Annotated in this window: 55 protein-coding genes; 44 read left to right on the top strand and 11 right to left on the bottom strand. The window is 36.4% G+C overall.

Annotation, left to right across the window (positions count from 1 at the left end; translation table 11 throughout):
* Positions 1-444: 444 nt before the first annotated feature.
* Positions 445-1,047 (bottom strand): 30S ribosomal protein S4, encoded by a 603-nt coding sequence (gene rpsD, locus Q1A47_RS03450; RefSeq protein ID WP_026681455.1) that lies wholly within the window; start codon positions 1,045-1,047, stop codon positions 445-447.
* A gap of 337 nt (positions 1,048-1,384) precedes the next feature.
* On the opposite strand from rpsD, the gene Q1A47_RS03445 reads away from it, so the two are divergent.
* On the top strand, positions 1,385-3,196 hold the full coding sequence (locus Q1A47_RS03445; RefSeq protein WP_166530176.1) for a diguanylate cyclase: 1,812 nt from the start codon (positions 1,385-1,387) through the stop codon (positions 3,194-3,196).
* A gap of 79 nt (positions 3,197-3,275) precedes the next feature.
* On the opposite strand, the gene Q1A47_RS03440 is transcribed toward Q1A47_RS03445, so the two are convergent.
* Positions 3,276-3,758 carry a GAF domain-containing protein gene (locus tag Q1A47_RS03440; protein ID WP_026681454.1) on the bottom strand — a complete coding sequence of 161 codons (483 nt, stop codon included), beginning with the start codon at positions 3,756-3,758 and terminating at the stop codon, positions 3,276-3,278.
* Between the two features lie 112 nt (positions 3,759-3,870).
* On the opposite strand from Q1A47_RS03440, the gene refZ reads away from it, so the two are divergent.
* The 5 genes from refZ (at position 3,871) to Q1A47_RS03415 (ending at position 9,259) form a co-directional block, all read left to right on the top strand.
* Positions 3,871-4,512, top strand: coding sequence for a forespore capture DNA-binding protein RefZ (gene refZ / locus Q1A47_RS03435; protein ID WP_121605488.1), 642 nt, complete (start codon positions 3,871-3,873; stop codon positions 4,510-4,512).
* Between the two features lie 266 nt (positions 4,513-4,778).
* Entirely contained in the window at positions 4,779-6,470 is a 1,692-nt protein-coding gene (gene ezrA / locus Q1A47_RS03430; RefSeq protein ID WP_121605487.1) for a septation ring formation regulator EzrA, read from the top strand.
* Positions 6,471-6,585: 115 nt separating this feature from the next.
* Positions 6,586-7,725 carry a cysteine desulfurase family protein gene (locus Q1A47_RS03425; RefSeq protein WP_166530175.1) on the top strand — a complete coding sequence of 380 codons (1,140 nt, stop codon included), beginning with the start codon at positions 6,586-6,588 and terminating at the stop codon, positions 7,723-7,725.
* A gap of 5 nt (positions 7,726-7,730) precedes the next feature.
* The gene (gene thiI, locus Q1A47_RS03420; RefSeq protein ID WP_026681450.1) at positions 7,731-8,930 is read left to right on the top strand and encodes a tRNA uracil 4-sulfurtransferase ThiI; all 1,200 of its coding nucleotides are present in this window, start codon (positions 7,731-7,733) and stop codon (positions 8,928-8,930) included.
* Between the two features lie 128 nt (positions 8,931-9,058).
* Positions 9,059-9,259 carry an alpha/beta-type small acid-soluble spore protein gene (locus Q1A47_RS03415; RefSeq protein WP_026681449.1) on the top strand — a complete coding sequence of 67 codons (201 nt, stop codon included), beginning with the start codon at positions 9,059-9,061 and terminating at the stop codon, positions 9,257-9,259.
* Between the two features lie 62 nt (positions 9,260-9,321).
* Here Q1A47_RS03415 and Q1A47_RS03410 read toward each other — a convergent pair whose 3' ends face one another.
* Positions 9,322-9,513 carry a hypothetical protein gene (locus tag Q1A47_RS03410; RefSeq protein ID WP_299630580.1) on the bottom strand — a complete coding sequence of 64 codons (192 nt, stop codon included), beginning with the start codon at positions 9,511-9,513 and terminating at the stop codon, positions 9,322-9,324.
* 78 nt (positions 9,514-9,591) lie between these two features.
* Between Q1A47_RS03410 and Q1A47_RS03405 the strand changes: the two genes are divergently transcribed.
* Entirely contained in the window at positions 9,592-11,223 is a 1,632-nt protein-coding gene (locus Q1A47_RS03405; protein WP_299630578.1) for an amidohydrolase, read from the top strand.
* A gap of 51 nt (positions 11,224-11,274) precedes the next feature.
* Here the strand turns inward: Q1A47_RS03405 and Q1A47_RS03400 are convergent, their stop codons facing one another.
* Complete coding sequence (locus Q1A47_RS03400) at positions 11,275-12,075, bottom strand: NAD kinase (RefSeq protein WP_026681447.1); 801 nt, start codon at positions 12,073-12,075, stop codon at positions 11,275-11,277.
* A 213-nt stretch (positions 12,076-12,288) separates the two neighbouring features.
* Between Q1A47_RS03400 and Q1A47_RS03395 the strand changes: the two genes are divergently transcribed.
* From Q1A47_RS03395 to Q1A47_RS03370, 6 genes are all read left to right on the top strand, one after another.
* Positions 12,289-12,867: a DUF2953 domain-containing protein gene (locus tag Q1A47_RS03395; RefSeq protein WP_161629273.1), complete on the top strand. Its 579-nt coding sequence runs from the start codon at positions 12,289-12,291 to the stop codon at positions 12,865-12,867.
* Between the two features lie 5 nt (positions 12,868-12,872).
* Positions 12,873-13,346, top strand: coding sequence for a GerW family sporulation protein (ytfJ, locus tag Q1A47_RS03390; protein ID WP_034679108.1), 474 nt, complete (start codon positions 12,873-12,875; stop codon positions 13,344-13,346).
* A 159-nt stretch (positions 13,347-13,505) separates the two neighbouring features.
* Positions 13,506-14,006, top strand: a complete 501-nt coding sequence (tpx, locus tag Q1A47_RS03385) for a thiol peroxidase (RefSeq protein ID WP_026681444.1) — start codon at positions 13,506-13,508, stop codon at positions 14,004-14,006.
* A gap of 137 nt (positions 14,007-14,143) precedes the next feature.
* Positions 14,144-15,145 (top strand): class I SAM-dependent methyltransferase, encoded by a 1,002-nt coding sequence (locus Q1A47_RS03380; protein ID WP_026681443.1) that lies wholly within the window; start codon positions 14,144-14,146, stop codon positions 15,143-15,145.
* On the top strand, positions 15,138-16,328 hold the full coding sequence (locus Q1A47_RS03375) for an acetate kinase (protein WP_026681442.1): 1,191 nt from the start codon (positions 15,138-15,140) through the stop codon (positions 16,326-16,328). Before Q1A47_RS03380 ends, Q1A47_RS03375 begins: the two co-directional genes overlap by 8 nt.
* Positions 16,329-16,402: 74 nt before the next feature.
* Positions 16,403-16,918 carry a molybdenum cofactor biosynthesis protein B gene (locus tag Q1A47_RS03370; RefSeq protein WP_026681441.1) on the top strand — a complete coding sequence of 172 codons (516 nt, stop codon included), beginning with the start codon at positions 16,403-16,405 and terminating at the stop codon, positions 16,916-16,918.
* 92 nt (positions 16,919-17,010) lie between these two features.
* Here the strand turns inward: Q1A47_RS03370 and Q1A47_RS03365 are convergent, their stop codons facing one another.
* On the bottom strand, positions 17,011-17,439 hold the full coding sequence (locus tag Q1A47_RS03365; protein WP_026681440.1) for a universal stress protein: 429 nt from the start codon (positions 17,437-17,439) through the stop codon (positions 17,011-17,013).
* 131 nt (positions 17,440-17,570) lie between these two features.
* Here Q1A47_RS03365 and Q1A47_RS03360 point away from each other — a divergent pair, with 131 nt between their 5' ends.
* Positions 17,571-17,732 (top strand): hypothetical protein, encoded by a 162-nt coding sequence (locus tag Q1A47_RS03360; protein ID WP_162986290.1) that lies wholly within the window; start codon positions 17,571-17,573, stop codon positions 17,730-17,732.
* Positions 17,733-18,142: 410 nt separating this feature from the next.
* Positions 18,143-19,261, top strand: coding sequence for an alanine dehydrogenase (gene ald / locus Q1A47_RS03355; protein ID WP_026681439.1), 1,119 nt, complete (start codon positions 18,143-18,145; stop codon positions 19,259-19,261).
* 136 nt (positions 19,262-19,397) lie between these two features.
* Here ald and Q1A47_RS03350 read toward each other — a convergent pair whose 3' ends face one another.
* Positions 19,398-20,495 carry a Xaa-Pro peptidase family protein gene (locus tag Q1A47_RS03350; RefSeq protein ID WP_121605483.1) on the bottom strand — a complete coding sequence of 366 codons (1,098 nt, stop codon included), beginning with the start codon at positions 20,493-20,495 and terminating at the stop codon, positions 19,398-19,400.
* A gap of 236 nt (positions 20,496-20,731) precedes the next feature.
* Between Q1A47_RS03350 and Q1A47_RS03345 the strand changes: the two genes are divergently transcribed.
* The 5 genes from Q1A47_RS03345 (at position 20,732) to Q1A47_RS03325 (ending at position 24,741) form a co-directional block, all read left to right on the top strand.
* Positions 20,732-20,863, top strand: coding sequence for a hypothetical protein (locus Q1A47_RS03345; RefSeq protein ID WP_299630560.1), 132 nt, complete (start codon positions 20,732-20,734; stop codon positions 20,861-20,863).
* Positions 20,864-20,953: 90 nt separating this feature from the next.
* The gene (locus tag Q1A47_RS03340) at positions 20,954-21,634 is read left to right on the top strand and encodes a metal-dependent hydrolase (protein ID WP_121605482.1); all 681 of its coding nucleotides are present in this window, start codon (positions 20,954-20,956) and stop codon (positions 21,632-21,634) included.
* 519 nt (positions 21,635-22,153) lie between these two features.
* The gene (locus tag Q1A47_RS03335) at positions 22,154-22,906 is read left to right on the top strand and encodes an A24 family peptidase (protein WP_121605481.1); all 753 of its coding nucleotides are present in this window, start codon (positions 22,154-22,156) and stop codon (positions 22,904-22,906) included.
* Between the two features lie 223 nt (positions 22,907-23,129).
* The gene (locus tag Q1A47_RS03330) at positions 23,130-23,360 is read left to right on the top strand and encodes a hypothetical protein (RefSeq protein WP_226983527.1); all 231 of its coding nucleotides are present in this window, start codon (positions 23,130-23,132) and stop codon (positions 23,358-23,360) included.
* A 73-nt stretch (positions 23,361-23,433) separates the two neighbouring features.
* Positions 23,434-24,741 (top strand): DRTGG domain-containing protein, encoded by a 1,308-nt coding sequence (locus Q1A47_RS03325; RefSeq protein WP_026681434.1) that lies wholly within the window; start codon positions 23,434-23,436, stop codon positions 24,739-24,741.
* A gap of 316 nt (positions 24,742-25,057) precedes the next feature.
* Here Q1A47_RS03325 and Q1A47_RS03320 read toward each other — a convergent pair whose 3' ends face one another.
* Complete coding sequence (locus Q1A47_RS03320; RefSeq protein WP_026681433.1) at positions 25,058-25,351, bottom strand: YtpI family protein; 294 nt, start codon at positions 25,349-25,351, stop codon at positions 25,058-25,060.
* 105 nt (positions 25,352-25,456) lie between these two features.
* On the opposite strand from Q1A47_RS03320, the gene Q1A47_RS03315 reads away from it, so the two are divergent.
* Entirely contained in the window at positions 25,457-26,404 is a 948-nt protein-coding gene (locus Q1A47_RS03315) for a bifunctional oligoribonuclease/PAP phosphatase NrnA (RefSeq protein WP_026681432.1), read from the top strand.
* A 43-nt stretch (positions 26,405-26,447) separates the two neighbouring features.
* Here the strand turns inward: Q1A47_RS03315 and Q1A47_RS03310 are convergent, their stop codons facing one another.
* The 3 genes from Q1A47_RS03310 to Q1A47_RS03300 form a co-directional block, all read right to left on the bottom strand.
* The gene (locus Q1A47_RS03310) at positions 26,448-26,645 is read right to left on the bottom strand and encodes a hypothetical protein (protein ID WP_026681431.1); all 198 of its coding nucleotides are present in this window, start codon (positions 26,643-26,645) and stop codon (positions 26,448-26,450) included.
* A 128-nt stretch (positions 26,646-26,773) separates the two neighbouring features.
* Complete coding sequence (gene ytrI, locus Q1A47_RS03305) at positions 26,774-27,277, bottom strand: sporulation membrane protein YtrI (protein ID WP_026681430.1); 504 nt, start codon at positions 27,275-27,277, stop codon at positions 26,774-26,776.
* Positions 27,277-27,609 carry a YtrH family sporulation protein gene (locus Q1A47_RS03300; RefSeq protein WP_026681429.1) on the bottom strand — a complete coding sequence of 111 codons (333 nt, stop codon included), beginning with the start codon at positions 27,607-27,609 and terminating at the stop codon, positions 27,277-27,279. The genes ytrI and Q1A47_RS03300 overlap by 1 nt, the downstream gene beginning before the upstream one ends.
* A 141-nt stretch (positions 27,610-27,750) precedes the next feature.
* Here Q1A47_RS03300 and dnaE point away from each other — a divergent pair, with 141 nt between their 5' ends.
* From dnaE to Q1A47_RS03260, 8 genes are all read left to right on the top strand, one after another.
* The gene (gene dnaE / locus Q1A47_RS03295) at positions 27,751-31,116 is read left to right on the top strand and encodes a DNA polymerase III subunit alpha (protein ID WP_026681428.1); all 3,366 of its coding nucleotides are present in this window, start codon (positions 27,751-27,753) and stop codon (positions 31,114-31,116) included.
* A gap of 116 nt (positions 31,117-31,232) precedes the next feature.
* Complete coding sequence (locus Q1A47_RS03290; protein WP_026681427.1) at positions 31,233-32,471, top strand: NADP-dependent malic enzyme; 1,239 nt, start codon at positions 31,233-31,235, stop codon at positions 32,469-32,471.
* 20 nt (positions 32,472-32,491) lie between these two features.
* Entirely contained in the window at positions 32,492-33,115 is a 624-nt protein-coding gene (locus Q1A47_RS03285; RefSeq protein ID WP_034679105.1) for a FadR/GntR family transcriptional regulator, read from the top strand.
* Positions 33,116-33,259: 144 nt separating this feature from the next.
* Complete coding sequence (gene accD / locus Q1A47_RS03280) at positions 33,260-34,120, top strand: acetyl-CoA carboxylase, carboxyltransferase subunit beta (RefSeq protein WP_166530174.1); 861 nt, start codon at positions 33,260-33,262, stop codon at positions 34,118-34,120.
* Positions 34,117-35,073: an acetyl-CoA carboxylase carboxyl transferase subunit alpha gene (gene accA, locus Q1A47_RS03275; protein ID WP_026681424.1), complete on the top strand. Its 957-nt coding sequence runs from the start codon at positions 34,117-34,119 to the stop codon at positions 35,071-35,073. Before accD ends, accA begins: the two co-directional genes overlap by 4 nt.
* Before the next feature lie 240 nt (positions 35,074-35,313).
* Positions 35,314-36,273, top strand: coding sequence for a 6-phosphofructokinase (gene pfkA, locus Q1A47_RS03270; protein WP_026681423.1), 960 nt, complete (start codon positions 35,314-35,316; stop codon positions 36,271-36,273).
* Between the two features lie 167 nt (positions 36,274-36,440).
* The gene (pyk, locus tag Q1A47_RS03265; protein ID WP_121605478.1) at positions 36,441-38,201 is read left to right on the top strand and encodes a pyruvate kinase; all 1,761 of its coding nucleotides are present in this window, start codon (positions 36,441-36,443) and stop codon (positions 38,199-38,201) included.
* Positions 38,202-38,302: 101 nt separating this feature from the next.
* Positions 38,303-38,692 carry an FxsA family protein gene (locus tag Q1A47_RS03260; protein WP_026681421.1) on the top strand — a complete coding sequence of 130 codons (390 nt, stop codon included), beginning with the start codon at positions 38,303-38,305 and terminating at the stop codon, positions 38,690-38,692.
* A 2-nt stretch (positions 38,693-38,694) separates the two neighbouring features.
* On the opposite strand, the gene ytvI is transcribed toward Q1A47_RS03260, so the two are convergent.
* Entirely contained in the window at positions 38,695-39,801 is a 1,107-nt protein-coding gene (gene ytvI / locus Q1A47_RS03255; RefSeq protein WP_026681420.1) for a sporulation integral membrane protein YtvI, read from the bottom strand.
* Positions 39,802-40,315: 514 nt separating this feature from the next.
* On the opposite strand from ytvI, the gene citZ reads away from it, so the two are divergent.
* The 15 genes from citZ to dnaI all read left to right on the top strand — a co-directional run bounded on the left by citZ (position 40,316) and on the right by dnaI (position 57,564).
* Positions 40,316-41,434 carry a citrate synthase gene (gene citZ, locus Q1A47_RS03250; RefSeq protein ID WP_026681419.1) on the top strand — a complete coding sequence of 373 codons (1,119 nt, stop codon included), beginning with the start codon at positions 40,316-40,318 and terminating at the stop codon, positions 41,432-41,434.
* Positions 41,435-41,581: 147 nt separating this feature from the next.
* Positions 41,582-42,853, top strand: coding sequence for an NADP-dependent isocitrate dehydrogenase (gene icd, locus Q1A47_RS03245; RefSeq protein WP_026681418.1), 1,272 nt, complete (start codon positions 41,582-41,584; stop codon positions 42,851-42,853).
* A 20-nt stretch (positions 42,854-42,873) separates the two neighbouring features.
* On the top strand, positions 42,874-43,812 hold the full coding sequence (gene mdh, locus Q1A47_RS03240; protein ID WP_026681417.1) for a malate dehydrogenase: 939 nt from the start codon (positions 42,874-42,876) through the stop codon (positions 43,810-43,812).
* 439 nt (positions 43,813-44,251) lie between these two features.
* On the top strand, positions 44,252-44,728 hold the full coding sequence (locus Q1A47_RS03235; protein ID WP_121605475.1) for a MaoC/PaaZ C-terminal domain-containing protein: 477 nt from the start codon (positions 44,252-44,254) through the stop codon (positions 44,726-44,728).
* Positions 44,729-44,893: 165 nt separating this feature from the next.
* Positions 44,894-45,586, top strand: a complete 693-nt coding sequence (locus Q1A47_RS03230) for a response regulator transcription factor (RefSeq protein ID WP_166530173.1) — start codon at positions 44,894-44,896, stop codon at positions 45,584-45,586.
* The gene (pnpS, locus tag Q1A47_RS03225) at positions 45,586-46,965 is read left to right on the top strand and encodes a two-component system histidine kinase PnpS (RefSeq protein ID WP_121605474.1); all 1,380 of its coding nucleotides are present in this window, start codon (positions 45,586-45,588) and stop codon (positions 46,963-46,965) included. Before Q1A47_RS03230 ends, pnpS begins: the two co-directional genes overlap by 1 nt.
* Positions 46,966-47,680: 715 nt before the next feature.
* Positions 47,681-50,320 (top strand): DNA polymerase I, encoded by a 2,640-nt coding sequence (polA, locus tag Q1A47_RS03220; protein WP_166530179.1) that lies wholly within the window; start codon positions 47,681-47,683, stop codon positions 50,318-50,320.
* A gap of 12 nt (positions 50,321-50,332) precedes the next feature.
* Entirely contained in the window at positions 50,333-51,166 is an 834-nt protein-coding gene (mutM, locus tag Q1A47_RS03215; protein WP_166530172.1) for a DNA-formamidopyrimidine glycosylase, read from the top strand.
* A gap of 4 nt (positions 51,167-51,170) precedes the next feature.
* A complete protein-coding gene (coaE, locus tag Q1A47_RS03210) occupies positions 51,171-51,770 on the top strand; it encodes a dephospho-CoA kinase (RefSeq protein WP_166530171.1) in 600 nt (199 codons plus the stop codon).
* Positions 51,771-52,363: 593 nt separating this feature from the next.
* Positions 52,364-53,395 (top strand): glyceraldehyde-3-phosphate dehydrogenase, encoded by a 1,032-nt coding sequence (locus Q1A47_RS03205; RefSeq protein WP_026681410.1) that lies wholly within the window; start codon positions 52,364-52,366, stop codon positions 53,393-53,395.
* 203 nt (positions 53,396-53,598) lie between these two features.
* Positions 53,599-53,979 carry an adenosylmethionine decarboxylase gene (speD, locus tag Q1A47_RS03200; protein WP_026681409.1) on the top strand — a complete coding sequence of 127 codons (381 nt, stop codon included), beginning with the start codon at positions 53,599-53,601 and terminating at the stop codon, positions 53,977-53,979.
* Between the two features lie 376 nt (positions 53,980-54,355).
* Positions 54,356-54,754 (top strand): hypothetical protein, encoded by a 399-nt coding sequence (locus tag Q1A47_RS03195; protein WP_026681408.1) that lies wholly within the window; start codon positions 54,356-54,358, stop codon positions 54,752-54,754.
* 24 nt (positions 54,755-54,778) lie between these two features.
* Positions 54,779-55,240 (top strand): transcriptional regulator NrdR, encoded by a 462-nt coding sequence (nrdR, locus tag Q1A47_RS03190; protein WP_026681407.1) that lies wholly within the window; start codon positions 54,779-54,781, stop codon positions 55,238-55,240.
* A 32-nt stretch (positions 55,241-55,272) separates the two neighbouring features.
* Positions 55,273-56,616, top strand: coding sequence for a replication initiation and membrane attachment family protein (locus Q1A47_RS03185; protein WP_034679101.1), 1,344 nt, complete (start codon positions 55,273-55,275; stop codon positions 56,614-56,616).
* Positions 56,617-56,637: 21 nt separating this feature from the next.
* The gene (gene dnaI, locus Q1A47_RS03180; RefSeq protein ID WP_026681405.1) at positions 56,638-57,564 is read left to right on the top strand and encodes a primosomal protein DnaI; all 927 of its coding nucleotides are present in this window, start codon (positions 56,638-56,640) and stop codon (positions 57,562-57,564) included.
* Positions 57,565-57,671: the final 107 nt, after the last annotated feature.

Raw genomic sequence — 57,671 nt, 5'->3', positions numbered from 1 at the left:
CATTCCTTTACAAACTCATCAAAAAAAGTTGTTTGTTGCACAGTATGTGTCTACTACGCAATATAAGAGTTACTCCCACAATACGGCTTGTTTGTGGAAGACTGACCTTATTTGAAATCAACCCAATTTATATACCAACTATAATAACATTTTTGATTTCAAAAACTATGGCAAGGAGGTACATATCACTAGAGGGTGTAATCAAATAATAGATGGACTACTACATCTATATTTCATCAGTCAGCCCGCAACACATGTAGTGAACTGATCTTTTCTTTCCATCCCTTCATCCATGCCAGTAATTTATTTGATCCCAAAATAGGCTCTAATTTAGTTCATTATCCTGCATCATTTTGCAAAGTAGATAAAAATAAAAAACCCTTTAAACGTTGATACAACAACATTACAAGGGCTTTTTGTGCATTACTTTGCAATCTAAAAGGATTAACGAGAGTAGAATTCAACAATAAGCGCTTCGTTAATTTCAGCTGGAAGTTCTTCGCGCTCTGCATAGCGAGTGAACGTACCCTCTAATTTATCAGCATCAAATGTTAAATATTCAGGGATGAAGTTATTTACTTCCACTGCTTCTTTAACAATATCAAGATTCTTAGATTTTTCACGTAGGCTGATAACTTGACCTGGTTTTACCATGTATGATGGAATATCAACGCGACCACCGTCCACAGTAATATGACCATGATTTACAAGCTGACGTGCTTGTCTGCGTGTACGAGCAAGACCTAAACGATATACAAGGTTATCTAAACGAGAGTCAAGCAAAATCATGAAGTTTTCGCCGTGAATACCTTTCATTTTACCAGCTTTGTTAAACAACGTACGGAATTGACGTTCGTTCAATCCATACATAAAGCGAAGCTTTTGCTTCTCTTGTTGTTGTAAACCAAATTCTGAGATTTTCTTGCGTTGGTTAGGTCCATGTTGACCAGGAGCGTAAGGGCGTTTATCTAATTCCTTACCAGTTCCAGTTAATGAAATGCCAAGACGACGTGATTTTTTCCATACTGATCCAGTATAGCGAGCCATAAGACATTTCCTCCTTTTTATTTTATTTGCATAAAACAAAAAGCCGTGTTCCTAATCACCTGACCATGATGTTTTCATGTATCATCGCTCCAGCAGCTAAGAGTTACGCGATACACCTCATTACAGAGGAACAACATGCATACAAGTGTTGGTTCACTAAGGCTACTTAATTATTTTACACAAAGACTAGTATATAATTTTTAATGAATATAGTCAACCATAAATAAAATTTGGAAAATTTATCAACCTCATATAGGAAAAATGAACTATTTCATATATAATAAAACTATAAAATAGTTCATTGGACTCATTGATGATAATGAATGAGAGGTGATAAATGATGAAAGACAGAGATTTGATTCAAGGGAACCTGCAGCAGGCATACTTTCAAATTACCTCTAATCTATCCCATCTCTCTTATGAAGAAAGTCTACATAATATGATAAAAGCGATCAAGCAGGTATTGCATCTAAAATGGGTAGGTGTATATCACTATCTACGTTCAACTAATTCGTATCACATTCAGTTGATGGACCCTTCAAATGAAATAAACGTATTAAACCAATTACCATTGAATGCTATATCAAATGATAATCAGTTTGGAAAGTGCATAATTGATCGATCTTCTGTATTTTATTTAAAGCTAAAAGATAGAAATTTTTCCAAGGTATTAGTGTGTTTTAAAGCATTTCAAATCGATCCTACTATACTTGCGATTGTTCAATCAGAATCTCAGAGGTTGATAATGCAATTGGATCAATATTATCCACAACAAATAAACTACCCGTTTTTATATGATCTTTCCATTTGTATATTTACCATGAAACGGAAATCTTCCATCTTAAATGAAGTCATTGATGCAATTCGTGAAATATATCCAACCCATTCGCTACACTTATTACTCGCACATGATACGGAAGTTGATTATAATTTTTCAGTAAAGTCGATGGCGTATACGGATGATAGTACAAATGGTTTTGGATCTAAAGCGTTCATGACTGAGGAGGTTCAAATCGAGAAAAGAAAAGGAGGTGCAGGTGAAAAATTATATGTTCCTCTAACGGGAAGGCAAGGTGTGTATGGTGTTATCCAATTGATTTCAAAAAGCTGTGATGTATTCGCGAAAAGCGATGTAGATTTTATAACACATATTGCTCAAACAGCTGGAAAAGCAATAGAAAACGCAAGTCTACTCGAAAATGCAAATTTGCTGATCGCGGATTTAAAACTAATTAATGAAGTTACACATCAATTGAATTCCAATTTAAATTTGACTGATATTACAGAATTTGTTCGAAAAAAAATCAAAGAGGTATGTCGTGCTTCGGAAATAGGTTTTATTTTTCAACGGTCTGATGGATCGTATGCTGATGTTCTAACTGCGAGCACTGCCTACTTTAAAAAAGAAGAAAATCAGAGTCTAGTGGATAAATTACTGAAGGATATCGTTCATCCAACATTTTATGGGAAGTTTGAATATATTCCAACATTTCCTTATCATTCGCTTATGATTATTCCGTTGCGACAAGACATCCATACATATGGTCATGTTGTGATTATGCATGAAGCGTCCTATTTCTTCTCGTTTGAAGTGTTTAAATTATTGCAATCATTGATTCAACATTGCTCTTTAGCACTCGCTAATGCTATCTTAAAAGAGGAATTGGAAAAAGCGGTTATCACAGATTACTTAACAAAATTATATTCGAGGAATTATTTAGAAAAAGTTGTCATAAATCAAATGAAAACAGCTAGAATGGGCTCATTAATTTTATTTGATATTGACGATTTCAAACGAATTAATGATACATACGGTCATCATGTTGGAGATGAAGTACTTAAACAAGTGGCTGATGTAATAATGAGGTTTTCTGAACAAGATGCTATTCCTTCCAGATGGGGAGGGGAAGAATTAGCCATATACACTCCTAACCTATCAATTGATGATGCGGTCCAAATAGCTGCAGGCATTCGTGAGCAAGTAGAGGAACGGACTAATCCAACTGTAACACTATCTTGTGGCGTTTCTTCTTGGTCAGAGGATTTCGATGATTCCGTAAGTGAGCTTTTTATTCGTGCAGATAAAGCACTATATGAAGCGAAGCATAGAGGGAAAAATAGTGTAGTGAAGCGTGTAAAAGATAGATAAGTTCTTATAAATGGAAGAATTAAATCGGCTGGGCTTTCCGCACAGCCGATTTCCAGTTATGATCTATTATTAGGTATACTTAGGGTAAATAAGTTTGTAATGCATGAACAAACTTTTCTAAATATTCCTGATCAATTTCATCAAAGCGATCCATCATCGGACTGTCAATATCAAGAACACCGTAAACCTTATTATCTATAATGATAGGGACAACGATTTCAGATTTGGTAGCACTATCGCATGCGATATGACCAGAAAAATTATGAACGTCAGCTACCCGTTGGGTTGATTGCTCTTTAACAGCAGTTCCACAAACACCTTTTCCATAACCAATACGGATACATGCTGGTAATCCTTGGAACGGACCTAACACAAGCTCATCTTCTTTCCATAAGTAAAAACCAACCCAATTTGTATCGGAAAGAAATTGATTTAATAAGGCTGATGCGTTGGAAAGTATGGCAATAGCATCCGTTTCATCTTCACTTAATGCTTGCAGTTGACGAATTAATAACTCATAATCTTTTAGTTTATTTCCAGAATATATACTTGTTTGGAACATTTAGATTTTCCTCTCTCTTTAGTATTTCGACATGTATGATAAATATTGTCGAGCGAAAATTGCAGGATAAATCATCTCTATGTCGTAATGGAGATGTAAGGAGTTGAATCGTATGAAGACTAATCTCTCGAAACAAAAAGTAATAGAAGCAGCTTCCGCATTATTTTTTCAAAAAGGATTTCATGGCACTTCTGTTCGGGATATTGCGGAGAAGGCCAATGTTAATGTTTCGCTTATTAGTTATTATTTTAAAGGAAAGCAAGGGCTGCTGGAATATGCGGTTACGGACTATTACGAAAAATATCTTGATACCATGGAAGAAGCGTTAGAGCATTATCAAGACTTACATGCTTTGGATCAGTTAAAGGAATTAATTTTCATCATTATACAGTATAAACAAAGTAATCATCAATTCTCTTGTTTTATACATAGAGAATTGTCGCTAGATTCTGTATTCGTTAGAGAGATGGCTGTGACCTATTTAGCGAAGGAAAATTATTTTATTAGCAGGGCATTTTTTAGTGTACTTGATAAACAGCATTCATCAATTAATGATCGAAATTATTTATTAATGCAGTTAAAAGGCATGCTAATTACGCCATATATTATGCATAATGAATGGAAAAATCATATTATTGGTGATGGTTCGCATGATTTATTCGTTACAAATTATGTAAAGACGATTCATCGATGGTTGGACTTTTTAGTCGAGGTTTCAGGTGAAAAAATAGCTGAGGATGCACATGGCAGATGATGTCGCGATTTACTAGTGAAATAGGCACGCTGACGATTGTCGTACAATACTATACAATCACTTGCTAATTTTTATTATGTATAAATGAGTACGGACTTGCCTATAGCGTGTAGAATAAAAAATTGGCTGAAACCCCAATTTATTTGTATTTTTTTAGCAAAAATTGTGTTTAACATGGTATTATTATAATTAGATTATTATTAGCGACGATTATTTTATTTTTGTAAACGTCCATCCTCTTTAGGAATTTAGTTGGGAGGCATTTTATGGCATACATCATAGGCATTATACTAATAGTTATAGCACTTATTATTACAGGACTTATCTTACGAAAAAGGGTATATGATGTTGTTGATCGTTATGAAGCCTGGAAAATGGACATTATGGGTCGAAACATCGCTTCAGAGCTCTCCCGTATAAAAATATTAAACTTATCAGGGGAAACACAAGATAAATTTGAAGCGTGGAAGGATCAATGGGAATATATAGTAACAAAAGAGCTTACTGATATTGAAGAACATTTATTTGATGCAGAAGAAGCGGCGGATCGATATCGGTTCTCGAAAGCTAAAAAAATCCTGGCTAAAGTCGATCAGATATTGCAATCCGTGGAAAAGGATATAGAGAAGATTTTAATGGAAGTAGAAGAACTGCTTGAATCCGAAGAGTCCAGTAGAAAAGAAATAGAGCATGTTGAACCTACAGTAAAGGCGTTACGTAAACAGCTTTCGCAAAACAGATATCAATATGGAAAAGCGGAAGCCTATTTTGATAAAAAAATGGATGAACTGGAAGCACAGCTAACTAATTATCATCAACTTGTCGAGAATGGAAATTATATAGAAGCGAAGCAGCTCGTCGATCAATTAAAGCTATCTGTGGATAGCCTAGAGGGAGAGTTAGATGATTTTCCACAATTATATAAATCATGTAAGCAGGAATTACCTAGTCAGTTAGATGATTTATATACAGGTTTAAAGGAAATGAAAAATGAAGGTTATCGTGTGGATCATCTGGCTTTTGAAAAAGAAATACGCAAATATCAGGAAAGACTTTTACATATAGTTGGCGCTATGGAAAGTGGTGACTTTTCTGAGGCAGAAGGTGCCATAGAGGAGATAGATGGACGGATAAAGGAAATGTATCAGCTGCTCGAAAAAGAAGCAATAGCTAGGAATTTTGTGGAAACAAAAGTTCCGACCTATCAGAGTACGTTAAAGGAAATTACAGACACATTTGCTGGTACTAAAGCGGATGTTGAGCTATTAAAGAAGGCTTATTATTTTGAAGATAGTGATATGGAGAAGTATTTAACATTAGAAAAGGCAATCGGAAAACTAAACACGCAATTTGAAGAACTACTAGATAAAATCGAGAAAGAGAAATCTCCACACACAAAGCTACGTGATGAGTTAGAAGCTGGCTTTGTGCAAATTGAAGAGCTAAAAGAAAAACATGAAGCGTTTAAAAAGCGCATTCGTAATCTTCGTAAAGATGAGCTTGAGGCGAAGGATAAGTTGACGGAAATGCGAAATCAGTTGTATAGTATTCAGCGTAAGCTCAAGAAAAGTAATGTTCCTGGAATTCCAAGTAATATATGGAACTTAATAGAAACAGCCGGAGAAAAAAATCAACGTGTGATGAAAACATTGGAAAAACAACCGCTAGATATGGCAGAGGTGCAACAAGCTTTAAATGATGCGAAGAATGCTGTAGAGTATTCCATGGAACAAACAGATCTTATGTTGGAACAAGCTTATTTAACGGAGCAGGTTATCCAATATGCGAATAGATATCGTAGTCAGTATCCATTATTAGCTGCAAAGCTAGCCGAATCAGAACGGTTATTCCGAAATTACGAGTATGAACTATCGTTGGAGCATGCAGCTAAAGCAATCGAAGAAGTTGAACCTGGCGCGCTAAAACGAATTGAGGAATATCAAGAGGTATTGAATTAAGTAAATAGGACTTAATAGAAAAAGGATATTATATAATATCCTTTTTTCTAAGCAAAGAAATTAATTAAAGAAGGCTGCTTGGTATAATTCATCTAGGAAGTTAGGAGTTAGTTGAATGATTTATTTAGATAATAGTGCTACAACAGTGCCTGATCCAGCAGTATTAAAAAGTTTTGAACAAGTATCTACTACTTTTTTTGCCAATCCATCATCTATCCATCCCTTGGGAGGAGAGGCAGAAAAACTTTTAATTCAAGCTAAGAAACAGGCTGCTGAAATTCTACATGTAGCGGAAAATGAAATTATATTCACTTCTGGAGGTACAGAAGGTAATAATATTGCTATTAAAGGTATTGCTTTAGAGCATCAAAACAGGGGTAAACATATTATCACCACTCAGGTTGAGCATCCTTCCGTAGATAATGCCTGTAAAAGCTTGGAAAAATTAGGCTTTGAAATAACATATCTACCAGTGAATAGGAATGGGGTGATTGCCTTATCTGATCTAAAGCAAGCGATAAGAAATGATACCATTTTAATTAGTATTATGCACGTGAACAATGAGCTAGGTTCGGTCCAACCTATAGCAGAAATCGGAAAAATTGCAAAACAATATCCAAAATTATTTTTCCATGTCGATTATGTCCAAGGGTTAGGGAAAGTTCCATTAACCTTAAGAAATAGTGGAATAGATCTTTGTACGATGTCTGGTCACAAAATTCATGGTTTAAAAGGAACTGGCTTATTGTTTGTAAAGAATGGAACAACTCTTTTTCCGTTATTTCATGGCGGAGAACAGGAGCAGGCGATACGTTCGGGAACGGAGAATTTAGCTGGAGCAGTTTCGATAGTAAAAGCCTTACGCTTAATCATGGAAAAGGAACGATTATACAAGCAGAGGTTATATGAATTACAACGTTTTCTTCGTGAGGAACTGGAAAAAATAGAAGCTGTTAAAGTAAATACGCCTATACATGCGGCACCGCATATTATTAATTTTTCGATACCAGGGATTAAACCAGAGGTAATGATACACATGCTCAGTGAAGAAGAAATTTATATATCAACAAAATCAGCTTGTTCTTCTAAAAAGTCAGATGAAAGCAAAATTCTCGCGGCTTGTGGGTTTTCTGATGATAGAGCAGTATCTGCATTACGAGTAAGTCTTTCTTATCAAAATACAGAGGAAGAATTAACTAATTTTATTCACGTACTGAAAGATAAAATTCAACAATTTAAAGAAGTAATGGAGTAGATAACATGCAATATGATCATATTTTAATACGCTACGGAGAAATGGCGTTAAAGGGTAAAAATATAAAACAATTTATTATCCGTCTACAAGAAAATATTCAACATAAATTAGCTGCATTTCCAAACATAAAAGTAAAACGAACACAAGGGAGAATGTTTATTTTACTAAACGGTCATGATCCTGAGCCAATTATCGAAAAATGTAAGAATATCTTCGGAATTCAAAGTATGAGTTTGGCAATTAAGGTGGAGAATGATCCCGATAAAATAAAAGAAGCCGCTTTATATGCTTTAAAAAATGCTACAAATGTAAACACATTTAAGGTATCTGTGAAGCGGATTAATAAAGATTTCCCCATTGCTTCACAGGAAATGAATCAAGTATTAGGTAGACATTTATTAATCAATACGAATGAAATTAAAGTGGATGTGCATCATCCTGATTTAGAAATTAAAGTCGAAATAAGACTAGAAGCAGCTTATATTACGTCAAGTGTTATTCAGGGACTTGGAGGTCTTCCGGTAGGCACATCTGGTAAATCACTATTATTACTTTCAGGTGGTATTGATAGTCCTGTTGCTGGCTACCTAGCGATGAAGCGAGGGGTGCAGATTGAAGCTATTCATTTTCATTCACCGCCATTTACAAGTGAACGTGCAAAGCAAAAAGTTCTGGACTTAGCTAAACAATTAACAAAGTATGGTAAATCGATTCAAGTGCATATCGTACCGTTTACCAAACTCCAGCAAGAAATTTTTCGAGAAATGCCTGACGGTTATGCAATGACAATCATGCGGAGAATGATGATGCGTATAAGTGAACGGGTGTGTGTGAACCAAGAGATCTTATCGTTGACTACTGGTGAAAATCTTGGACAAGTAGCGAGTCAAACCATGCAAAGTATGAATACAATTAATGAAGTAACTAACTATCCGATTATTCGACCATTGATAACAATGGACAAAACAGAGATCATTAACATATCAAGAGAGATTGGTACCTACGACACGTCTATTTTACCTTATGAGGATTGTTGTACGATATTTGTACCTAAGTCGCCAAAAACGAAACCAAAAAGAGAAAAAGCAAATTTGTTTGAATCGAAGAAGGATTTTACAAAATTAATGGATGAAGCAATTGCTGGAATAGAAACGATAAAAGTATCAGCACGAGATACAGAGACCAAGTTTGATGGTTTGTTCTAAGGAAAGGCAGAAGACTGGATTATTAATGTCTGACCATATCCCTTAATTTGTCAGGAACTACCATTTAAAAATATGTATGCTTTCTCTCCTTTGTACACATTCTATAAGTACCAAGGAGGTGAGTTAACATGGCAGCAAATAATTCTTCAAATCAATTAGTAGTCCCTGGTGTTCAACAAGCTCTAGATCAAATGAAATATGAGATTGCTCAGGAATTTGGTGTACAATTAGGACCAGATTCAACATCTCGTTCCAACGGTTCTGTTGGTGGTGAAATCACTAAACGTCTTGTTCAAATGGCTGAACAACAATTTGGTGGAACAAAATAACTTAAATTAAATAGTTAAAATGGCTATAGGGCTATCCGGTTTGGGTAGTCCTTTTTAATTGTCTAGGAAATGAAGGAAATTATAATATTTGCCCATATGGATAAATAAGGGTGTGTTGAACTGCGTCCAGCGCCAGTGCCCAGAAACGAGGTGACTTCATGAATCGCCCTACATAAGTCATCATCTGCTCGCAAGCTCACCGTGATTCCTTTATCCCCGTTGACTCGCTCCAGTCGCTTGCGCTTTGTTCTCATTGATAAACCTATTATGACTATAATCCCTCTTGATTCCTATTCAGAAAATAAGTAAGGTATGTATATAACATTTTTCTAATGAAGGAGATCGAAGAAGCTATGGGAACACTATGGTTTGGTGGACCGATCTACACGATGGAACGTGAGGATGTAGTGGTAGATGCTGTATTTACCGAGGAACATCAAATAGTTGCTATTGGAACATATGAATATTTGTATCATACTTATTTTAATCAAATAGATGAAGCAATAAATTTGAACGGAAAAACAATGTTACCAGGATTTGTTGATAGTCATTTGCATATTATTTGGCATGGTGAGAAATTACTTCGGCTTGATCTTTCCCAAATGCAATCAGCCGAAGAAGTATTAGAAGCACTGTTTAACCGAGCTACAAATCTTTCTGAGGGAGAGTGGCTCGTGGGTGAGGGCTGGAATGAAAACCATTGGGATGAACCACTCATTATTCACAAAACTGCACTTGACGAAATTGTACCTCATAATCCTGTCATGTTATCTCGAGTATGCCGTCACGCTATTTTAGCTAACAGCAAAGCAATAGAACTGGCAGGTATTGATACTGTAAATAAAACAGCTAATCCAAAAGGTGGCGTTATTGAACGAGATGATGATGAAGAGACAACGGGTTATTTCTTGGATACTGCTCAGGAATTAATAAAGCAAGCAATGCCAACTGTTTCACAGGCTTATCTAGAACAAGTAATCTCAATCGCTATAGATGATCTTCTTTCAAAGGGCTTAGTTGGAGGACACAGTGAAGACCTTAATTATTTTGGTGGATTTGATAAGACTTTTGGTGCTTTTAAACATGTGTTGGATGGGAAGGAGAAAATATTTAAAGCGCATTTACTCGTCCATCATGAAGTTATGGAAGACATGATTCATGCTGGGCTAGGGTATTTGAAGGGGCCACGTTATGCAGAGCTTGGCGCAGTCAAAATATTTTCGGACGGAGCATTGGGGGGGAGGACAGCATGGTTGTCTACAGATTATGCGGATGACATTGGAAACAGAGGTTTTGCAATTCACAGCATACCTGAGTTAGAGGAACTCGTGGCTAGGGCACGTGTCTATCAGTTGCCAGTAGCAGTTCACGCCATTGGAGATCAAGCCGTTTTAGAAATTGCATCCATATTGAGTAAATATCCGTTAGCAACGAATGCTCGCGATCGAATTATCCATGGACAAATTTTAAATAAACAAGCCTTTGAATTACTAAAGGAGCTTCCTGCTGTCGTAGACATCCAACCGACCTTTGTTGCTTCAGATTTCCCTTGGGTAATTGATCGGCTGGGACAAAAACGGCTAGACTTAGCGTATGCTTGGAAATCTATGCTTCAGCACGGAATACATTGTGCTGGTGGGTCTGATGCACCAATTGAGAAAGTGGATCCGTTACTTGGAATTCAAGCTGCGGTTATTCGTAAATCCTCTTTTGATGGAAAAACATACTTACCTAAAGAAGCGCTGACTATATTTGAAGCCGTACAATTATATACGACTGGTAGTGCTTATGTAATTAATCAAGAGAATAGTAGAGGTTTGATTACGGAAGGTTATCACGCTGATTTCACTATTTTGGAGAAAGATATTTTCCAAGTCAATCCAAATGAGATTCACGAAATTGACGTTGCAATGACAGTAATTGACGGGAAAATTGTATATGACAAGAACCTTTCTTCTATTTAATTAGATCGGTTCTTGTCCGTATTATACGTTATATGCTGCTTCACGCTCTAGTTATAAAAACGTACGTTTTACTCTGTCCCAATAGGAGTTATTTTTTAATTTCACGGTTTTAATAACATGGTCACTTAATGTAACAGAAATATCCCTTATATTTCGAATGGAGTATGCTTCATTGTCAAGACCGATAATTGGATAATCATTACCATCCTGCTGGACTGATAACGTTAACTTTCTATCACTATTAAGAACAAAAGAAGAACCCAGGGTGCGATAACGATTATTATTTATGGATGCTAACTCGGTAACTTGAAAACAAGGAATTTTTGGGTCAATGACCGCTCCATTCGTAGATTTATTATAACCTGTACTTCCTGTTGGTGTTGCAACAATTAGTCCGTCCCCTCTGAAGGTTTCGAAGTGAATGTCATCAATAAACACATCCATAACGATGGATTTAATAATAGTCGAGCGGACACTAATTTCATTAAGGCAATAAAAACTCGTCTCACCATTTAATTCCGCATTAATCACAGGAAAACGACGAACTTCCATTTCTTCATATTGGATTGTCTTCAACATTTCATCAACATTATCCATATTAAAATCGCAATATAGACCTGATTCCCCCGAACGAGTTATTCCTGTATAAAGGCAATCTTGACGAAAGCCTGTCTTACGTACAGCTTGTAAGAAAGCACCGTCACCTCCAATACTTACAATAATATTAGCATGTTCGAAATCGTTTACAATTGTAAAACCATTTGACTCTGCTAATTGGTATAGGGCATTTAATTTATCTTCAAGCCCTTGGTCACTTAAATAATAGAAGAAAATATTTTTTCGATCAGTCATATTCTTTTGATACCCTCCCAAATGTGATGACGAGATGCACTTTATACTACTATCTACTTTAAGCTATTAAGCAAAGCAGTATAACCATATTCTATCATGTTTTGTTGCTATTATCCTAGTGGAGTAAAACGAATGATTAAAATAGGAAATTTGAGGAAAAATAGGAACAGCTATGAAACTGAGGTGATGAAAATGTGGGGGTGGGCTATATTTATGATAACCGTGATCGCGATTGCTGTTATCTTTTTATTCTCAAAGCTAATCATTCATGTTCAAGGAGCATATTGCCAAGCAAATACTTCTATAACGATACGGATTTATTGGTGGAAAATTCCGATTATAAGACGAACGATGATGTTAGATGATTTCGAAAGTAACACGCCTGCTATTAATTTTCGTGAATTACCGAGTAAACTTAATGAGGCGCTTCATATCCTACGTCAAGGTCATAAAGCAATTTCGGTTATGCTACAGAAGATGAAATTCAAACAAATGAAGTGGCATACGGTAGGTGGTACTGGTGATGCATCACTTACAGGTATTGTATCAGGAGGTGTCTGGACAGTAAAAGGTGTTATCATAGCATGGCTTCAAGAACATGGGATTTTTAATTGTCATCCAGATATTAAAGTTGTACCACTTTTTCAACAGAAATATATACAATCCGAAATTTATTGTATTGTTTCTATTCGAATAGCACAAGCTATAAGTGGATTTCTTCAAGTCATGAGAATAATGGCTAATAATAAGAAGCTATTGATACATCAAGCACAAATGTATAAAAGGAGTTGATTGTGATGGAAGAGCATCCTATTCAAGGGCTAATGACTACTGCAATGGAAAATTTGAAGGATATGGTAGAGGTAAACACAATTATTGGAGATCCTGTTCAATCTCCGGATGGCAGTGTTATTATACCTGTGTCCAAAGTTGGTTTTGGATTTGCTGCAGGTGGTAGTGAGTTTAATTCTACAAGTAGTCAATCCCAATCCGATAGCAGTAGTGAAAGTGGTGAAGCAACACTTCCATTTGGAGGAGGTAGCGGTGGAGGAGTATCAATTACACCGGTAGCATTTTTGATTGTCAGTGAAAGAGGAATTAAGATGGTTCATTTAGATCATCATACACATATCTATGAAAAAATGATTGATTTTGCGCCACAGGTTGTAGAAAAGGTGCAACAGATAATGAAAGAGTCAAGTCAACAGCAAGGTTCAAAGAAACAAGAAAATAAGAAACCTAAAGAGATGCCTACCCAATATGATATTTAATGGTTGTATAAATGCAACTCATACACCATTCTATAATGTAAGCGTAGCTAATTCCGTTCACAAATATTTCTAGATTTCATAGCCATAAATTATTGGACATGCACCGCTATTCAATTCATAATGAAGAAGGAATACAATTATTTAGGAGGAATGATTCATATGGCAAATGTTACATTCCAACAAGAACCTGTCACACTTGTAGGTAATGAAGTGAAAGTTGGTGATGAAGCACCTTCTTTTAAAGTACTATCTAATGATTTAGAAGAAGTTACATTAACTGATTATAAAGAGAAGGTTAAGCTGATTAGTGTTGTTCCTTCCATTGATACAGGTGTATGTGCAGAGCAAACAAAACGTTTTAATGAAGAAGCTGATCAGATTGAAAATGTTAAAGTTTTAACGGTGAGTATGGATTTACCATTTGCACAAAAACGCTGGGTTAACCAACATGATATTAAGAAGCTTGATACATTGTCAGACCACCGAGATGCTCATTTTGGAAAGAACTATGGTGTTCTTATAGAGGAGTTACGTCTGCTAGCAAGATCTATATTTGTTGTTGACTCCAATAATATAGTTACTTATGTAGAATATGTTAAAGAAGTGAGTAATCATCCGGATTATGATGCTGCCCTGGAAGCTGCCAGACAAGCTAAATAACTCGAACGGAATCTCTCTCAGTAAATGAGGGGGATTTTTACTGTGTGCTACAGAACTTAATTAGCATTATTTTGTACATAGTCCCATTTCCTTTGGTACAATAGAAACGCTCTGAAGGAACGAATGGAGGATGCTATATGGAGAAATCAAATGTCGAAACATTGTATGAATGGATAGATGAAACGACAAATAAGATTCAACAGTATGTTAATGAACCATATCTGGAAAGCTTAGGTTATACGATGGAAATCGTATTTATGCAAGAAGTGCCAGATAATATAGATGAAAGCCTAGCAATCAAATTACAGCAAGCTTTAGTCGAATTAAAAATAGATTCATTCTCAGCTGAGGAAGTAAGAAAAGCTAATCAGCTTGCTATTCTAAAAGGAATGAAAGGCTCTACTCAACAGCAGCATTTAATGACACCAGAAACAGTATCGCTAATGATTGCGTATTTGGCAAATAAATTATTCGATGACGCCGAAAACATTCGCTTGTTTGATCCAGCTGGTGGAACTGGAAATTTAATAACTGCGGTTCTAAGTCAACTACCACAAATCAAAGAAGCATTTGCAAGTGAAGTTGATTCAACGTTAATTCAACTAGCTGTTTGGAATGCGAACTTGCAGAAAAAGAATATTGAGTTTTTCCATCAAGATAGTCTTCGTCCATTTTTATTGGACCCTGTAGATTTAATCGTAGCTGATCTACCTGTTGGATACTATCCAGACGACTTACGTGCGAGTGACTTTAAACTTAAGGCCGATAAAGGTCATTCTTATGCGCATCACTTATTTATAGAGCAAAGTCTTAATTACACAAAACCAGGCGGATACCTTATTCTAGTTATTCCAGAATTTTTATTTGATAGTGATCAATCAGACAAGCTTCAACAATTTATTCATGATTATGCTCATATGGTTGGCATCCTAAGGTTGCCAGAAAGTGCCTTCAAATCTGATAAGCATCGAAAAAGTATCTTAATACTACAAAAAAAAGGACAGCAGACAGCATCTCCTAAACAACCACTATTGGTTAAAATGCCTTCTTTCAACAATACGAGAGCAATGGGAGATATTTTAGGTCAAATAAATAATTGGTTCCAAACGTATAAAAAGGAGTTGAACAGCAATGAGTAATGTATTGGCAATAAACGCCGGTAGTTCATCTTTGAAATTCCAATTAATACAAATGCCAAACGAGCGCGTTCTAGCAAAAGGGCTAGTGGAACGAATTGGTCTAAATGAGTCAGTATTTACAATGGATGTTCAAGGTGAAAAAGATAAATTTGTGGAAGAGATTCCAAACCATGAAGAAGCAGTAAAGAAACTACTAGCATCATTAACGTCTTCTGGGGTCATTACTTCACTTGATGAAATAAATGCAGTTGGTCATCGCGTAGTTCATGGTGGGGAACGTTTTAGTGATTCAGTTGTCATTAACGACAAAGTTATTGAAACGATTGAACAAGTGTCGGAATTGGCACCTTTGCATAACCCTGCAAATTTGACGGGAATTCATGCTTTCCGTGAAATTTTACCGGAGGTACCAATGGTGGCTGTGTTTGATACTGCATTCCATCAAACGATGCCAGAGTCATCTTATCTTTATAGCTTACCATATGAGTACTATAAAGATTATGGCATACGTAAATACGGATTTCATGGTACATCACATAAGTATGTTTCGCAGCGAGCAGCGGATCTGATGGGTCTGCCATTGGAGAACCTGCGCCTTATATCTTGTCACCTTGGTAATGGTGCAAGTATTGCAGCTATTCAAGGTGGTAAGTCAATTGACACATCAATGGGCTTCACTCCATTAGCTGGGGTAACTATGGGAACACGCTCAGGTAATATAGATCCGGCGCTTATCCCTTATATTATGGAAAAAACAGGAAAGTCCGCGGATGAAGTGATTCATGTGTTGAATAAGGAAAGTGGTATGCTAGCTTTATCTGGATTCTCAAGTGATTTAAGAGATATTGAACAGACAGCTCAAGAGAATAAGCGAGCAGAATTAGCTTTAGAAGTATTTGCAGGTCGTATTCATAAATATTTAGGTTCCTATGCAGCGAAAATGTCTGGCGTAGATGCCATTATCTTTACTGCTGGAGTTGGAGAAAATAGTGATGTGATCCGAGAAAAGGTTTTACATGGTCTTGAATTTATGGGGGTTTACTGGGATCAAGCACTCAATAAAGTTCGAGGAAAAGAACAATTTATTAATTATCCACACTCTCCAGTTAAAGTAATCGTAATCCCTACAAATGAAGAGGTTATGATTGCCAGAGATACAATCAGACTTTCACAAATTAGTTAGTTAAAAGGTTTTGGTGTGGTTGAACCATAGCAAAACCTTTTTTATAAAATCATAATGGATGGGAGAGGTATTAATTGTCAGTAAAGGAACATAAGCGTGAAAACCACGTAGTAAATTGCATGATTTTAACTATTAGCGATACACGGACATTGGAAACTGATATGAGTGGAGGGCTTATTGAAGAACAATTGAAGGCGAACGGACATTGGATAAGTGTCAGAGATATTATTAAAGATGATCGAAATGACATTCAAAAAATAGTTACGAGAGCTTGTGTCAATCCCGGTGTTGAAGTAATCATTTGTAATGGTGGAACTGGTATTGCTGATAGAGACGTTACCATTGAAGCAATAAAAGAACTTTTTACGAAAGAAATCCCTGGCTTTGGAGAGATATTTCGAATGTTGAGTTACAAAGAAGATATTGGGTCAGCCGCTATTCTTTCAAGAGCAGTTGCAGGTACTCGAAACCAAACAGTTATTTTTGCACTCCCTGGTTCTACTGGAGCGGTAAAGTTAGCCATGGAAAAATTAATCATTCCAGAATTATCTCATATCATCCACGAATTAAGAAAAGAATCACCACATTAGAAGCGCTTCCAACAATAATGTGGAAGTGCTTCTAATGTAATTGAGGAATATTCTTAGTGATGTAGTGAGTATATCGTTTTAATGTTATATAGTTATCTGACAACTAATACATCACATGAAGCGTATCTTGTTATGCTCTCAGAAACACTTCCTATAAGAAAACGTTCAACAGCATTCATCCCTGTTGCCCCACAGATAATAAGGTCCGCATGAAAGTCATTAGCAATATCTTTTGCAATTTTTACTTTTGGAGACCCATATTCTACACATCGAATTAAATTATCAATACCTGCTGATTTTGCATTGTCTACATAGCTGTCTAATAATTCCTTAGCATATTCCTCTGCACGATCTGCTAATGTACGATCATAGGCTTCGGCAGTGGCAAATGTCCGTGAATCAACAACATGAGCTAAAATAATGCGTGCATCATTTCGTTTTGCGATATCTAATGATTTAGTAAAAGCTTTCTCAGATGCTTCTGATCCATCAACTGCTACTACAATATTCTTATATTCCATATAGATCTCCCCTTTCATATAAATTATATACCCGTATTTTAAGGACAACAATCAAAATTTGCCACTTTTACTAATTAAATTTTAGAGAGTGTTGCAGTATTGTGGACATACTATAAATGGGGGTGATTAGATTGTCCAAAGAGAAGCGTGATAATCAGCCACAAAACATTTTTGAGGATGAAAAAGGTGTTGCGGCTGTACAGAATCAGTTAAATGAAAGTTACCAAAGTGGTGTCATTGAAGAAAGGCACAATAATAAGGGAATCTACACGTTTAATAATCGTAAAAATTAAAGTGGAGAATGAGGCTGAGACAAAAGAATGAAGAAACAATAAAAAACGAACGATGATTAGTTGATGAAATTAATCATCGCTCGTTTTTTGATCAGAATCATTCATTTAGCACCTGAAATAAGCGAGACTCCGGCGGGAACAGCACGAGTCCGAAGATTCACGTGGTAACGTGTTTTTCTTTACCAAGTTAGCTGAGGCCGTGCCCGTGGAAAGCGCGTATAGTTTCACAGTGTGGCGATGATCCTCCTATTGATAACATGATTATTCGTATTTTGAGTAAAGAAGTTGTGTTTTGTCAGCCTCATTTCCCTTTTACTTTGAGAAAAAATTTGGTACTGTTACAATATACGTATATGAAGTATGAAAGTGCTTTCAAAAAAGTGTTATATTAGAGAATTGGAGGTAGTTAAATGAATATCGGTGTTCCAAAAGAAATAAAAAATAATGAGAATAGGGTTGCTATGGCGCCTTCTGGTGTCCTAACTTTGAAAAATGCCGGTCATACTATTTATATTGAGACAGAGGCTGGTTTAGGTTCTGGATTCACGGACCAACAATATGCGGAAGCCGGTGCAATTATCGTAGCTACAGCCAAGGAAGCTTGGGAACAGGAAATGGTAATGAAGGTAAAAGAACCACTACCTGAAGAATATGATTACTTCTATGAAGGGCTTATTTTGTTTACATATTTGCATTTAGCAGCGGAACCTAGCTTAACAAAGGCGCTGATTGATAAAAAGGTAACTGGGATCGCCTATGAAACGGTGCAGTTACCAAATAATTCACTACCGCTTCTAACACCTATGAGTGAAGTAGCAGGAAGGATGGCTTCGCAACTTGGTGCTCAGTTTCTAGAGAAGACAAAAGGTGGAAAGGGAATCCTTTTAAGTGGAATACCAGGAGTTAAACGTGGCAAGGTTACGGTTATTGGCGGTGGTGTTGTTGGTACAAATGCAGCAAAAATTGCGGTTGGTTTAGGTGCAGACGTTACAATAATTGATTTAAATCCAGAGCGATTGCGTCAGTTGGATGATATTTTTGGATCATCTATTAATACAATGATGTCGAACCCGCTGAATATTAGTCTCGCTTTAGCAGAGTCGGATCTTGTTATTGGTGCAGTGTTAATACCAGGTGCCAAAGCTCCGAAGTTGGTGACTGAAGAAATGGTTCAAGCTATGACAGCCGGTTCAGTGATTGTTGATGTAGCAATTGATCAAGGCGGAATATTTGAAACAAGTGACCATGTTACTACGCATGATAATCCAACATATACCAAACATGGTGTATTGCATTATTCCGTTGCAAATATGCCTGGAGCAGTTCCAAGAACCTCGACAATTGGTTTAACCAATGTTACTGTTCCTTACGCATTACAATTAGCAAATAAAGGCTATGTAGGTGCATGCAAGGATAACGAGGCGTTATTAAAGGGAATTAATACACTCGATGGGTATGTAACATATCAAGCAGTAGCAACATCTCATAGCTTGGAATACGCGGATCCACATACGCTATTGGATAACTAAAGATAGTAATATAAGAAGATAAGGGCGGTCTCCAAAATCTAACGTAGAATTTGGAAGAAAGCCCTTTTTCAATAAATATGAATATGGAGCCGGTTTAGGTTAATCTAAAAATTACTAAACTTATACGCATGCTAAGTTATTCCAAAATCATTAATTCTTTTGGAGATGTAGTTAAAACTTCTGGCCCTTGTTCTGTCATATAAATCATGTCTTCGATCCGAACACCGGCAACCCCTGGTACATAAATACCTGGCTCAATGGTATAGCACATTCCTGCTTGTAACGGTAGATCATTGTTGCTATGCATAGAAGGATACTCATGTGTTTCAATTCCTAATCCATGTCCAATGCGATGTGTGAAGTATTCACCAAAGCCTGCATCTGCAATATGATTTCTTGCTATTTGGTCTAATTTACCAGTTGCTACACCAATCTTAGATGCAGCTATCGCTTTTTGTTCCGCCTCTAAAACGGTATTGTATATCTTTTTTTGTTGCTCGGTTATTGATTTAAATGCTACTGTTCTGGATATATCTGAACAATAGCCCTCATACACTACACCAAGATCAAATAATACGATATCACCTGATTTTATCTTTTTCATGGAAGGTGTCCCATGCGGTGAAGCGGTCTTTGTACCAGAAAGTGTCATTGTAGAGAAGGACATTTCCTGAATCCCTTGTTTTTTAAGCTCATACTCAATTTTAGCAATTACTTCGAGTTCACCTACGCCTTCCTGAATTGCCGCTATCCCAGTCTTTATTCCAAAGTCAGCTAATTCAGCAGCATGTTTTAATAAATTATATTCCTTCTCACTTTTAATGACACGTAGGTTTGCTAATAGTTCTTCACCATTTACAATACGTGTATTTGAAAAGAGTTGCTGCATCAGTTGATATCGATCTAATGTTAGATTTGTATGCTCGACGCTAATTGTATTTGGAATATGTTCATTCGTTTTTAATTTCTGGTAAAACATCTCCCAAGGATTTTCATGATCATGATAGGTGATTATTTGATAACGCCATCCAGCTGCTTTTGCATCCTCTTCTTCCATTGCCGGAATAATTAATAATGGATCAAAATGATTACTAATGTAGACAGCCACTAGCCTTTCATGTGGTTCTGTATAGTAATTAGTAATATAGTATACATTCGCCTTAGATGTAATAAACATACTATCGATATTCTGTTTTTTCATGCTTTTTAATAATGCTTGAATTCTTTCTGCCATTTCTTTGTACACCTCTTTAATATGTAATATTTTTATTATAGCAAAAATAGTGTATGGAATTAAAATGGATGACATTAACGACAAGTTGATGGCAACGTATTTTTAATATTTGTTTCCAAAACTATTACTGTGATAAGAAAGCTGATAATATATACATAGATTGAACAGGCAATATAAAGTGAAACTTCAATCCGTGGGGGGTGTTTATCCCTGCGGATTGTTAGCACCACAAGGGTATGACCTATAGACCTTGGAACCAAACGGACATTTACCGACTCGATCCCCCGCTTATCCATATTGGTTTTACTTTAATGATTGAAGCGGGGATATTATTGCCAGTTATAGGTGGGATAAAAAAATACGAATAACTAGCATGAAAATAACTAATTTCGGGTAGAAAAAATAAGAATGCTTGTTTAAGATAGATAGTATAATGTTTTATCAGAGGAGTGGTAATCGTGCAAATTTCTTATCATGGACATTCAGTAGTAATGGTTAAAACGGATACACATCAGATTTTAATTGATCCCTTTATTACTGGAAATGAAAAATGTGATTTGGATGCAAACTCAGTAAATCCAGATGTTATCCTGTTGACACATGGTCATAATGACCATGTCGGTGATACGATAGATATCGCAAAGCGGACAAATGCTTTAATCGTTGCTCCTAATGAATTAGCAGACTATATGGGTTCAAAAGGATTACGTGTACATCCGATGCATATAGGTGGGAAGCATGAATTTGATTTTGGTACAGTCAAGCTCACCCAGGCCTTTCATGGCTCGGCGTTTACAGAGGATGATGGTTCAATTGTATACACTGGTATGCCGGCAGGAATCCTTCTAACGGTGAATGAGAAAACGATCTACCATGTTGGAGATACTGGTTTATTTTCAGATTTAAAATTAATAGGTGATATGAATAATATTGATATTGCGTTTGTTCCAATCGGGGATAATTTTACAATGGGGCCCGAAGATGCGCTAATTGCCTCGGAATGGATTCATGCAGATGTAACGGTTCCTATACATTATAATACCTTTCCTGTCATTGAACAGGACCCGCACAAGTTCATCAGTCAAATTAAATCGGGAGAAGGAAAAGTAATGGAGATTGGCGATGCGTTGCAATTATAATCGTTTAGACTGAGAAAAAAGTATCTTATTCACATCATCATCCGAACGGATTCAGTTCGGATGATTTGTTTACGTCAAACAGGTTCTATCACCCTCTATAAATTACTTCGCCTTCCGTGACACGGCTCCTAAGGACCACTTTCTTGCACGATCTTCAGCTCGCAATTTTTTTCCCGATAGGATAAGGGAATCGGCAGCGTTACATCGCACGCTGATTGAGTTTCATTTTATTTTATCGTTTTATCGTTCGGCTTTTGGGTTAACTTTTTTCTTGCCAGCCCCTTGCTGTAGAAGCATGCAAATATTCCCTTTTTGCTACTAGTTATTTCCATCTTTTTATACTATAATTTAGGCATAAAGTAGCATATGTCGTAGCAGAAATAGATAAAGTGGCAAACGTATATTGGGGTTGGGACACTATTAAAAACGATCCATTCAAAACACTTTATCCCGTCTCTCTGAAAAAGCTATATTTTATTTTATTAAAAGATATTCAAGTAGAAATAAGGTGAAATCCGATTGAACACTTTTACGCTCTCGTTATTTTTTCTAGTTGGTTTACTGTTTGGATCTTTTTATAATGTAGTAGGATTGCGATTACCTAAACAATTATCGTTTATCATGAACCGTTCTAATTGTATACATTGTAGTCATCAGCTTCACTGGTATGAGCTAATACCCATTTTATCCTTCTTGTGTTTAAAAGGTAGATGTAGTAAATGTAGTAACCGTATATCCTATCTCTATCCATTGATTGAAATCTCTACTGGATTATTATTTGTATATAGTTATTTGATGTTAGGTTGGAATAGCGAGCTAATTATAGCATTGCTATTAGTTTCCATGCTGATGATCATTACAGTTTCCGACTTAACATATATGGTCATACCTAATAAGTTATTGCTATTCTTTCTTCCGCTATTTTTTATACTGCGAATTATCTATCCATTAACGCCATGGTGGTCGCCATTACTTGGAGGACTATTGGGTGTATGTATCACTATGTTCATCATTTTAATTAGTCGTGGTGGTATGGGAGCAGGGGATATGAAACTTTTCGGTGTACTAGGTATTGTATTGGGGTATGAGAAACTATTGCTTTGCTTTTTTCTATCTTGTGTAGTTGGGGCTGTCTTTGGAATGTTGTTACTAGTAATCAAAAAAATTCAACGTAAGCAGCCTGTAGCATTTGGACCATATATAGTAATTGCGACTTTAATTACCTATTTTTATGGAGATGCTATTATCGATTGGTATTTTAGATACCTTTAGATACTGGTAGTTATGAATATTGCTATTTAGATCTGTTTTATCCCATATATAATTGGCAGTAAAACCCCCACTTCAAGTAATAAGGTGAAACCACTATTGGTGGTATAACCCCCCTACTAAATGAACGCTCACTTTATTATGGACAATATGATGAATAGAAGAACCGTGTAAGTTCTTAATGCATGGATTCTTTCATACATTGTTACCAAGGAGGTAGACAATAATGGTGAGACATTATGCAGTACTACGATTATTGCTTGCAGGTTTCTTCTTATACATGGCGTGGCCCTCTATACCATATGCTGTTACGCCGATTGAACTTGCTTTTTGGGGTGGATGGTTAATTTTTTTCTTATTAATTGTTGGAGCAAATATTGCTTCACTTTTACAAATGATTCAACCACCAATTATGGAACAGCAAAAGGAAAGACAGCGTCAAACCTATAATTATTGAGTTTCAGCTTTTTCAACTGTATAATAAATGGTAAATAATTCATTAGTACAGTTGAAAGATGGTGTATGTACCAATGGCGAGTAAACATGAGCAAATAATTCAGCATATTATATCATTGGAAATTGGTCATAAGATATCTGTAAGACAAATCGCTAAGGATTTAAATGTAAGTGATGGCACAGCATATCGAGCGATTAAAGAAGCTGAAAATCAAGGACTTGTAAGCACAATCGAACGTGTAGGTACAATTCGTATTGAACGGAAGAAAAAAGAAAACTTCGAGCGCCTTACGTTTGCAGAGGTAATCAATATTGTTGATGGACAGGTTCTAGGTGGTAGAGAAGGGCTTCATAAGACATTATCGAAATTTGTAATTGGAGCTATGCAACTTGATGCGATGATGCGTTATACTGAGGCAGGATCTTTACTGATCGTAGGAAATCGTATTAAAGCGCATGAATTAGCTTTGAAAGAGGGTGCGGCAGTACTTATAACTGGTGGGTTTGATACGGAGGACTATATTAAGCGGTTAGCTGATGAAAGACAGCTTCCAATTATTTCTACTAGTTATGATACGTTTACAGTGGCTGCGATGATAAATAGAGCGATTTATGATCAATTAATAAAAAAAGAAATCGTATTAGTGGGCGATATTTTTACTCCATTTGAACGATCGTTTTATTTACGTGCAAAGGACACCATACATGATTGGTATGAACTTAATCATAGATCGACACATACTCGTTTTCCGGTAGTTGATGAAAAAAAACGTGTTATTGGTATGGCTACTTCAAAAGATATCATTGGGAAAGAGAATCAGACAACTATCGAAAAAGTAATGAGTAGGCATCCGAAGATTGTTCAGACAAAGACTTCTTTAGCTTCTGTGGCCCACATGATGGTTTGGGAAGGTATAGAAGTAATGCCAGTAGCAGATGAATCCAATCATTTACAAGGAGTCATTTCTCGACAGGATGTATTAAAAGCATTACAACAAATACAAAGGCAGCCTCAGGTTGGTGAGACAATAGATGATATTGTTTCTCGTAATTTGCGAGAAGCGGACAATCAGAAGGATACCTATTTAACAACCGTTGCCCCACAGATGACGAATCAACTTGGAACATTATCAAATGGAGTATTTACATCATTAATAACAGAAGCGAGTAGGAGAATGCTTCTTCAGTATAAAAAAGGTGATCTTGTAGCGGAAAATCTGTCCGTGTATTTTATTAAGCCAGTACAAATTGACAGCACATTGAAAATAAAACCGAAGCTGCTTGAAATCGGTAGGATGTATGCAAAAATTGATGTGGAAGTATTTGACGAGAGAAAACTAGTTGGTAAAGGATTGCTGATGGCTCAGCTCATTAACCGTTAATTAATCTATCAGTAATAAACGGTTAATGAGGTTTGTGTTGATCAGTAGGGACTGAAGGAATAAAGCTACTGGGGGGAGTGCTTAATGGATAAGAAGCACTTACTCCGGTAGCTTTATAAGTCAATTATAAAATTTGAGCCTATGGATAAATACGGGCGTGTTGAGCCACGTCCAGCTCCAGTGCCCAGAAACTAGGCGACTTCATGAATCGCCCTAATCTAAGTTATCATTGGCTCGAAAGCTAACCGTGATTCCCTTATCTCCGTTGACTCTCTCCAGTCGCTACGTTTCTATTCGCGCTTGCGCTTTTATTTGTTTAGGATGGATTTAATCTCTTCCATTCATTTCGATAGTGTTTTACTTCTTTTATACCTCGATAAATCTGTGGAACTCCGACGATGAGGAGAACTATACCAATAAATAATGATAGCTTTGTTTGGTAAAGAATATATTGATTAGCCGTGAAAAAAAGCACAAAACTACCAAGACATATTCTGGATTTAGCATTGAAGTATGCCTGTGTTAGACCATCCTTGCTTTTTACAATAGCAACTTTATAATATACATAAAGTACAATAGATATTACAATAAATATAGAAAATATAAACATATGTAATCGCCCCTAATCTAAATTACCATTATCCACAAAATTAATTGTAACGTTTTTCTTAAATTTTAGCTACAATGAGAGAATAAAAGCTACGAAAAAGGTGATATTTTGCAGGAAATAATTGAAGCAATAAAACAGTATAATACAATCATTATTCATCGACACGTTCGCCCAGATCCAGACGCCATTGGATCACAAGTAGGATTAAAAGCACTTATTAAGCATTCATTTCCAGAAAAAAATGTCTATGCTGTTGGTGAAGAAGAGGATACATTAACTTTTTTAGCAAGAATGGATACTATTTCTGATGAGCAATATCGAGGCGCACTTGTTATTGTATGTGACACAGCAAATACGGAGCGAATATCTGATGAACGTTATCAATTAGGTAGTAAATGGATTAAAATTGATCATCACCCCAATACGGATGAATACGGTGATATACAGTGGATAAATATTGGGGCTAGCTCTACAAGTGAAATGATCTATGAATTTTTTATACAAGCAAAGAATCATGGCTTTTCATGTAATCATGAAGCAGCACGTCTTCTTTATGCAGGCATAGTAGGAGACACGGGTAGATTTTTATATCCGAGCACATCGAAAAAAACGTTCCAATATGCTGCAGAACTAGTAACCTATTCATTTGATCGCACAGCATTATATGATGGAATATATAATGTGAAAGCGAATATAGCGAAGTTACGTGGCTATATTTTGCAAAACTTTACATTATCTCCATCAGGTATGTCTTCTGTTAAGCTAACAAAACAAATTTTAGAAGAATTTCAAGTACAACCAACCGATACAGGTCAATTGGTAACAGCTTTAGGAGATGTTGAAGGAATTTGTGCATGGGTAATATTTATTGAAGAGGATGAGATTATCCGAGTTCGCTTGCGGTCGAAGGGACCTGTCATTAATGAGTTAGCCGCTAAATTTAATGGTGGAGGTCATCCCATGGCATCGGGCGCTTCTGTAAGCACGTGGGAGGAAGCGGATAGACTAGTACGTGAATTAGATGAAATATGTGTAACATATAATAACGCATAAAAAACGAGCCGGTACTTTCGGCTCGTTTATTCATCGTAAGTAATTAACTACTTTTTCTATTGGAGTTCGGGATAAACCAGCAACCTGAATTTGTGTTGTCATAAATGACGTCCAAGTGTTCCTTCTCAATATCACGTTTTATTAAGCGAATGAGCTCATGTGATTCAGCATAAGCGGAATGGCCCTCTTTTAGTCGAGCTATTTTTTCATCGCGCATCCGTCTATGATTCATTACCAACATGAAAATCCACTCCTTTCATCTTAAGCAGTATATGAAAGTTAATCGCAAATGTTCTTTTCTTATTTTTATTTTAAACAAAAAATAACGATATTACCATAAATTTTCAAATATTTCATAAAACGTTCACATTAGTTAGCAAGATCTGCTTTAACGGTTATTTTAATATGTTTGGATATAACTAGCTTTGTTATTGTAAAGTTGTAGGTAAACTCGTCTACAGTATAGGCTTTGTTTTCAATGGTGGATACAAGTAATTTTTCACTTTCTGCGATAAGAGAAAGATCCTTTCCGTAAATATGTTTTAACTCGGTTTTTACCATCTCTTCTAAATTATCAATAATAAGTCGATCCAAAGGCAACTCATCTGTATTTTCAATGGTTAACGATACGGACTCAATAGTTACCGCCTTCTGCGATTTTTCGCTTAACTCATCGTTATCTTCTAATAAGGATTCGTTTTGATTTTGTAAATCATTTATTTTACTGCGAAATTGATTGTTTTCCTCAAGTAATGATTCATACATCGATCCATACATATAAAGAAGGGTACAGTAGGCAATTACACCACCGATCATTACACCAACAAAAAAACGCTGCCAAGTTACTTTTTTATGATAAGGAGGGATATGCATCAATTAATTTCCTCCTGAATAAGCCAATTTAACAAAAGTATCGCTGTTTTCACGCCACCCATTGCGGAAAGAATAAATAATGCCTGTTTTACTAAATCCATGGTTGATCCATCATAGATACCCTTTTCAAAATTCGCAATTGCATCAAAGGTTCCACCAATCGCAGCTACTATTGCCCAAATACGTAAACGGTTAGCAATTCGACCAATATCATATATTGGTGCATCTCCAGTGACAAATGCACCGATACTTCCAATAATTGATCCACCAATTATGACACCAAAAGCAATAAAGTAACAATGTATAAACGTCTCAAAAAATCGTTCTTCCATAAGAACGCACTCCTCGTGAGCCATGTTAGTTCCATTGTATGATTAATAAGGACAGGTTATGCTTTTGAATCAGCTTTTCCGTATGCATGTTCTATCTAGATTGGTATAATAAGAAGTAGAGATTTTAAAGGACGGGATACGATGTCGTTTACACATTTACAAGTACGTAGCAGCTATAGTTTGCTGGACAGTACGATTACAATCGAAAAATTAGTGAAAAAAGCTATTGAGTTAGAGTATGATGCTTTAGCACTTACGGATTATCAGGTGCTGTACGGAGCAATTGATTTTTATAGGCAATGCAAAGCGTATGGGATCAAGCCTATCATAGGGATGATTATCACAGTGAGAGGCGAGAAAAATAATGATAAAGAACAAGTAACATTATTAGCTAAAAATAATCACGGTTATCAGAACTTAGCTAAGCTAAGTACACACATTCAGAAAAATGGAGAAGGAGGTATTACTATAAATGAGCTATCTCCTTATGTGGCGGACTGCGTTGGTATTCTTTCGATTAATCATTCCTCTATAGCAAAAATACTATCATCAAACCTATATGAGGATATTCATACACTTTTATCAGGATTTATGAACTTGTTTAAGCAAGGAGATTTCTATCTTGGCATCGAAGCTAGTCGCACTGAAATAGACACGGTACTGATTCAAAAAGGAATGGAGTTCAAGGATCAATACTCCATTCCTGTAGTTGCATTAAATGATGTTCGCTATTTAGAGGAGAAAGAAGCCATTGCCTTTGATTGCTTACAAGCGATGAAAATGAATGAAAAGTGGAATGGAAAACAAATAAGTACGCATCTTCAGCATCATCATCTTCGTTCTAAAGTAGAGATGGATCATATATTTATTTCCTGGCCAGAAGTATTGACAGAAACGGAAAACATAAAAGCCAAATGTGACGTTAACTTTCAATTTAATCAACGTCATCTTCCATCTTTTCCACTTCCAAATGGGAATGAGGATGCACATGAGTTTTTAGAAAAGTTATGCTGGAAGGCAGTAAACTCTAAATATACCTTGCTAACAGATGAACTACGTAGTCGGTTAACCTATGAACTACGTGTCATTGAATCTATGCAGTTTAGTGATTATTTTCTTATTGTGGCAGATTTCATTCGTTTCGCTAAACAAAATAATATTTTTGTTGGACCAGGTAGGGGATCTGCTGCAGGCTCATTAGTCGCTTATATTCTGGGGATTACGGAGATAGATCCGATAGAATATGACCTTCTATTTGAACGTTTTCTAAATCCAGAGCGCATGACCATGCCGGATATCGATATAGATTTTTCTGATACTAGACGCGACGAAGTGTTGATGTACATTCGTGAGAAATACGGGCATGATCATGTGGCTCAGATCATAACATTTGGAACCTATGCAGCTCGTTCATTGCTGAGGGAGCTCATAAAGACAATGGATATCAATCAACAGGATGCATCCTTCATTTTGCGACATATTCCAGTTCAGTCAAAGAAAGGTATTGTTCACATTGTTAACGAATCAAAGGAATTAAAAGAGTATGTAAAGGGATCTGAACAATTAAAAGTGCTGTTTACCGTTGCAACAACATTAGAGGGAATTCCTAGGCATATTTCGACACATGCTGCTGGAATTGTCATAACACAGGATCCGCTTGTAGAGTATATTCCTTTAGCAACAAGCGGGTCAGATATCTGGCTAACTCAATTTCCAATGAATGATTTAGAGGATATAGGATTATTAAAAATTGATTTACTAGGGCTACGAAATTTAACATTAATGGAGCGTGTTAATAGAACGATAAATTACTCGAAAAATAAAACAATTCATCTGAACGAAATCCCTGCTGATGATCAGGAAACATTTGCTTTGCTTAAAGAGGGGAAAACCAATGGTGTATTTCAGCTTGAATCCCAAGGGATGAAACAAGTACTTCGCGAATTACAACCATCAACATTTGAGGATATCGTAGCTGTTAACGCACTATATCGGCCTGGTCCGATGGAATATATTCCGACATATATAAAACGAAAACATCAGCAAGAAGCTATTGTTTATCCACATCCTGATCTTGCTTCCATTTTGGTTAAAACTTACGGAGTCCTTGTTTATCAAGAGCAAATTATGCAAATTGCTAGTAAGATTGCTGGTTTTTCTCTAGGGGAAGCTGATATATTACGTAGAGCAGTAAGTAAAAAACAGGAAGCGGTAATGGAGGAACAAAAAGGGAAATTCATTGATGGCTGTATTGGAAATGGCTATGATCTATCTGTTGCTGAAGAGCTATTCGCTTGGATTGTTAAATTTTCTAATTATGGATTTAATCGCAGTCATGCAGTAGCATATAGTAAAATAACTTATCAATTAGCTTATTTAAAAACACATTTTCCTGCTGCTTTTTTTGCTGAACTCTTAAGCTCTTCCGTTAATCAACATGACAAACTACAAACGTATGTAAGGGAAATGAAGGAGTTACAATTAACGCTGTTACCACCATCTATCAATAAAAGCTACGGGCGTTATTCGGTAGAAGGGGATTGTATTCGCATAGGCCTTCTTCAAATCAAAGGTATTGGGAAGCAAGTAGTACATGAGATTGTCCAAGCCCGCAAAGAACGTCCATTTAAGAATCTTTTTGATTTTTGTTTACGTATTTCATTAAAGACAGTGAACAGACAAACAATTGAACTTTTGGTTATGTCAGGCGCAATGGATGAATTCCATGGCAACCGAGCTAGCTTGATGGCAACTATTGATCAAGCAATAGAACAAGGTGAGCTCTTTAAAGAGTTTCAAGGACAGCCTCGTTTATTCGATGATCAAATAGAATTAGAAGGTGAGTATGTACTAATTGAAGACTTTACGCAAATAAAAAAGCTAGCAGATGAAAAAGAATTACTAGGTATCTATGTCTCTGATCATCCATTAACTTCGTACAGAAAACAGTTACAGCGAAGTGGCTATATAAGGCTAGCACATGCACGTAAGTTAATTGGAAAAAGAAACGTAAAGAGTGCGGCTGTTATTCAACAAATTAAAACGATTCGGACAAAGCGTGGAGACCCAATGGCTTTTCTTACATTAGGAGATGAAACAGGTGAAATGGAGGCAGTGGTCTTCCCAGATTTATATCGTCAAATTAATCGGTGGTTGAAGGAAGAGTTGCTTGTTATTATGGAAGGGAAAATAGAATCTCGAAATCAACGAATACAATGGTTACTCTCATCAGTAGAGCTGTTATCGGAGGAGGTGCTATACAAATTAACAACAGGTAGGCTGTTTATAAAAATTTCTGGGAATAGTAGTGAGTCGGAATTAAAAAAGATCAAGCAAATAGCGAATCATAACCCTGGTAATACGCCAATCATTATTTTTCAGGAAGATACAAGAAGGACATATCAGCTTTCTGAGGAATATTTCATTCATCCAAATAGAGAAAGCATCAAAAACTTGGAAACATACTTTGGAAAAGAATCTGTTGTGTTCGATTCAGACAAACAATAATCATTACTTTACAGACACGAACCATCTGTTATAATGGAGAGGTTAAGGGTGGTCAGACCACTATAAGCATCGAAGGTAATTAGTATTTTTTCTGCGAAAGGGAGCGATTAGTAAAGATGGCAAGCTTAAGAGATAAAGCGTTGCACTTGCATAAAGTAAATAAAGGTAAACTAACGACACAATCAAAGATACCAGTTACCAATGCAAAGGAGTTGAGTCTAGCATATTCTCCTGGAGTAGCTGAACCTTGTAAGGAAATTCATGACCATAAGGAAACGGTTTATGATTATACAATGAAAGGGAATATGGTTGCGGTTGTCAGTGATGGCTCAGCGGTGTTAGGACTTGGAAATATTGGGCCAGAGGCAGCACTTCCAGTAATGGAAGGGAAGTCTGTCTTATTTAAAAGCTTTGCTGGTGTAGATTCCTTTCCTATTTGCTTGGCTACCCAAAATGTAGAAGAAATTGTAAATGCTGTAAAGCTGATGGAGCCTACATTTGGTGGAGTGAATCTAGAGGATATAGCAGCACCAAATTGTTTTATCATTGAAGAGCGTCTTAAAAAGGAAACAAATATACCTATATTCCACGATGATCAGCATGGGACTGCTATTGTAACTGTTGCAGGATTAATCAATGCACTTAAATTAGTCGGTAAGTCTTTTTCGGATATTAAAGTTGTAGCAAACGGAGCTGGAGCAGCTGGGATTGCAATTATTAAATTATTATATAGCTTTGGCGTACGTGATATGGTTATGTGTGACTCTAGAGGTGCCATATTTGAGGGACGTTCATATGGTATGAACGACGTGAAAGAAAAAGTGGCAAAATATACGAATCAGGCTAAAAAAGAAGGTAGTCTTGAAGAAATGCTTGATGGTGCTGACGTATTTATTGGTGTATCCGTAGGTGGTGCACTAACGAAGGAAATGGTAGAGAAAATGAATGATGATTCGATTATATTTGCGATGGCAAACCCTGATCCTGAAATCATGCCGCAGTTGGCTAAGGAAGCTGGCGCAAAGGTGATTGGGACTGGCCGTTCTGACTTTCCGAACCAAGTTAATAATGTACTTGCCTTTCCTGGGATCTTTCGTGGTGCATTGGATGTCCGAGCTACTAGAATTAACGAACGTATGAAGGTTGCAGCAGCAAATGCTATTGCTTCGCTAATTTCAGAAAGTGAGTTAAATGAGGACTATGTAATTCCTGCTCCATTTGATGCTAGAGTTGCGCCTATCGTCGCCAAAAGTGTCGCACTTGCTGCAATGGAATCAGGTGTGGCTAGAATAGAAGTTGATCCAGAAGACGTAGCGGAGAAAACGAGAAGATTAACACAGATTGATGAAAAATGATGTGTTAAAAGGAGTGAGTCATGGCTGTGTCCATGCCATCAAAACAAAAAGTATATCACGGTGTATTAACCGAGATTCGACACTTTATTAATAGTAATAATTTACAACCAGGAGACAAGCTTCCTTCGGAAAGAGAGCTTGCTGAAAAGCTCCAAGCCGGAAGGTCTTCCATACGTGAGGCATTACGAGCAATGGAACTACTAGGTTTAATTGAGACACGGCATGGTGAGGGTACTTATTTAAGTGCTTATCGTTCTTATCAGACGGTTGAATTGCTCTCTTCTTTTATATTACAAGGAGATCAAATAAAGGTTGAATTATTACTTACTATTCGAATATTAGAAAAAGAGGCAGCAAAACTTGCTTTTGATAGGATACATGAAACAGAAATCAAAGCGTTGAAAACGATTATAACTAGTGATGAACGAAAGCCAAACGATAGGCACGCTGCTTTTTTTAGTTATATCTTTGAAAGAACAGATAATTTGTTATTTACGAAGGTATGGCGTTTAATGTATGAATTTGCTATCACCGTAGAGGATGTTTATACGAGTTCCATATTTTATCAAGAACTCATTCAGCTGTACGTTGAACGAGATTTTAATTCGATTGAAACGTTATTCGACGCTTTAGCTGATAAATAAAGGTTTTTAGACGGCGGATTATGACAATTTTTTTAATTTGAGTTCGCTATAATATATATTATAGGGTTTCATTCTTGCTGTCTTTAAGGCACCAGGCTCTGTTGCTCGTATGCCATGGTTTTGTTGAAAAAAGGAGGAATTGCCTTGCTTAAGGATTTTTTTGGCAAGCGAAGAAAATACGCATCCATTCCTAGCGAACAAGCAAAAGCAGATGTTCCAGAAGGGCTAATGCAAAAATGTAACGGATGTCATAAAATATATTATCGAAAAGAAATGAATAAGAATTTACAAGTTTGTCCAAATTGTGGGTATCATCACCCCTTACAAGCTTGGGATCGTATCGATACATTATTTGATGAAAACAGCTTTGAAGAATGGGATAATGATCTTATTACGAGTAACCCACTTCAGTTTCCTGGTTATGAAGAAAAAGTGGTAAAAGATCGTAAAAAAACAGGTTTAAATGAGGGTGTCGTTACAGGAAAAGGTACAATTGAAGGACAAGCTACAGCGTTTGCTGTCATGGATTCGACTTTTCGAATGGGAAGTATGGGATCTGTAATCGGTGAAAAAATTGCAAGAGCATTAGAAAACGCAAAGAATGAAGGACTGCCCTTTATTATATTTACTGCATCTGGTGGAGCGAGGATGCAGGAAGGTTTATTAAGCTTAATGCAAATGACAAAGACTTCTATTGCCGTGAAACGTTTTAGCGATGCAGGTGGGTTTATGGTTTCTGTCATGACGTATCCTACAACTGGCGGAGTATCTGCAAGTTTTGCATCAATAGGTGATTATAATATCGCAGAACCTGGAGCGTTAATCGGATTTGCAGGTAGACGAATTATTGAACAAACAATTAGGGAAAAATTACCAGAAGATTTTCAGACTGCTGAGTTTCAATTAAAGCATGGACAACTCGATAAGGTTGTTCACCGTCAAGAAATGCAGGAACTATTATCAAAGTTGCTTAAGTTTCATCAGAAAGGTGGGGAAGAAGCGTGAAACAAGTTTTAGAATTTGAGAAACCCATCGTTGATTTAAAAGAGAAAATCTCTGAACTTAAGCGATTTACACAGGATAGTGAGATTGATTTATCGGATGAAATTACAACACTAGAGAAAAGGCTAGCTGTATTAGAAAATGATATTTACGGAAACTTAAAACCCTGGGATCGAGTCCAACTTGCAAGACATTCAGAGCGTCCGACTACATTAGACTATGTTCATAAACTGTTCACCGATTTTATTGAATTTCATGGAGATCGGTTATTTGGTGATGATGAGGCAATAATTGCTGGAATAGCATATTATAAAGATAATCCAGTTACTGTTATAGGGCATCAACGTGGGAAAGATACAAAAGAAAATTTACGAAGAAATTTCGGTATGCCACATCCAGAAGGCTACCGTAAGGCATTAAGACATATGAAGCAGGCAGAGAAGTTCGGACGACCAATCATTTGTTTTATAGATACAAAGGGTGCATATCCAGGAAAAGCTGCTGAAGAAAGAGGCCAAAGTGAGGCGATAGCCCGTAATCTAATGGAAATGGCAGGCTTAAGAGTCCCCATCGTATGTGTGGTTATTGGCGAAGGAGGCAGCGGTGGTGCCCTTGCCTTAGGAGTTGGTGATGAGATACATATGCTGGAAAACAGTACGTACTCTGTTATATCTCCGGAGGGAGCTGCATCCATCCTGTGGAAAGATTCGGCATATGCTCAGCGTGCAGCTGAATCAATGAAAATTACCGCATATGATTTGAAGAAATTGCAAGTGATTGATAAGATAGTACCTGAGCCTAAAGGTGGAGCACATCGAGATTTAGACCAACAAGCGGCTTATTTGGATGAGGTATTAGAGCAATCGTTGCATACGTTAAGTAAATGCTCTGCAGACACATTGCTTGAGAATAGATGGCAAAAATATAAACAGATCGGTGATTATAATCTGTTATAACTCAAGTGCTGTTCTTTCTTCTTTTAAAGATTGCAAGGCAGTTTGTAAAGTGTTAAGCATATCAGGCGCGTACATTATTTTTAGAGGTTGACATTTTATGTCAACCTCATCTTCGTGTTTTTGATGAAATTCTCTATGTTCTACATGCTTTCAATTGCTATTTTACTAAATTCCAATTATCTTTAAGAGAGGGTATTATTAAACATAGATAAAAAGTTCGACTAGAGGTGAATTGTATTTATGAAAAAAATTGGTGTATTGACTAGTGGTGGAGATGCTCCAGGAATGAATGCAGCCATTCGAGCAGTAGTACGAAAAGCCATTTATCATAATATAGAGGTTTACGGTATTAAATATGGCTATCAAGGATTAATGGAAGGTAATATTGAACGAATGGAAATTGGTTCAGTAGGTGATATTATTCATCGTGGTGGTACAATTCTTTATTCTGCAAGAAGTCAAGAATTTAAAACAGAGGAAGGGCAACAAAAAGGTATTAAGCAGTTGGAGAAATTTGGAATTGAAGGATTAATCATTATAGGCGGTGACGGTAGTTTTCGTGGTGCTCAAAAACTAACCGAAAAAGGCTATCCTTGTATAGGTGTGCCAGGAACCATTGATAATGACATTGCTGGAACTGATTTTACCATTGGTTTCGATACAGCACTTAATACTGTCATCGAGGCTATTGATAAGATACGTGATACAGCTACTTCGCATGAACGAACATATATTATAGAAGTGATGGGAAGAGATGCAGGAGATCTTGCACTCTGGGCTGGCTTAGCAGATGGTGCCGAGAGTATTCTTATCCCTGAAAAACAAGAAGATTTTAATATGGTTATAGAAAAGCTAAGGCGTGGGCATAAGCGTGGTAAGAAGCATAGTATAATTGTGCTCGCTGAAGGTGTTGGAAGTGGTTTTGAGTATGGTAAACGTATTGAAAAAGCAACAGATCTTGATACGCGTGTTACCGTATTGGGACATATTCAGCGTGGCGGATCACCAACTGCTTCAGATCGAGTCTTAGCTAGCAGACTAGGAGCAAAAGCGGTAGATCTGTTGCTGCAAGGAAAAGCTGGAAGAATGGTAGGAATTAAAAATAATTCTTTAGTAGATCATGACATCATTACGACATTGAACGAAGAACATACCATTAATGATGAGATGTACAAGCTGTCACAAGAATTATCTATATAGTTTAGTTGTTTTTTCGGATGGTAACGAATTGTAATTTATTTTCACTCAACATATTTTTATTGACGTATAGACGATAAAAGAACTGCCGTTAGCACCGTTTCTCTAAGGGAATGAATTCTTTTAAATAAGTGTTACTTTATTGGTATTAGCTAAGGAGGAAGCAAGAAATGAGAAATACAAAGATTGTATGTACGATTGGACCCGCTTCGGAATCAATCGACAAATTAGAAAAACTGATTGAAGCAGGTATGAATGTTGCTAGGTTAAACTTTTCGCATGGTGATTTTGAAGAGCATGGTGCTCGTATACGTAATATTCGTAAGGCTGCCGAAAAAACAGGGAAAACAGTAGGTATACTATTAGATACAAAAGGGCCAGAAATTCGTACAGGGAACTTTAAAGATGGAAAGGCAGAGCTTGTTCAAGGTAATGATGTATATGTTTCCATGAAAGAAGTTGAAGGTACTGCTGAGCGTTTTTCTATTACGTATCCGGGATTAATAAATGATGTACACGAAGGTTCTAAGATACTATTAGATGACGGTCTTATTGAACTAGAGGTTACCGATGTTGATAAAGCGAACCAAGAATTAAAGACGACAGCCTTAAATTCTGGACTAATAAAAAATAAAAAAGGGGTAAACGTGCCAAATGTATCCGTAAACCTTCCAGGCATTACTGAAAAGGATGCTAAGGATATTGAGTTCGGTATTGAACAAAATGTCGATTTCATTGCCGCATCATTTGTCAGACGTCCATCTGATATATTAGAAATTAAAGAGCTTTTAGAAAAACATCATGCTACACATATACAAATTATCCCTAAAATTGAAAATCAAGAAGGTGTTGATAATATCGACAGTATTCTTGAAGTGAGCGATGGACTAATGGTTGCACGTGGAGATTTGGGAGTAGAAATTCCTGCTGAAGATGTGCCGTTAGTACAGAAAAAATTAATTAAACAATGTAATACAGCAGGTAAACCAGTGATTACAGCAACGCAAATGTTAGATTCTATGCAACGAAATCCACGTCCCACAAGAGCAGAGGCATCTGATGTTGCAAATGCTATATTCGATGGTACGGACGCAATTATGCTATCAGGAGAAACCGCTGCTGGTGATTATCCAGTTGAATCGGTACAAACAATGAGCAATATTGCAATAAAAGCAGAAACTGGTTTAGATCATCATTCTATTTTACGAGATCGATCCAAACACGTTGATATGACAATCACAGATGCTATTAGTCAGTCGGTTACGCATACGGCAATGAATTTGTCTGTTAGTTCCATTATTACACCAACAGAGAGTGGGCATACCGCACGCATGATTTCCAAATATCGTCCACAGGTACCAATATTGGCAGTAACCTTCTCAGAAAGGGTAAATCGTCAACTAGCATTGGTCTGGGGAATTCATGCAGTAATGGGTGATCGAGCAAATTCAACGGACGAAATGCTCGATGTCGCAGTTGAGCGTGGATTGCAATCAGGGATTGTTGAACACGGGAATAGAGTAATCATTACAGCTGGAGTTCCCGTTGGTGAAAGTGGTACAACAAATCTGATGAAGGTACACGTGATAGGTGACGTTATCGCAAAGGGACAAGGAATTGGGAGAAAAAGTGCATATGGCAAAGCAGTCGTTGTGAAATCTGCTGAAGAAGCAGTGAAGCAAGTACAAGAAGGAGATATTTTAGTAACATATGGTACAGACAGAGAAATGATGCCAGCAATTGAAAAAGCCAGTGGCATCATAACAGAAGAAGGTGGCTTAACTTCTCATGCGGCTGTTGTTGGTTTAAGCCTTGGTATTCCGGTTGTTGTAGGTGTTAAAAACGTATTTGATGTTATCAAAAATGCAGAAGATATTACAATTGATGGCGCAAAAGGCGATATTTATCAAGGACATACAAGAGTCCTTTAACGAAGAAACAGTGAAAAAGGACGATAATCCTTTTTCACTGTTTACTTTTTTCTTTAATTCGTATCATATTATGACAATACTTTGTAGAGGGAGCTAAATCTATGCGTTGGTTTTTGTTGATAGCGTTTTTATTATCCGCGTTAGAGATAGGTGTATTTATATGGGTTGGTGGTATGATAGGCGCATGGTGGGTTGTTCTATTAATATTACTAACTGGTGCAGTAGGGTTTTTATTAGCGAAGCAACAGGGTATTGAAACATGGAAGCGCGCACAACTTTCTATGCAAAAAGGAGAAGCGCCTACTGGCTACATTATTGATGGCATCTGTATTTTAATTGGTGCTGTTTTATTAGTAACGCCAGGTTTTATATCTGATTTTATTGGGTTTATGTTAGTAATCCCAACAACACGGAGACCGTTTAGGAAAAAGATAGAGCAATTTATAAAACGATTGATTACAAATCGAAAGATAATCTACCGTAGATGGTAATATTAGCCTTTAATAAACTGCAAAATTTCTTGAAATGTACCTGCTTGATGTAATGCATTTATGATGATCAAGAAGACAGGCGCTAGTATAAATCCAACTACGCCCCAAAGCTGTATACCTACAAATAATGTAATTAATGCTGCTAAAGGGTGAAGTCCCATACTTGAAGCAAGGATTTTTGGCTCAATAAACTGACGAATAATAATAATTAAACCATATAGAATAGCTAAACTAATAGTCATAGAATAATTACCAATTAGGAATACGTAGACCATCCAAGGAATAAAGATAATTCCCGAGCCAATATATGGGAGGATGTCCATCATTGCCGAGTAGAGTGCAATTGTAAAAGCATGTTCGATGTTTAATAGTAATAAACCAACATAAACGAGTAAAGCAGTTATCAATACAAGAATACATTGAGCTTTGATATATCCAGATATTGTGCTTTTTAGATGCCTCGCGATATTAGCCATTGGTTGCTTGGCGAAGCTTGGACTCAAATTCTTTAAAAGGTGCTTTAGGCTGTCATAATCATTTGTAATTAAAAAAACCGCAAGAAGAATAAAGAGAATGACAGTGATAGAACTAGGTAAGCTAGTAATGAAAGCTGGTATCTTGAAGAGTAGATCTTGTACAAAAGTGGTTCCGCTTGCAGTAAGATTAGTAACAAACTGTTTTATATTTTCACTGATCGCTAATTGTTGAGAAGTGTCTAACATGCGAACATAAGAAATAATTTTCTGATATAATGGTATGATGGTGTTATTAATAAAATCTGTTACGAAGAGACTAATTGTTTGGAAATGCTGTGGTATCTCATCTGCTAAAAATTGTGTGCCTTGTAATAGCTCGGAAAAAATGAATAGTAGAATACCCCCTAGAGTGGCAATGATTATAATCATGATAAAGGTAACTGCTAGCATTCTAGGGAATTTCAGCTTTCTTTCAAGGATTGATACTACTGGATTTATTAGAGCTGATAGAAGTATTGCAATCACTAAAGGGTATAAATATGCAAAGCTTTTCGTAACAACGATGCACAAAACAATGAAGACGATAGCAACAATAAAAAAACGTAATGTTTGAAATAAAATTGGCTTGTACATAATGTAACCTCATTTTTATAGAATTCTAATAGCTTCTTTTAATTACATATGAAATTTTAATGAAGAATAGACGTATAAATTAGTAAAGTCGATGTTCATTGTACAAACGAGCGTTGGTTTTCTTTTTTTCTACATATAACTGAAAGTGAAACCTTGACTTTAAGCAATCAAGCGATATGTAAGTGGAAATCGACTGCCAGTAAATGTCCGAGTGGTTCAAAGGCCTTTAGGTCATACCTCTTGTGGTACTAACATCCTTGTGGGATAAACAAAACCCTAAGGATTGAAGCTTCACTTTATATGAATTTAAATTTGGGGAATATTTATTGAAGTAAATCCATTTTTTGCAAGAAATACGTGGTTCTTGTAAAATTTATTGGTAAAATTAATCGGTTTCAATTCACATTAGATTCATAATACTTTATAATTATCCATGGGGATAATTATAATTTTGTAAGAATATTGTCGAAAAAAAGATAATATCCTGAATAATTAATAAAGGAGAGGGTTTGTTATGACAGCAACAACGAAAGGCCTTGAAGGAGTTGTAGCAACTCAATCGTCAATTAGTTCTATCATAGATGACCAGCTGACATATGTTGGATATAAGATTGATGATTTAGCCGAGAATTCGAGCTTTGAAGAGATCATTTACCTGTTATGGAATCAAAAACTTCCAACAAAAGCTGAATTAGATGCTATGAAAAAAGAGCTTGCTGCAAATATGGAATTGCCTGATGCAGTACTTAATCATCTACGATCCTATGATCTTTCTTCTGTTCACCCAATGGCAGCGCTGCGAACTGCTATTTCTTTATTAGGGCTTTATGATGAAGAGGCAGATGTCATGGAGAGGGAAGTCAATAAGAAGAAAGCAATCCGTATACAAGCGAAAATCTCTACAATTGTTACTGCTTTTGCAAGAATTCGTCAGGGTAAAGACCCTATTAAGCCAAAAAAAGAATATAGTTACTCCGAGAACTTCTTGTATATGCTTAACGGTGTAGAACCAAAAGATGTCGAAGTAGAAGCAATTAATAAAGCATTCGTACTTCATGCAGATCATGAATTGAATGCTTCCACATTTACTGCTCGTGTATGTGTGGCAACGTTATCTGATATCTACTCAGGCGTTACTGCTGCAATAGGTGCTTTAAAAGGCCCACTTCATGGGGGAGCCAATGAAGGTGTTATGAAAATGCTAACAGAAATTGGCGAAGAGGAAAATGCTATACCATATATTAAGAAAAAACTAGAAAGCAAAGAGAAAATCATGGGTATGGGACACCGCGTTTATCGTAATGGTGATCCACGTGCCAAGTTTTTAAAAGAAATGTCAAGACAGCTCACAGAATTAACTGGTCAACCGAAATGGTATAATATGTCCGTTAAAATTGAAGATTACATTAAAGAGCATAAAGGGCTTCCTGCAAACGTAGATTTCTATTCGGCTTCTGTATACCACAGCTTGGGAATAGACCACGACTTATTTACACCGATATTTGCCATAAGCCGTGTTTCGGGATGGTTAGCTCATATTCTTGAACAATACGATAATAACCGATTAATTCGCCCTCGTGCTGATTACATTGGTCCAAAATCGCCCGAATATGTAGCTATAGACAAACGCTAATATCGTGTTTATTAGCGTAATCTTTATGCCGTTATGAGGGGAAAGAAACAACATCACTACTAGTTTGGTAGCAAGCAAAGATTTTCACATAAGTAAATCTTTGCTAAACTATAGATGCAGAATGAATTATAGGAGGTAACGATTGCTATGACACAAGGGGAAAAAATTATTGTAGAAAATGGAAAAATGAATGTTCCAGATACACCGATTGTACCGTTTATTGAAGGGGATGGTACTGGTCCGGATATTTGGGCTGCTGCTAGTAAAGTAATTGAAGCTGCGGTTGAGAAAGCTTACAATGGAACGAAAAAAATTGAATGGTTAGAAGTTTATGCTGGTCAAAAAGCCTATGACAAAACAGGTGAGTGGTTACCAAAGGATACACTTGATAAAATTAATGAATATAAGATTGCGATTAAAGGTCCGCTTACAACACCGATTGGTGGAGGAATTCGTTCTCTTAATGTAGCGCTTCGTCAAGAATTAGATCTATTTACTTGCTTACGCCCAGTTCGTTATTTTGAAGGTGTTCCGTCACCAGTTAAACGTCCAGAAGATGTGGACATGGTAATTTTCCGTGAAAATACGGAGGACATCTACGCTGGAATTGAATGGCAAAAAGGCTCGGATGAAGTTAAGAAAGTGATTAAGTTTCTAAAAAATGAAATGAATGTTTCTAATATCCGATTCCCGGAAACTTCTGGTATTGGAGTAAAACCAGTTTCTGAAGAAGGTACAAAACGACTTGTACGCTCAAGTATTCAATACGCATTAAATGAAGGGCGTAAAAGTGTTACTTTAGTACATAAAGGTAACATCATGAAGTTTACAGAAGGTGCATTTAAAGCTTGGGGCTATGAAGTAGCAGAAGAAGAGTTTGGTGATAAAGTATTTACATGGGCAGAGTATGATCGTATTGTTGAAAAAGAAGGAAAAGATGTAGCTAACAAAGCGCAAGATGATGCATTAGCAGCTGGTAAAATTTTAGTTAAAGATGCAATCGCTGATATTTTCCTACAACAAATTCTTACTCGTCCAAATGAGTTTGATGTTGTAGCGACAATGAACTTAAATGGGGACTACATTTCAGATGCACTTGCTGCACAAGTAGGTGGAATTGGTATAGCACCAGGCGCTAATATTAATTACGATACAGGTCATGCTATTTTTGAAGCTACTCATGGTACAGCTCCTAAATATGCAGGGTTAGATAAAGTAAATCCGTCATCTGTTATTTTATCAGCTGTTCTTATGTTAGAGCATTTAGGATGGAGAGAAGCAGCTGATCTTATTACAAATGCAATGGATAAAACAATTGCTTCTAAAGTGGTAACCTATGATTTCGCTCGCTTGATGGATGGTGCAACAGAGGTTAAATGTTCAGAATTTGGTAACGAACTTATTAAAAACATGGATTAATACACAAAGGGGATTTTTAAATGGCTATAAAGAGAAGTAAGATATCTGTAATTGGCTCAGGCTTTACAGGGGCAACTACTGCTTTAATGCTAGCTCAAAAAGAACTAGGAGATATAGTCCTTGTTGATATTCCAAACATGGAAGACCCAACAAAAGGAAAAGCCCTTGATATGCTAGAAGCTAGTCCTGTACAGGGCTTTGATGCTTCCATTAGTGGAACATCAAATTATGAAGATACAAAAGACTCTGACCTGGTAATCATTACAGCTGGAATTGCTCGAAAACCAGGTATGAGCCGTGATGATTTAGTTAATACAAATGCTAAAATCATGAAATCCGTTGCAAAAGAAGTTGTTAACTATTCGCCTGAAACGTATATTGTAGTGTTAACAAATCCTGTTGATGCTATGACTTATACAATTTTCAAAGAATCTGGTCTTCCAAAAGAACGTGTTATTGGTCAGTCTGGTGTACTTGATACAGCAAGGTTCCGTACATTTGTTGCCCAAGAACTTAATTTATCGGTTAAAGATGTTACTGGATTTGTGTTAGGTGGACACGGTGATGACATGGTGCCATTAATTCGTTATTCCTATGCAGGTGGAATTCCATTAGAAAAGCTAATTTCGAAGGATCGCTTAGATGCAATTGTGGAACGTACACGTAAAGGCGGGGGAGAAATTGTCGGTCTATTAGGGAATGGAAGTGCCTATTATGCTCCTGCTGCATCATTAACAGTTATGGCCGAGGCTATTCTGAAGGATCAGCGTCGCGTTCTTCCAGCAATTGCATATTTAGAAGGTGAATACGGCTATTCTGATATTTACCTAGGGGTTCCTACTGTGCTAGGCGGAAAAGGAATTGAAGAGATCATTGAGTTAGACTTAACAGATGAAGAGAAAGCAGCTTTAGATAAATCAGCTGACTCTGTTAAAAATGTTTTAAACATATTAGATTAATTATTGTATATATAAAGAGCACAATCTTAGGATTCGAAGTTATACTGAATGCTCCCTCTAAGTAGACAGATTAAAAAATACAATCTGACACTTGGAGGGTGTTTTATTATTCCTCTTTTTCGACATAGTGATGATTACTGCCAAAGCATGGATACAATGGTCCGTTAATCAAATTCGAGCCGACCTACGAATTGCGGAAAACAGCATGAATTTGCAGGTTTACGCAACTACAATAATTTTGCTTAGTCACGTAGCTAGACCCCGCTGCCCCATACTTCCGTTTGCGATGCGATGATAGAATAAGGATTATTTCGGCTTTAGATATTACTCTGTTTAGCTATGTTTCTTTATGGCTCTTCGCTCGTTTTATCTGTAAAAAGTGGTAATATAGCTGAGTTTTTGTTATAATAGAAAGCGCTTACATTACGGGGGTGTAGTTATGCTAGGTAAGAAACGACCATTAGGAAAAGAATTAAATGAAATTCAAGTGGGAGATACTTACTCGGAAACGAAAAAAATGGATGATAGGGATTTATTATTATATTTAGGTTTAACAGGTGATGCAAACCCTTTGTATCTTCAACATGATTATGCATCATTAACTGCTTATGAAAAGCCGATTGTACCATCTGTTATGTTATTTGGCATGGTCTCATCATTAGTATCTATGTCTCTTCCGGGACCTGGTAGCCACATTACACAACATGAAATGACTTTTCCTGCTCCAGTTTACCATAGTACAACAGTAGCTTTTACGTTAGAAGTAATTGCAATCGATTACCAGAACAAGCAAGTTGCTATGAGTGTGACTGGAACGAATCATGAAAATGAGATTGTCGTTCGCGGTAAGCTGTATGTAAGTCCAGCTTGTAAACCTAATTCATTGACTGCAAAATCATTAGAAAACTTTTTTTAATAATTTCTAATGTTAGGAAATACTATTCTAAAGAGGGGTAGTATTTCTTTTTGATTTTGTAAAAAATAATTTACAAACTCCTAACTTGTTCACATTAACTACTATTCATTGTAAGATGAAAGGTGTACCAAATATTCTACTTGCGAACAGAAACGGGGACTGTACATGAACGAGAAAATCTTAATTGTCGATGATGAAAAGTCGATTGTTACATTACTAAACTTTAATATTGAAAAAGCAGGCTTTATTACCGATGTTGCCTATGATGGAGCAGAGGCTGTAAAGAAAGCTGAAGGAAATGATTATGATTTAATTGTTCTAGACCTTATGCTTCCTGAAATGGATGGAATGGAAGTTTGTAGGTATTTGCGTAACAATAAAATAGATACACCAATCTTAATGTTAACTGCAAAGGATGAAGAGTTTGATAAGGTGCTCGGACTTGAGCTTGGCGCTGATGATTACTTAACAAAGCCTTTTAGTCCGAAGGAAGTAATAGCACGAATAAAAGCGATATTAAGAAGATCGAATAAAGTAGAGAAATCAAATTTTTCTTATATACAAATTGGAGATTTGACAGTCTATCCTGAGAGATACGAGGCAGAAATGAATGATAAAGTAATTACATTTACGCGAAAGGAGTTTGAACTCCTTTACTATCTGGCGAAAAATAAAGGGAAAGTCATCTCTAGAGATCAACTGCTTAGCGGTGTTTGGGATTATGATTTTGTTGGTGATACGCGAATTGTGGATGTTCATGTTTCTCATCTTCGCGATAAAATAGAACCAGATTCTAAAAAACCTGTTTATATTAAAACGGTAAGGGGTCTGGGGTATAAAATGGAGGACCCTAGTTAATGCAATTTTTATTTAGGAAGCCAATTTTTGGTTATGTTATCGGAATCTTTATGGTTGTTGCGATAACAGGAATTTTATTAAGCGTATTACTAGGAAACTATGTTACGCTAACTGCAGTGTTATTCATTCAATTTATAATATTATTACTGTTTTTACTTCATTTTCATGAAAGATTTATAAAACCAATTAAAAAAGCAACGAAGACTGTGGATGAGATTGTTAAAGGTAATTACCGTGCTAGATTTCATCACCCAAGTGGAGACAGTATTGGTATGTTAAGTAATAAGATCAATTCGTTAGCGCGGAACTTAAGCGAATTATCTATTCAAGAACAAATGCAGTCTGAACAGCTGTCTACGATTATAGAAAATACACAAAGTGGGCTCGTTTTAATTGATTCAAAAGGCTACATCCATTTCGTTAACGGTAAATTTATTTCGTTATTCGGATTAACCGCAAAGGATTATCAAGGTTATTTATATTATGATGTGTTGGACAATGAAATTATCCATGAAACAGTTCAAAAAACCTTCTTATACGAACGAAATGTAAAAGAGGAATTCACGCATTTTAAAGGAATTGATAAGTTTTATATTGAAATCGTTGGTGCTCCTATTTTTAATGATCGAAATATGCTAAAAGGAGCTGTGTTAGTTTTATACGATATTACAGAAATGAAGAAGCTTGAATTAATGCGTAAGGATTTTGTAGCAAACGTATCCCATGAGTTAAAAACGCCGATCACTTCTATTAAAGGATTCGCTGAAACGCTTTTGGATAACTCCATGCCACATTCAGAAGATAACAAGGAATTTCTAGAAATTATTTATAAAGAAAGTCATCGCCTCCAGCTGTTAATAGAGGATTTACTAATACTTTCGAGGCTGGAGAAAGAAAATTTTCAATTGGTTTTAACGACCTTTAATGTGAAGGAGCTCGTTCGAGAAGTTAAGCTAATTGTAGAACATAAGATGAAAAAAAAGGACCTATCATTTTCTGTTGATGTAGAAGAGGGGTTAGAATTAACTGCAGATATGGAAAAAATAAAACAAATTATGATTAACTTATTAGATAATGCTATTAATTATACCCCCGAAAAAGGTAGAGTTAACTTGGAAGTAAAGCGAAGTGATGACACCGTTAGTATTCAAGTGAAAGATTCTGGAATTGGGATTGAAAAAGATGCACTTCCTCGTATCTTCGAGCGTTTTTACCGGGTAGATAAAGCACGGAGTAGAAATACAGGTGGTACAGGGCTTGGCCTCGCCATCGTTAAACATATTGTTGAGGTTCATGACGGAGACATACAAATAGAAAGCGAACCTGGGCAAGGGACAGCTGTAACTGTGTATTTACCAAAGGTGAGAATAGATGACTAACAGCATACGACAAAAGTAATGAATAAACAATAAAAAACGAACGATAATTAGTTAAAACTAATTATCGTTCGTTTTTTGGTGGTATAGGAAAGTATAAAATGTGCCGATGTGGATAAATAGGGGCGTGTTGAGCCGCGCCCAGCTCCAGCACCCAGAAACAAGGCGACTTCACGAATCGCCCTAATCTAATTCGGCTCGCAAGCACACCGTGATTCTTTTATCTCCGTTGACTCGCATCATTCGCTACGTTTCTAATCGGGTGCTTGCGCTTTTGTTCTTAGAATAATTAATGAAGCACCTGAAAATGCAATGCTCCTTCAAAAGAAGAACGTTTTTCTGCGCCGATGTATCGCTGCCGAAGCCTTCCTTATCTAGCAGGAACAGCACGAGTTCGAAGCTCCACTTGGTAACGTGTTTTTCTTTACCAAGTTAGCTAAGGCCGTTCCTGCGGAAAGCGAGTATATTTTCATGATGCGTCGGTGATGCTCCCATTGATAACATGATTATTCGTATTTGAGTAATGAAGTTTTGTTTTGTCCCATCTTCTTCTTTTTTAGCAGCTGTTTAGAAAGAAGTCACATCATAGTAAGAAAGAACAAAATGATAGGAAGGCAGTAATCTTTTCTGTTATATGCTTACATAGAGAATGTCGTTTCACTTTATGAAGCTAGGATGATAAAATATGGTTAATGAAGAAATTAACGGAGGCGAGAAGATGGGCAATAAACTGGTTTTAATTGACGGGAACAGTATTATCTATCGAGCATTCTTTGCGTTGCCATTATTAAATAATGATAAAGGTGTTTACACGAACGCTGTATATGGGTTTACCACAATGCTGTTAAGAATACTAGAAGAAGAAAAGCCAACACATATGTTAGTAGCATTTGATGCAGGTAAAACAACCTTTAGACATGCTACATATAAAGAATATAAAGGGGGACGCCAAAAAACACCACCGGAGTTATCGGAACAATTTCCATTACTTAAGGAAGTATTGGACGCATTTGAAATTGCCCATTACCAACTGGAGAATTATGAAGCGGATGACATCATCGGAACGTTATCGAAGCTTGTAACACCAGATGAATGGAATGTAACGGTCATTTCTGGTGATAAGGATTTGTTACAGCTTGTTTCCGACAAGGTTACTGTTAGTTTGACGAAAAAGGGAATTAGTGATGTTGAACGATATACACCTCAATTTTTAAAAGAGAAAATGGAAATCACCCAAGATCAGATTATCGATTTAAAGGCATTAATGGGTGATAAATCGGATAATATACCCGGTGTTCCTGGTGTTGGAGAAAAGACTGCAGTAAAACTTTTAAAACAATTTCATACCTTAGAACAAGTCTACGAAAATATTGATGATATTGGTGGTAAGAAATTAAAAGAAAAGCTCATTACGCATAAAGATGACGCATTTATGAGTAAAGAGCTAGTAACAATAAATCAAGATTCGCCTATAACTATTTCTACAGATGATATTCCTTACAAAGGCTATCAGCAAAACAATGTAACTAATATTTTTAAGCAACTAGGCTTTCAATCCCTACTAAATCGAATTGACGGAGGAGAAGTAGAAGTAGGAAGTAATCATGTTCCAAAGAAAGAAATAGATTACACTATTCTATCAAACGTTACTAATGATACGTTTACAGGTGAAGAGGCATTGATTATAGAGATGCTAGGAGAAAACTACCATCAGTCAGCAATTGAAGGGTTTGGTATAGTCAATAAGGACAATGCCTACTTTATATCCACTGAAAATGCCTTGAATTCTGAAGCATTTAAAAATTGGTTGGAGGATGCGAGTAAACATAAGGTCGTATTTGATGCGAAAAAAACACTGGTTTCTTTGCTGAGGTATGACATTCATACAAAAGGCATAATCTTTGATATGCTACTAGCATCGTATTTACTGAATCCATCTGAGAATAATCACGATATTCCCGCGATAGCGAACCGACTGGGACAGGCTGATTGTCTATTTGATGAAGAAGTGTATGGTAAGGGTGCTAAACAAAAGGTACCGGAATTGGATATTTTAGCGGAGCATGTAGCTCGAAAAGCCAACATATTGTTTAGCTTAAGAGATACGATGCAACAACAACTAAAAGATAACGAACAATATGAGCTGTTTAAAGAGCTTGAGATGCCATTAGCATTAATTTTAGGAGAAATGGAGCATACCGGAGTTTTAGTGGACGCGGATCGTTTGGAAGAAATGCGTACTGATTTAAAAGAGCGATTAGCGGATCTTGAGCGAGAAGTGCATGAATTGGCAGGCGAGTCATTTAATTTAAATTCTCCCAAACAGCTAGGCCCTATCCTATTTGAAAAGCTAAAGCTTCCTGTTATAAAAAAAACGAAGACAGGTTATTCTACTGCTGCTGATGTTTTAGAGCAGCTGCAAGGTGAGCACGAAATAATTCCAAAGCTGTTGTTATATCGTCAGCTTGGAAAGTTACAATCTACGTATATTGAAGGTTTATTAAAAGTAGTAAATAAACAGTCTAATAAAATCCATACCCGATTTAACCAGGCGTTAACGCAAACTGGCAGGTTAAGCTCCATTGATCCAAATCTGCAAAACATACCTATTCGTTTAGAGGAAGGTAGAAAAATACGTCATGCATTTATACCTGCAAATGAGGATTGGGTTATGTTTGCAGCTGATTACTCACAGATAGAATTACGGGTATTAGCACATATTGCTAAAGATGAAAAATTGATTGCTGCTTTTAAAAATGACTCAGATATCCACACACAAACAGCGATGGATGTATTCCATGTTGATAAAGACGAAGTAACTGCTAATATGCGCCGTCAAGCAAAAGCTGTAAACTTTGGTATTGTTTATGGAATTAGTGATTATGGACTCTCTCAAAACCTTGGAATTACAAGGAAGGAAGCTAAGCAATTCATTGAGCGATACTTCGAGAGCTATCCGGGTGTTAAAACATATATGGATGAAATCGTACAAGAAGCGAAGCACAAAGGCTTCGTAAGTACATTGATGAATCGGAGAAGGTATTTACCAGAAATCACAAGTAGGAATTTTAATTTGCGGAGCTTTGCCGAAAGGACTGCCATGAATACGCCGATTCAAGGAAGTGCTGCTGATATTATAAAAAAAGCGATGATCGACCTGCATGGAAAGCTAAAAGATGAAAAACTACAGGCACGTATGCTGCTTCAAGTTCATGATGAACTCATTTTAGAAGCACCAAAATCAGAAATAGAAAAACTAAAAGAAATAGTCCCAGCTATGATGGAAAACACTGTAGAATTAATGGTTCCATTAAAGGTTGATTATGCCTTTGGTGATAGCTGGTTTGATGCAAAATAAGGAGATAATAAGATGCCTGAATTACCAGAAGTTGAAACGATTAGAAAAACGTTAAAACAGTTCGTTTTAAATAAAACAATCGATCATGTTGATGTTCATTGGGGAAAAATAATAAAACGGCCTGATGACTTGGAACAATTTAAAATGGAACTTGTTGGACAGACAATACATGATATTTTGCGGAAAGGAAAGTTTCTATTATTCCAATTAGATGATTACGTATTAGTTTCACATTTACGGATGGAAGGTAAATATCGTGTTACGAAGTCGTCTGAACCACTAAAGAAACATACCCATATTATTTTTTCTTTTACGAATGGGGAAGAGCTTCGGTATAATGATGTTCGTAAGTTTGGAACAATGCACCTTTTCAAAAAAGGGGAAGAAATGAAAAGTAAACCATTAAACTTATTAGGGCCAGATCCTTTTGATCCTGCATTTACAACGGATTACTTTATAAATAAATTAAAAAAAACAGAACGAGTTATTAAATCGGCCTTACTTGATCAGGGAATTGTCGCTGGATTGGGAAATATTTATGTTGATGAAACATTATTTCGTGCAGGAGTTCACCCATTGCGGCAAGCTAATAAGCTAACGCATAAAGAAATTACAGAAGTTCGCAAACAGGCAATTGTAACCATTCAGGAAGCAGTAAAACAGGGTGGGACAACGATACGTTCTTATGTAAATGGTCAAGGAGAAATGGGGATGTTTCAACAAGAGTTATTCGTTTATGGACAAGAGGATAAGGCATGTAAAAAATGTGGTAAACAAATTATTAAAATGAAGATAGGTGGACGAGGCACTCATATCTGTACAACCTGCCAACTACTAAAGAGGTGAGGACATGGCACTAATTATTGGATTAACCGGAAGTATTGCTAGTGGTAAAAGTACCGTATCCCTTATGTTTGACGATCATAACATACCAGTTGTCGACGCCGACAAAATCTCAAGAGAAGTGGTTAATCCGGGAGAGATAGCTTACGATCAAATCATTGAAGCCTTTGGCAAACAGGTATTACGAGAGGATAAAACGCTCAATCGTGAAAAATTAGGCGAAATTATTTTTGCAGATGAAGCGAAGCGAAAGCAATTAAACGATATCGTTCATCCGGCCGTAAGAGAAAAAATGCTAATGCGAAAAGAAGGTTATGTAAAAGCGGGAGCAGCGTGTGTCGTTCTAGATATTCCACTACTATTTGAAAGCAAACTAGCCTATCTAGTTGATAAAACAATTGTTGTCTATGTTGATGAGCATGTGCAAATCGAAAGACTGATGAAGCGAAATGGTTATTCTGAGAAAGAAGCCAAGCAGCGGATCGCTTCACAAATACCTGTTAAAGAAAAAGCTGCTATGGCAGATGCTGTTATTGATAACAATGGAACAAAACATGCTTCTTATGAACAACTGGAGGAAATCTTACGTACTTGGGGAATTCGTTAACTTGTAAAGAAACCCTACATTTCTAAAAAAATTATAACCGATTTGTGTAGTATGAGAGAAGTGCTTGAGTAATGTAGCGTAAATACTTCTCATTCAGTATAGATCTTACCGTGCCCTTTTCCCTCAAGGAGTCGTCTAGATATTTTCCATTACTAAATGGAGCTAATCATCATTTCATAACTAAAGTCGAACGGATTGATACCGACCCCGTGAAGTTAGAGTGAAAAATCTAACTTCCGAGGGTCGGTATTATGTTGTTTGGCTTATAAATGGATCTCGTATTTACTGGCAGTAAGATCCCCACTTTAAGCAATAAAGTGAACCCAATATGGATCGACTGCCAGTAAATGTCCGATTGGTTCCACTAACAATCAGTTGAGGTATTGCTTACCCCAACTGATTTAAATTTCACAATATTACATACGTTTGTTCTTGCTCTTTTTTAATCTCAAATACATTAATACCTTTGGTTAATTGTTTGAAAACTAAAATATCTGGATAAATCTAAAATAAAACACACATATACCTCCTAATGTGTTATACTAATTAATAAATAAAGAGAAAAAGTATAACTTATAGTGGGAGGACTTTGTATGAATAAAACTCGTGTTGCTATAAATGGATTTGGACGAATCGGACGAATGGTATTTCGTCAAGCGATTTTGGATGAACAACTTGAAGTTGTTGCTATAAATGCAAGTTATCCTGCAGAGACACTGGCGCATCTTATTAAATACGATAGTGTTCACGGTATTTTTGATAAAGAAGTGAAAGCGGTTAATGAAGGAATTATGATTAGTGATAAGAAAATTAAACTTGTAAATTCTCGTGTTCCTGAAAATTTACCGTGGGATGAGTTAAATATCGATATTGTTATTGAAGCAACAGGAAAATTTAAAACGAAAGAAAGTGCAGGAGGGCACATTCGTGCTGGAGCGAAAAAAGTAGTGATTACTGCACCTGGTAAGGAAGTTGATCAAACTATTGTTATGGGAGTAAACGAAGGAGTATATAATCCAGAAAAGGATGATGTAATATCAAATGCATCATGTACAACAAACTGTTTAGCACCGATTGTCAAAATAATTGACGACCATTTTTCAATTGAAAATGGATTAATGACCACAGTGCATGCATTTACAAATGATCAAAAGAATATAGATAACCCGCACAAGGATCTTAGACGAGCTCGGGGTTGCACACAATCTATTATTCCTACGTCTACTGGTGCTGCGAAGGCACTAGGAGAAGTAATCCCACACTTAAACGGAAGATTACATGGAATGGCATTACGTGTACCAACACCTAATGTATCCCTAGTTGATTTGGTTGTCGATGTAAAGAATTCCATTTCGGTTGAAGAGGTTAATCATATTTTTAAACAAGCTCAAGAAACAGATTTTAAAGGTATAGTTAGCTATAGTGAAGAACCATTGGTTTCAATTGATTATACTACAACTGATTTTTCAGCAGTTGTTGATGGTTTATCTACGATGGTAATGGATAATCATAAAGTAAAGGTTCTTGCTTGGTATGATAATGAGTGGGGTTACTCCAAACGAGTGATCGATTTAACAAAGTATGTTGGAAGTTACCTTTATCAAAAACAAGCGCAAATTAGCTAACTGGAATGTTCATTAGTGCATATACATGTACTGTCTAAGCAATGTGAAAAATATTGCAAATGTCTGTGAAACAGGTTATACTTTTCGTTGTATTCTTGATTAATTTGTTTTTCTGCTTAAAGGGTTAGGACCTCATCGGACTAACTTTCCCCCGTGGCAGAAAGTAGGGCTTCAAGAAACAATACCATGAGGGGGATAAATACATGGATACAATGGGAAGGCACGTTATTGCGGAACTTTGGCAGTGCAATGTTAATAAATTAAATGATATGCGTTTAATCGAACGAATTTTTGTGGATGCTGCTTTAAAAGCAGGAGCTGAGATTCGTGAGGTTGCTTTTCACAAATTTGCCCCACATGGCGTGAGCGGTGTAGTCATTATTTCAGAATCGCATTTAACGATTCATAGCTTTCCTGAACATGGGTATGCGAGTATAGATGTATACACATGCGGGGAGGTTATCGATCCGAATATAGCGGCTCAGTATATTGCAAATGCACTTGAGGCAAAGCGTTTTGAAAAAGTTGAAATACCACGAGGGCTAGGTTCTGTTAATATAAAGGAAAGTCGTAAAAAGGCTTAATGAATAGTTCAATAAGTACAAAAAGGTCGATGGTCTGTGGAACTTGCAGCAGAATATCGACCTTTTTTACTGTCTAAGAAATTATAAAATTAGTCGTGTGGATAAATAGGCGCGTGTTGAGCTACGTCCAGCTCCAGAAACGAGGCGACTCCACGAATCACCCTAATCTAAGTTATCATCGGCTCGCAAGCTCACCGTAATACCTTTATCTCCGTTGCCTCGCTCCAGTCACTACGTTTCTAATCGAGCGCTTGGGCTTTTGTTCTCTGAAACTATGAAGTTAACAGCGAATTATTTCTGTTAGAGGTTTTAAGCAAAACATGTTAATATAGTAATACTATACATATGAAAAATATACGCAATTGGGGTGTTGAGAATGTCGTTACGAAATACGATGGCCAAATTTTTTAGCAACCATGCTGAAACTAGAGATAACCATTGGGATACCTCACTCCAAACACATTATTATAAAACAACCAGAGATAAAGGAATGGGTACGCTAGAAGATATGTTCAGACGTTCTGATACGTATCAACTACATTCAATATCGAAAGAACATGGTGAAATCAGTGTAAATATAAAAAAGGGAAAAAAGGCATTTATCATTGCAACTATTATAATGGTACGTCCCTATCAAACTGCAATAGATTTTTCCGTAACTACGGAATCGATTTTACCATTTGATTTTGGCTATAGTACAAAGGTAATACAGCGACTTTATAACGAAATAAGTAAAGAGTTACCAATCATTACAAAACAAGACATGCATAGGTAGACATGAGGAGTGGGGTTGAACGGTATGAGGTGTTCAAATTGCCATAACAAAAGCACAAAGGTACTAGATTCGAGACCAATTGAAGAAGGACAATCCATCCGTAGACGTAGGGAATGTGAGCAGTGTGGCTTTCGATTTACAACATTTGAACGAATTGAAGATGTTCCCTTAATTGTTGTAAAGAAGGATGGAGTGCGCCAAGAATTCAATCGTGAGAAATTAATACGAGGCTTAATCAGAGCTTGTGAAAAACGACCGGTTCCACTAGAAAAAATAGAGGAAATTGCAGTTGAGGTAGAAAAAGAACTGCGTAATGAAGGAGTATCAGAAATTGATAGTAAAGAGGTAGGCGAAAGGGTTATGGATCGACTTTCAAAAGTGGATGAAGTAGCTTATGTTCGTTTTGCTTCTGTGTACCGTCAATTTAAAGATATTAGCGTTTTTCTTGATGAATTAAAAGACTTAATTAATACAGAGAATAAATAAACATTATATGCTTAAATGAAAGGATTAGAGCAATGGTGAACAGGATAGGAAAGATTTTACCTGTTGAAGGATATTATGTTGTACTTAAAGAAACACTACCGGTAGATTATGCTAAATCCCTAACGCATTTGTACCAACCGTTAATTGGAATTCAAGCGGTCACATTATATCAAACACTTCTTCATGAAATCGAATTACAGCTTAATAAATCAGAACCCCAAACACACCATACATTGATGAATTATTTAAATTTACCATTAGATGAGATCTATAGCGCCAGATTAAAACTAGAAGCAATTGGAATGTTAAAAACATTTAAAAGATCGGAAGGGTCGAATAATGTTTTTACGTATGAATTACAACAGTTATTTTCACCAGCGCATTTTTTTAAAGATCCAATGCTTTCACAGCTGCTGTATCATCATATAGGTAATGATAAATTTCAATTTTTAAAGCAGCATTTCACTCCATCACCAAACGAGTCCTTTGGTGTAAACATTACAGCTACGTTCCAGGATGTCTTTGAAACGGTAACACCATCGTACCAGCAAGAAAATATGGATGTGGAAGAAGCTGAATTGGATATGCTGGATGTAGATTTTTCGTGGATGGAGCATGCTTTAAAACAGCGTATGATACCTATAAGAAAAGTACTTACTACTCAAAATCGAAAACTCATTTCGCAAATGATGTTTCTGTATAATTTAGAGTCCCATGATATTGAAAAATCGGTATTATGGGCTTTAACGGAGGAAAATTGTTTAAACACAGAAGAGTTTAAAGCGGCGTGTCACGATGTATTTAAGCAAAAGTATAGAGGGAATAATATAAGACTTTCAGCTAAAACAAGTCAAATGAAAAACGCTACTTCAAAATCCAAACAGCCACTCACTAAAGAGGAGCAATTAATTGAGCAATTAGAAACCATTTCTCCTAGACAATTGCTAGAAGATTTATCTAGCGGGAACCATGCTTCAGAGCAAGATTTGCGATTGATTCGTGATATTATGACGTCACAAGGTCTGCCATCACCAGTTATGAATGTGTTAATTCATTACGTTTTGCTGCAATCCAATATGAAATTATCTAAAGCATATGTAGAAAAAATTGCCAGTCATTGGTCAAGAGCGAATTTACAAACTGCAAAAGAGGCTATGGCATTTGCAAAGAAAGAAAAAGATAGCTACCAAAAAGTTAAAAAAACCAATAGTAGTTATGGTGTAAGAAACAAAAAAGAGGTTATTCCAGACTGGTTTAAAGAGCAAAAGAAAAAACAACTACAGGCGACTGCTACCAAAGAAGAGGAAATCGACGAAGCGAAGGAACAGCGTGAATTAGAGGAATTGCTAAGGCAATATTCTAGTAACAATAAATAAGCATGATTAAGGATGATTGAAATGAAGCCAGTACAATCTTCACTAAAAAAGTGGATGAGGGGAAATAATAATTTTCAAGAAAACTATACAAAAATTAAGCATGAAATTTTAAGTGACCCTGAAATATCGGTATTTCTATCTCAGCATCCTCAATTACCACAGTCTGAAATTGATAAAAACTTAATGAAACTATATGAATACAAGTCACAATCAAAACAGTGTGATAATTGTACTTGCTTCGCTGAATGTAAAAATATGCTTCAGGGATATTCTCCAAATCTATATGTAGAGGGAAAAGAGATACATTTATCTTATGAAAAATGCCATCTTCGTATAGATCATGAGAGACAACAAGAGCAACAAAAGTTAGTGCAAAGCTTATACATGCCTAAGCAAATCTTAGAAGCAGCTATTGATGATATCGATACAGATCCAAAACGTAGTAAGGCAGTCCGAGACTTGTTGCAATTTGTTGAAGAAGCAAAATCTGGAATACCTGAAAAAGGTATTTACTTTTATGGCCCGTTTGGAGTAGGAAAAACATATTTTTTAGGAGCATTGGCTAATAAATTAAAAGAACTTCATATTTCCTCTACACTCATTTATATGCCAGAGTTTGTACGCGAGATAAAATCCTCGATGAAAGACGATACCGTTAATAAAAAATTGGATTACTTCAAAAAAGCAGATGTTTTAATGCTTGATGATATTGGCGCGGAAATGCAATCTTCCTGGTTTCGAGATGAGATTCTCGGTTCGTTGCTACAATATCGAATGATGGAAGGACTCCCAGTTTTTTTCACTTCCAATTATAGTATGGGGCAGCTGGAAGATCACCTTGCTCAAACGAAAAGTGGTGTAGAGCAAGTCAAAGCTGGTCGTATTATTGAAAGAATGAAACAAGTTAGTAAAGAAGTCCATATAAATTCCGAAAATAGAAGACAATAATCTAGTAAAGAGCTTGAAAAAATTCAAGCTCTTTTTTATAAGTTAAGAAAGTATAAAATCAGTGCAATGACTGCGTTAAGCCAAGTAGTTATTTTGAAATGTTTGAT

Source organism: uncultured Virgibacillus sp. (assembly GCF_947495635.1).
Taxonomy (GTDB): domain Bacteria; phylum Bacillota; class Bacilli; order Bacillales; family Amphibacillaceae; genus Virgibacillus; species Virgibacillus salarius.
The sequence above is the reverse complement of the archived record's forward strand: the minus strand, read 5'-3'. Positions and strand labels throughout refer to the sequence as shown.

What these genes read in the sequence shown, in the direction of transcription:
- Q1A47_RS03300 (WP_026681429.1), bottom strand. Translation starts at nt 27,609, where the DNA reads ATGGAAGAACGATTTTTTGAGACGTTTATACATTGTTACTTTATTGCT.
- Q1A47_RS03310 (WP_026681431.1), bottom strand. Translation starts at nt 26,645, where the DNA reads ATGTTGGTAATGAATCATAGACGGATGCGCGATGAAAAAATAGCTCGA.
- speD (WP_026681409.1), top strand. Translation starts at nt 53,599, where the DNA reads ATGGATACAATGGGAAGGCACGTTATTGCGGAACTTTGGCAGTGCAAT.
- dnaI (WP_026681405.1), top strand. Translation starts at nt 56,638, where the DNA reads ATGAAGCCAGTACAATCTTCACTAAAAAAGTGGATGAGGGGAAATAAT.
- Q1A47_RS03440 (WP_026681454.1), bottom strand. Translation starts at nt 3,758, where the DNA reads ATGTTCCAAACAAGTATATATTCTGGAAATAAACTAAAAGATTATGAG.
- Q1A47_RS03365 (WP_026681440.1), bottom strand. Translation starts at nt 17,439, where the DNA reads ATGGAATATAAGAATATTGTAGTAGCAGTTGATGGATCAGAAGCATCT.
- mdh (WP_026681417.1), top strand. Translation starts at nt 42,874, where the DNA reads ATGGCTATAAAGAGAAGTAAGATATCTGTAATTGGCTCAGGCTTTACA.
- Q1A47_RS03425 (WP_166530175.1), top strand. Translation starts at nt 6,586, where the DNA reads ATGATTTATTTAGATAATAGTGCTACAACAGTGCCTGATCCAGCAGTA.
- Q1A47_RS03195 (WP_026681408.1), top strand. Translation starts at nt 54,356, where the DNA reads ATGTCGTTACGAAATACGATGGCCAAATTTTTTAGCAACCATGCTGAA.
- tpx (WP_026681444.1), top strand. Translation starts at nt 13,506, where the DNA reads ATGGCAAATGTTACATTCCAACAAGAACCTGTCACACTTGTAGGTAAT.
- Q1A47_RS03445 (WP_166530176.1), top strand. Translation starts at nt 1,385, where the DNA reads ATGATGAAAGACAGAGATTTGATTCAAGGGAACCTGCAGCAGGCATAC.
- Q1A47_RS03410 (WP_299630580.1), bottom strand. Translation starts at nt 9,513, where the DNA reads ATGAGAACAAAGCGCAAGCGACTGGAGCGAGTCAACGGGGATAAAGGA.
- Q1A47_RS03345 (WP_299630560.1), top strand. Translation starts at nt 20,732, where the DNA reads ATGACCTATAGACCTTGGAACCAAACGGACATTTACCGACTCGATCCC.
- ytrI (WP_026681430.1), bottom strand. Translation starts at nt 27,277, where the DNA reads ATGCATATCCCTCCTTATCATAAAAAAGTAACTTGGCAGCGTTTTTTT.
- ezrA (WP_121605487.1), top strand. Translation starts at nt 4,779, where the DNA reads ATGGCATACATCATAGGCATTATACTAATAGTTATAGCACTTATTATT.
- Q1A47_RS03395 (WP_161629273.1), top strand. Translation starts at nt 12,289, where the DNA reads ATGATAACCGTGATCGCGATTGCTGTTATCTTTTTATTCTCAAAGCTA.
- pnpS (WP_121605474.1), top strand. Translation starts at nt 45,586, where the DNA reads ATGCAATTTTTATTTAGGAAGCCAATTTTTGGTTATGTTATCGGAATC.
- Q1A47_RS03285 (WP_034679105.1), top strand. Translation starts at nt 32,492, where the DNA reads ATGGCTGTGTCCATGCCATCAAAACAAAAAGTATATCACGGTGTATTA.
- pyk (WP_121605478.1), top strand. Translation starts at nt 36,441, where the DNA reads ATGAGAAATACAAAGATTGTATGTACGATTGGACCCGCTTCGGAATCA.
- nrdR (WP_026681407.1), top strand. Translation starts at nt 54,779, where the DNA reads ATGAGGTGTTCAAATTGCCATAACAAAAGCACAAAGGTACTAGATTCG.
- dnaE (WP_026681428.1), top strand. Translation starts at nt 27,751, where the DNA reads ATGTCGTTTACACATTTACAAGTACGTAGCAGCTATAGTTTGCTGGAC.
- Q1A47_RS03320 (WP_026681433.1), bottom strand. Translation starts at nt 25,351, where the DNA reads ATGTTTATATTTTCTATATTTATTGTAATATCTATTGTACTTTATGTA.
- polA (WP_166530179.1), top strand. Translation starts at nt 47,681, where the DNA reads ATGGGCAATAAACTGGTTTTAATTGACGGGAACAGTATTATCTATCGA.
- refZ (WP_121605488.1), top strand. Translation starts at nt 3,871, where the DNA reads ATGAAGACTAATCTCTCGAAACAAAAAGTAATAGAAGCAGCTTCCGCA.
- Q1A47_RS03325 (WP_026681434.1), top strand. Translation starts at nt 23,434, where the DNA reads ATGGCGAGTAAACATGAGCAAATAATTCAGCATATTATATCATTGGAA.
- Q1A47_RS03380 (WP_026681443.1), top strand. Translation starts at nt 14,144, where the DNA reads ATGGAGAAATCAAATGTCGAAACATTGTATGAATGGATAGATGAAACG.
- Q1A47_RS03185 (WP_034679101.1), top strand. Translation starts at nt 55,273, where the DNA reads ATGGTGAACAGGATAGGAAAGATTTTACCTGTTGAAGGATATTATGTT.
- Q1A47_RS03415 (WP_026681449.1), top strand. Translation starts at nt 9,059, where the DNA reads ATGGCAGCAAATAATTCTTCAAATCAATTAGTAGTCCCTGGTGTTCAA.
- Q1A47_RS03290 (WP_026681427.1), top strand. Translation starts at nt 31,233, where the DNA reads ATGGCAAGCTTAAGAGATAAAGCGTTGCACTTGCATAAAGTAAATAAA.
- Q1A47_RS03400 (WP_026681447.1), bottom strand. Translation starts at nt 12,075, where the DNA reads ATGACTGATCGAAAAAATATTTTCTTCTATTATTTAAGTGACCAAGGG.
- Q1A47_RS03405 (WP_299630578.1), top strand. Translation starts at nt 9,592, where the DNA reads ATGAAGGAGATCGAAGAAGCTATGGGAACACTATGGTTTGGTGGACCG.
- Q1A47_RS03205 (WP_026681410.1), top strand. Translation starts at nt 52,364, where the DNA reads ATGAATAAAACTCGTGTTGCTATAAATGGATTTGGACGAATCGGACGA.
- ald (WP_026681439.1), top strand. Translation starts at nt 18,143, where the DNA reads ATGAATATCGGTGTTCCAAAAGAAATAAAAAATAATGAGAATAGGGTT.
- rpsD (WP_026681455.1), bottom strand. Translation starts at nt 1,047, where the DNA reads ATGGCTCGCTATACTGGATCAGTATGGAAAAAATCACGTCGTCTTGGC.
- icd (WP_026681418.1), top strand. Translation starts at nt 41,582, where the DNA reads ATGACACAAGGGGAAAAAATTATTGTAGAAAATGGAAAAATGAATGTT.
- thiI (WP_026681450.1), top strand. Translation starts at nt 7,731, where the DNA reads ATGCAATATGATCATATTTTAATACGCTACGGAGAAATGGCGTTAAAG.
- Q1A47_RS03260 (WP_026681421.1), top strand. Translation starts at nt 38,303, where the DNA reads ATGCGTTGGTTTTTGTTGATAGCGTTTTTATTATCCGCGTTAGAGATA.
- Q1A47_RS03350 (WP_121605483.1), bottom strand. Translation starts at nt 20,495, where the DNA reads ATGGCAGAAAGAATTCAAGCATTATTAAAAAGCATGAAAAAACAGAAT.
- Q1A47_RS03230 (WP_166530173.1), top strand. Translation starts at nt 44,894, where the DNA reads ATGAACGAGAAAATCTTAATTGTCGATGATGAAAAGTCGATTGTTACA.
- ytvI (WP_026681420.1), bottom strand. Translation starts at nt 39,801, where the DNA reads ATGTACAAGCCAATTTTATTTCAAACATTACGTTTTTTTATTGTTGCT.
- citZ (WP_026681419.1), top strand. Translation starts at nt 40,316, where the DNA reads ATGACAGCAACAACGAAAGGCCTTGAAGGAGTTGTAGCAACTCAATCG.
- coaE (WP_166530171.1), top strand. Translation starts at nt 51,171, where the DNA reads ATGGCACTAATTATTGGATTAACCGGAAGTATTGCTAGTGGTAAAAGT.
- Q1A47_RS03235 (WP_121605475.1), top strand. Translation starts at nt 44,252, where the DNA reads ATGCTAGGTAAGAAACGACCATTAGGAAAAGAATTAAATGAAATTCAA.
- Q1A47_RS03375 (WP_026681442.1), top strand. Translation starts at nt 15,138, where the DNA reads ATGAGTAATGTATTGGCAATAAACGCCGGTAGTTCATCTTTGAAATTC.
- ytfJ (WP_034679108.1), top strand. Translation starts at nt 12,873, where the DNA reads ATGGAAGAGCATCCTATTCAAGGGCTAATGACTACTGCAATGGAAAAT.
- Q1A47_RS03330 (WP_226983527.1), top strand. Translation starts at nt 23,130, where the DNA reads ATGGTGAGACATTATGCAGTACTACGATTATTGCTTGCAGGTTTCTTC.
- pfkA (WP_026681423.1), top strand. Translation starts at nt 35,314, where the DNA reads ATGAAAAAAATTGGTGTATTGACTAGTGGTGGAGATGCTCCAGGAATG.
- mutM (WP_166530172.1), top strand. Translation starts at nt 50,333, where the DNA reads ATGCCTGAATTACCAGAAGTTGAAACGATTAGAAAAACGTTAAAACAG.